General features: G+C 69.2%; 48 protein-coding genes (2 of these 48 cut by a window edge). 30 read left to right on the forward strand and 18 right to left on the reverse strand.

Features of this window, described 5'->3' with window-relative positions; translation table 11 throughout:
- The 5 genes from arfA to RU09_RS13650 all read right to left on the reverse strand — a co-directional run.
- Positions 1-297, reverse strand: partial view of an arabinosylfuranosidase ArfA gene (gene arfA / locus RU09_RS13630; protein WP_042541397.1) — the start only. Its footprint begins 1227 nt before the window's first position; only the first 297 of its 1524 coding nucleotides appear in the window; it begins with the start codon at positions 295-297; the stop codon falls past the left edge of the window.
- An 88-nt stretch (positions 298-385) separates the two neighbouring features.
- Positions 386-1291, reverse strand: a complete 906-nt coding sequence (locus RU09_RS13635) for a carbohydrate ABC transporter permease (RefSeq protein WP_042541398.1) — start codon at positions 1289-1291, stop codon at positions 386-388.
- The gene (locus tag RU09_RS13640; RefSeq protein WP_042541399.1) at positions 1291-2244 is read right to left on the reverse strand and encodes a carbohydrate ABC transporter permease; all 954 of its coding nucleotides are present in this window, start codon (positions 2242-2244) and stop codon (positions 1291-1293) included. Before RU09_RS13640 ends, RU09_RS13635 begins: the two co-directional genes overlap by 1 nt.
- Positions 2241-3578 carry an extracellular solute-binding protein gene (locus RU09_RS13645; protein ID WP_042541400.1) on the reverse strand — a complete coding sequence of 446 codons (1338 nt, stop codon included), beginning with the start codon at positions 3576-3578 and terminating at the stop codon, positions 2241-2243. Before RU09_RS13645 ends, RU09_RS13640 begins: the two co-directional genes overlap by 4 nt.
- 131 nt (positions 3579-3709) lie before the next feature.
- On the reverse strand, positions 3710-4756 hold the full coding sequence (locus tag RU09_RS13650; protein ID WP_042541401.1) for a LacI family DNA-binding transcriptional regulator: 1047 nt from the start codon (positions 4754-4756) through the stop codon (positions 3710-3712).
- A 78-nt stretch (positions 4757-4834) separates the two neighbouring features.
- Between RU09_RS13650 and RU09_RS13655 the strand changes: the two genes are divergently transcribed.
- The 11 genes from RU09_RS13655 to RU09_RS13705 all read left to right on the forward strand — a co-directional run bounded on the left by RU09_RS13655 (position 4835) and on the right by RU09_RS13705 (position 16264).
- Entirely contained in the window at positions 4835-6094 is a 1260-nt protein-coding gene (locus RU09_RS13655) for a D-arabinono-1,4-lactone oxidase (protein WP_042541459.1), read from the forward strand.
- Between the two features lie 68 nt (positions 6095-6162).
- On the forward strand, positions 6163-7182 hold the full coding sequence (locus RU09_RS13660) for a LacI family DNA-binding transcriptional regulator (RefSeq protein WP_042541402.1): 1020 nt from the start codon (positions 6163-6165) through the stop codon (positions 7180-7182).
- Positions 7179-8726: a sugar ABC transporter ATP-binding protein gene (locus RU09_RS13665; protein WP_042541403.1), complete on the forward strand. Its 1548-nt coding sequence runs from the start codon at positions 7179-7181 to the stop codon at positions 8724-8726. The genes RU09_RS13660 and RU09_RS13665 overlap by 4 nt, the downstream gene beginning before the upstream one ends.
- 180 nt (positions 8727-8906) lie before the next feature.
- Positions 8907-9905 (forward strand): substrate-binding domain-containing protein, encoded by a 999-nt coding sequence (locus RU09_RS13670; RefSeq protein WP_042541404.1) that lies wholly within the window; start codon positions 8907-8909, stop codon positions 9903-9905.
- Between the two features lie 95 nt (positions 9906-10000).
- Positions 10001-11608 (forward strand): sugar ABC transporter ATP-binding protein, encoded by a 1608-nt coding sequence (locus RU09_RS13675; protein ID WP_042541405.1) that lies wholly within the window; start codon positions 10001-10003, stop codon positions 11606-11608.
- Positions 11605-12672, forward strand: a complete 1068-nt coding sequence (locus tag RU09_RS13680) for an ABC transporter permease (RefSeq protein WP_042541406.1) — start codon at positions 11605-11607, stop codon at positions 12670-12672. The genes RU09_RS13675 and RU09_RS13680 overlap by 4 nt, the downstream gene beginning before the upstream one ends.
- Positions 12669-13706 (forward strand): ABC transporter permease, encoded by a 1038-nt coding sequence (locus RU09_RS13685; protein ID WP_052492985.1) that lies wholly within the window; start codon positions 12669-12671, stop codon positions 13704-13706. Before RU09_RS13680 ends, RU09_RS13685 begins: the two co-directional genes overlap by 4 nt.
- Positions 13707-13882: 176 nt before the next feature.
- Complete coding sequence (locus tag RU09_RS13690; RefSeq protein WP_042541407.1) at positions 13883-14173, forward strand: type VII secretion target; 291 nt, start codon at positions 13883-13885, stop codon at positions 14171-14173.
- Positions 14173-15483 (forward strand): putative T7SS-secreted protein, encoded by a 1311-nt coding sequence (locus RU09_RS13695; RefSeq protein WP_042541408.1) that lies wholly within the window; start codon positions 14173-14175, stop codon positions 15481-15483. Before RU09_RS13690 ends, RU09_RS13695 begins: the two co-directional genes overlap by 1 nt.
- A 101-nt stretch (positions 15484-15584) precedes the next feature.
- A complete protein-coding gene (locus RU09_RS13700; RefSeq protein WP_231567592.1) occupies positions 15585-15980 on the forward strand; it encodes a hypothetical protein in 396 nt (131 codons plus the stop codon).
- On the forward strand, positions 15980-16264 hold the full coding sequence (locus tag RU09_RS13705) for a WXG100 family type VII secretion target (RefSeq protein ID WP_052492986.1): 285 nt from the start codon (positions 15980-15982) through the stop codon (positions 16262-16264). The genes RU09_RS13700 and RU09_RS13705 overlap by 1 nt, the downstream gene beginning before the upstream one ends.
- Before the next feature lie 16 nt (positions 16265-16280).
- Here RU09_RS13705 and RU09_RS13710 read toward each other — a convergent pair whose 3' ends face one another.
- The 4 genes from RU09_RS13710 to RU09_RS13725 all read right to left on the reverse strand — a co-directional run bounded on the left by RU09_RS13710 (position 16281) and on the right by RU09_RS13725 (position 21319).
- Complete coding sequence (locus RU09_RS13710; protein WP_156145936.1) at positions 16281-18149, reverse strand: beta-L-arabinofuranosidase domain-containing protein; 1869 nt, start codon at positions 18147-18149, stop codon at positions 16281-16283.
- Positions 18146-19036: a carbohydrate ABC transporter permease gene (locus RU09_RS13715; protein ID WP_082041134.1), complete on the reverse strand. Its 891-nt coding sequence runs from the start codon at positions 19034-19036 to the stop codon at positions 18146-18148. The genes RU09_RS13710 and RU09_RS13715 overlap by 4 nt, the downstream gene beginning before the upstream one ends.
- Before the next feature lie 10 nt (positions 19037-19046).
- The gene (locus tag RU09_RS13720) at positions 19047-19952 is read right to left on the reverse strand and encodes a carbohydrate ABC transporter permease (RefSeq protein WP_042541411.1); all 906 of its coding nucleotides are present in this window, start codon (positions 19950-19952) and stop codon (positions 19047-19049) included.
- Positions 19953-20023: 71 nt separating this feature from the next.
- Complete coding sequence (locus tag RU09_RS13725) at positions 20024-21319, reverse strand: ABC transporter substrate-binding protein (RefSeq protein ID WP_042541412.1); 1296 nt, start codon at positions 21317-21319, stop codon at positions 20024-20026.
- 190 nt (positions 21320-21509) lie between these two features.
- Here RU09_RS13725 and RU09_RS13730 point away from each other — a divergent pair, with 190 nt between their 5' ends.
- A complete protein-coding gene (locus tag RU09_RS13730) occupies positions 21510-22532 on the forward strand; it encodes a LacI family DNA-binding transcriptional regulator (RefSeq protein WP_042541413.1) in 1023 nt (340 codons plus the stop codon).
- 37 nt (positions 22533-22569) lie between these two features.
- On the opposite strand, the gene RU09_RS13735 is transcribed toward RU09_RS13730, so the two are convergent.
- The gene (locus RU09_RS13735) at positions 22570-23415 is read right to left on the reverse strand and encodes an NAD-dependent epimerase/dehydratase family protein (protein WP_042541414.1); all 846 of its coding nucleotides are present in this window, start codon (positions 23413-23415) and stop codon (positions 22570-22572) included.
- A 57-nt stretch (positions 23416-23472) separates the two neighbouring features.
- Between RU09_RS13735 and RU09_RS13740 the strand changes: the two genes are divergently transcribed.
- The 5 genes from RU09_RS13740 to RU09_RS13760 all read left to right on the forward strand — a co-directional run bounded on the left by RU09_RS13740 (position 23473) and on the right by RU09_RS13760 (position 29511).
- Complete coding sequence (locus RU09_RS13740; protein WP_042541415.1) at positions 23473-24486, forward strand: LacI family DNA-binding transcriptional regulator; 1014 nt, start codon at positions 23473-23475, stop codon at positions 24484-24486.
- A gap of 105 nt (positions 24487-24591) precedes the next feature.
- Positions 24592-25311, forward strand: a complete 720-nt coding sequence (locus RU09_RS13745) for an L-ribulose-5-phosphate 4-epimerase (RefSeq protein WP_042541416.1) — start codon at positions 24592-24594, stop codon at positions 25309-25311.
- A complete protein-coding gene (locus RU09_RS13750; protein WP_042541417.1) occupies positions 25308-26939 on the forward strand; it encodes a xylulokinase in 1632 nt (543 codons plus the stop codon). The genes RU09_RS13745 and RU09_RS13750 overlap by 4 nt, the downstream gene beginning before the upstream one ends.
- Before the next feature lie 89 nt (positions 26940-27028).
- Positions 27029-28552, forward strand: coding sequence for an L-arabinose isomerase (gene araA, locus RU09_RS13755; RefSeq protein WP_042541418.1), 1524 nt, complete (start codon positions 27029-27031; stop codon positions 28550-28552).
- Positions 28552-29511: an aldose 1-epimerase family protein gene (locus RU09_RS13760; RefSeq protein ID WP_082041135.1), complete on the forward strand. Its 960-nt coding sequence runs from the start codon at positions 28552-28554 to the stop codon at positions 29509-29511. The genes araA and RU09_RS13760 overlap by 1 nt, the downstream gene beginning before the upstream one ends.
- 113 nt (positions 29512-29624) lie before the next feature.
- Here RU09_RS13760 and RU09_RS13765 read toward each other — a convergent pair whose 3' ends face one another.
- Entirely contained in the window at positions 29625-30290 is a 666-nt protein-coding gene (locus tag RU09_RS13765; protein ID WP_042541419.1) for a type 1 glutamine amidotransferase domain-containing protein, read from the reverse strand.
- 94 nt (positions 30291-30384) lie between these two features.
- On the opposite strand from RU09_RS13765, the gene RU09_RS13770 reads away from it, so the two are divergent.
- The gene (locus RU09_RS13770; protein WP_042541420.1) at positions 30385-31284 is read left to right on the forward strand and encodes a LysR family transcriptional regulator; all 900 of its coding nucleotides are present in this window, start codon (positions 30385-30387) and stop codon (positions 31282-31284) included.
- Between the two features lie 143 nt (positions 31285-31427).
- Here RU09_RS13770 and RU09_RS13775 read toward each other — a convergent pair whose 3' ends face one another.
- Complete coding sequence (locus RU09_RS13775; protein WP_042541421.1) at positions 31428-32015, reverse strand: antibiotic biosynthesis monooxygenase; 588 nt, start codon at positions 32013-32015, stop codon at positions 31428-31430.
- Between the two features lie 200 nt (positions 32016-32215).
- Here RU09_RS13775 and RU09_RS13780 point away from each other — a divergent pair, with 200 nt between their 5' ends.
- Together RU09_RS13780 and pulA are read left to right on the forward strand one after the other, a co-directional pair.
- Positions 32216-33400, forward strand: coding sequence for a thiolase family protein (locus tag RU09_RS13780; RefSeq protein WP_042541422.1), 1185 nt, complete (start codon positions 32216-32218; stop codon positions 33398-33400).
- 493 nt (positions 33401-33893) lie between these two features.
- On the forward strand, positions 33894-39926 hold the full coding sequence (pulA, locus tag RU09_RS13785) for a pullulanase-type alpha-1,6-glucosidase (RefSeq protein WP_082041136.1): 6033 nt from the start codon (positions 33894-33896) through the stop codon (positions 39924-39926).
- A 57-nt stretch (positions 39927-39983) separates the two neighbouring features.
- On the opposite strand, the gene RU09_RS13790 is transcribed toward pulA, so the two are convergent.
- A complete protein-coding gene (locus tag RU09_RS13790; RefSeq protein ID WP_042541423.1) occupies positions 39984-40949 on the reverse strand; it encodes an aldo/keto reductase in 966 nt (321 codons plus the stop codon).
- On the reverse strand, positions 40949-43009 hold the full coding sequence (locus tag RU09_RS13795; protein ID WP_042541424.1) for a beta-galactosidase: 2061 nt from the start codon (positions 43007-43009) through the stop codon (positions 40949-40951). The genes RU09_RS13790 and RU09_RS13795 overlap by 1 nt, the downstream gene beginning before the upstream one ends.
- Positions 43010-43179: 170 nt before the next feature.
- Between RU09_RS13795 and RU09_RS13800 the strand changes: the two genes are divergently transcribed.
- From RU09_RS13800 to RU09_RS13815, 4 genes are all read left to right on the forward strand, one after another.
- On the forward strand, positions 43180-44682 hold the full coding sequence (locus tag RU09_RS13800; protein ID WP_042541425.1) for a CoA-acylating methylmalonate-semialdehyde dehydrogenase: 1503 nt from the start codon (positions 43180-43182) through the stop codon (positions 44680-44682).
- A gap of 68 nt (positions 44683-44750) precedes the next feature.
- Entirely contained in the window at positions 44751-45956 is a 1206-nt protein-coding gene (locus RU09_RS13805) for an acyl-CoA dehydrogenase family protein (protein ID WP_042541426.1), read from the forward strand.
- Positions 45953-46840: a 3-hydroxyisobutyrate dehydrogenase gene (gene mmsB / locus RU09_RS13810; RefSeq protein WP_042541427.1), complete on the forward strand. Its 888-nt coding sequence runs from the start codon at positions 45953-45955 to the stop codon at positions 46838-46840. The genes RU09_RS13805 and mmsB overlap by 4 nt, the downstream gene beginning before the upstream one ends.
- Before the next feature lie 46 nt (positions 46841-46886).
- Entirely contained in the window at positions 46887-47663 is a 777-nt protein-coding gene (locus RU09_RS13815) for an enoyl-CoA hydratase (RefSeq protein ID WP_042541428.1), read from the forward strand.
- A gap of 127 nt (positions 47664-47790) precedes the next feature.
- Here RU09_RS13815 and RU09_RS13820 read toward each other — a convergent pair whose 3' ends face one another.
- From RU09_RS13820 to RU09_RS13830, 3 genes are read right to left on the reverse strand one after another with little or no spacing between them, the layout of a single operon-like run.
- Positions 47791-48234, reverse strand: a complete 444-nt coding sequence (locus RU09_RS13820) for a YdeI/OmpD-associated family protein (RefSeq protein ID WP_042541429.1) — start codon at positions 48232-48234, stop codon at positions 47791-47793.
- The gene (locus RU09_RS13825) at positions 48231-48713 is read right to left on the reverse strand and encodes an SRPBCC family protein (RefSeq protein WP_042541430.1); all 483 of its coding nucleotides are present in this window, start codon (positions 48711-48713) and stop codon (positions 48231-48233) included. The genes RU09_RS13820 and RU09_RS13825 overlap by 4 nt, the downstream gene beginning before the upstream one ends.
- Before the next feature lies 1 nt (position 48714).
- A complete protein-coding gene (locus RU09_RS13830; protein WP_082041137.1) occupies positions 48715-49251 on the reverse strand; it encodes a MarR family winged helix-turn-helix transcriptional regulator in 537 nt (178 codons plus the stop codon).
- Between the two features lie 131 nt (positions 49252-49382).
- Here RU09_RS13830 and RU09_RS13835 point away from each other — a divergent pair, with 131 nt between their 5' ends.
- From RU09_RS13835 to RU09_RS13845, 3 genes are read left to right on the forward strand one after another with little or no spacing between them, the layout of a single operon-like run.
- Complete coding sequence (locus tag RU09_RS13835; RefSeq protein WP_042541432.1) at positions 49383-50159, forward strand: electron transfer flavoprotein subunit beta/FixA family protein; 777 nt, start codon at positions 49383-49385, stop codon at positions 50157-50159.
- A gap of 1 nt (position 50160) precedes the next feature.
- Positions 50161-51132, forward strand: coding sequence for an electron transfer flavoprotein subunit alpha/FixB family protein (locus RU09_RS13840; protein ID WP_042541433.1), 972 nt, complete (start codon positions 50161-50163; stop codon positions 51130-51132).
- A 2-nt stretch (positions 51133-51134) separates the two neighbouring features.
- Entirely contained in the window at positions 51135-52886 is a 1752-nt protein-coding gene (locus RU09_RS13845) for a cytochrome b/b6 domain-containing protein (protein ID WP_042541434.1), read from the forward strand.
- A gap of 113 nt (positions 52887-52999) precedes the next feature.
- On the opposite strand, the gene RU09_RS13850 is transcribed toward RU09_RS13845, so the two are convergent.
- Positions 53000-53506, reverse strand: coding sequence for a GNAT family N-acetyltransferase (locus tag RU09_RS13850; protein WP_042541435.1), 507 nt, complete (start codon positions 53504-53506; stop codon positions 53000-53002).
- A gap of 130 nt (positions 53507-53636) precedes the next feature.
- Here RU09_RS13850 and RU09_RS13855 point away from each other — a divergent pair, with 130 nt between their 5' ends.
- From RU09_RS13855 to RU09_RS13865, 3 genes are all read left to right on the forward strand, one after another.
- A complete protein-coding gene (locus RU09_RS13855) occupies positions 53637-54197 on the forward strand; it encodes an acyl-CoA thioesterase (RefSeq protein WP_042541436.1) in 561 nt (186 codons plus the stop codon).
- A gap of 4 nt (positions 54198-54201) precedes the next feature.
- Positions 54202-55026 (forward strand): hypothetical protein, encoded by an 825-nt coding sequence (locus tag RU09_RS13860; protein ID WP_194285964.1) that lies wholly within the window; start codon positions 54202-54204, stop codon positions 55024-55026.
- Positions 55027-55158: 132 nt separating this feature from the next.
- Positions 55159-57671, forward strand: partial view of a proline dehydrogenase family protein gene (locus RU09_RS13865; protein WP_042541437.1) — the 5' portion only. It continues 1192 nt past the right edge of the window; the window shows 2513 of its 3705 coding nt (coding positions 1-2513); its start codon is at positions 55159-55161; its stop codon lies off the right edge, out of view.

Here is a 57671-nt window from a genome sequence, read left to right on the forward strand (position 1 = left end):
GGTGTGCCATGCGCCGTCGATGCGCACGGGGCGGTCTTCGACCGGGCCCACGCCGTCTTCCCAGCGGTAGCCGGAGACGAAGTTGCCCCCGGGGTAGCGGACGACGGTCGGACCCATCTCCTTCACCAGGGCGAGCACGTCCTGACGGAAGCCGCGCTCGTCTGCCTGCGGGTGCCCCGGCTCGTAGATGCCGGTGTACACGCAGCGCCCCATGTGCTCGACGAACGACCCGAAGAGCCTTCGGGGGACGTCGGCGATGGTGAAGTCGCGATCGATGGTGATGCGGGCCTGAGACATTGCTCTCCTTGTGAGTGGGCCGGGGTGGGGCGTTTCGTCCCGTCGCTGAGCTCCTCGCTGAACGACCGACGATGAGGATCGGTGGGGACTACTGACCGCCGAAGCCGCTGGTCGCGACTCCCTTGACGATCTGCTTCTGGAAGATGATGAACACGATGATCAGCGGCAGCGCGGCGAGCACGGCCTGCGCCATGACCTGCGCGTACTGCACGCCGTAGGCGCTGATGACCGTCTGCAGGCCGACCGGCAGCGTCATCAAAGTGGTGTCGTTGATGACGAGGAACGGCCAGAGGAAGTTGTTCCACGCGCCGATGAAGACGAAGATCGCGACGGATGCCAGGATCGGCCGCGAGAGCGGCAGCACGATCGACCAGAAGATGCGCAGGCGGCTGGCGCCGTCGACGCGGGCCGCGTCTTCGAGCTCGATCGGGATCGCATCGAAGAAGCGCTTGAGGATGAACACCATCGCCGGGGCGACGACCTGCGGCAGGATCAGGCCCCAGTAGGTGTCGATCATGTTGAACGCGAGCATCTCGTAGAACAGCGGGATGATCAGCACCTGCGGCGGCACGACGATGGAGGCGATGATGACGACGAACAGCCACTTGCGGCCCGTGAAGTCGAGCCGTGAGAACGCGTAGGCGGCGAGTGCCGAGATCGTCAGGGTGATCAGGGTCACTGCGACCGACGTCCACAGGCTGTTGAACGCCCAGGTGTAGACGTTGCCCTGCGACAGGATCGCCGCGAAGGCCTCGACGGTCGGGCCCGAGGCGCCGATCCACGACGGGTCGCCGCTGGCGGCATCCGTCTCGGTCTTGAAGGCGGTCGCGACCGCCCAGAGGAACGGCAGCAGCCAGCCGATCGCGAGGATGATCAGGACGACGAGGGCGCTGATGCGCAGCGCACCGAACGGCTTCTGACCTGGCAGGTGCGAGCGGCGGGCTCGCGCCGGCTTGGCGGTGGTGATGGTCTCGGTGAGTGTGGCGGTGGACATCACAGCTGCGACTCCTTCCGGCGGCGCATGATCAGAGCCTGCGCGACGCCGATGATGACGATGAGAGCGAAGAACACGTAGGAGATCGCGGCCGAGTAGCCGAATCGGTAGCTGACGAAGCCGGCTTCGTAGATGTACTGCACGATCGAGCGGGTGGTGTCGCTCGCGACGCCGCCGAGCATCTGGTACGCCTGATCGAACAGCTTCAGCGATGCCAGGATCTGCAGGATCAGGATCAGCACGGTCGCCGGTCCCAGCTGGGGGAGCGTGATCGACCAGAACTGTCGCCACGGGCCCGCGCCGTCGAGCGATGCGGCCTCGTACTGCTGCGGCGGGATGTTCTGCATCGCGGCGAGATAGAGAAGGAAGTTGAATCCGACCGTCCACCAGATGGTGGCGATGACGATCGACAGCATGTTGGTGTCGGGGTTCTGCAGCCAGGCCAGCGGCTCGAGGCCGAAGAACTCGAGGATGTTGTTCGCCGCGCCGATCTGCGGGTTGAAGATCCAGACCCAGATCTGCGAGATCACGGTCGAGGCGAGCAGATAGGGCATGAAGAACGACAGCCGCCACAGCCACTGGCCGGGAAGGCCGCGATCGACGAGAGCCGCCATGAGCAGTGCGATCACGACGAGCGGCACGGTCGACAGCAGCGTGAACCACACCGTGTTGCCCATCGACTGCCACATCTTGGGGTCGGCGAGCGCCTCGGCGTAGTTCGCGAAGCCGATGAAGGATCCGCCTGCCCCGGTGAGCGACTGGTCGGTGAAGCTGAGGATGATGCCGTGCACGATCGGCCACGCGAGGAACAGCACGAACGCGAGGAGGAAGGGAGCGAGGAACGCCCAGCTGATGAGCTGCTCTCGGTTGCGGGAGGAGCCGGCGCGTCGAGCGGGCAGGGCCGACTTCGAGCCGGTGACGATGGTGCGCGTGGAGTCCGTCGCGGTGGTCATGATGCGAACGTCCCCTCGGGGTCGGCCGGGTTGGGCTGTCGGAGGAGTGTGTTCACCCGGGCCTCGAACCGGTCGATGGCCGCCGCGGGGTCGTCGCCCGAGAGCAGCACCCCCTGCACGGCGGCGCCGAACTCGCCCTGGAAGCTCGACCCCGAGCCGGTGAACCACGCGGTGGGGTCGTAGACGACGTGCTGCGCGGCCTCGGCGTAGTTGGCCTGGGGAATGAGGTCGGCGTACTCGGGCGATTCGGTGACCGGGAGGAAAGCAGGGATGTGCCCGGCCTCGGCCCACCCGAACGAGCCCTTCAGCATGTCGGCGACGAACCGGTAGGTCAGGTCGCGCTTCGCGGGATCGGCGTTGGTCTGATGCGGCAGCACGAACGAGTGCGAGTCGGCGTAGACCGCCGGCGTGCCGAACAGTGTGGGGATCATGGTGGCATCCAGGGGCAGTTCGGCCGCCTGCATCGTGCGCAGCTCCCACACGCCGGTGAACAGCATCCCGCTCTTGCCGGTGGCGAACTCGGCCACCGCGCTGCCGTAGTCGGCCTGCGCGAGGGCGATCTCGCCGTCGAGCAGGGTGCGCATGAGGGTCAGAGACGCGACAGCGGCGTCCTTGTCGATCACGGCCTTGCCGCCGGCCGGCAGTTCCATCGCACTGCCGTGCTGCGAATAGAACGTGTAGAAGAGACGCCACATCTGGGCGCCGTCGCCGAGGTAGCCGTACGAGAGCGCGTGCCCCTCGGCCTGGCCCCCGATGGCGCGCAGCTGATCGAGGAACTCCTCAGGAGAGGAGGTCTCCTGCAGTCGGCCGTCGCTGTCGAGCACACCGGCCGCGTCGCAGATGTCGGTGTTGAACATCGCGACGAACGGATGCGCGTCGAGTGCGACGCTGTACATGTTCTCGCCGACGAAGCCCTTCTCCCAGATCGGCTTCGGGAACGTCGAGGCGTCGACTCCGAGGTCTGCGAGCCGGTCGAGGTCCCAGGTGTCGAGCAGGCCACCCGGTGCCCAGCCGACCGTGCGCGTCGCGTGCATGATTGCGACGTCGGGGGCCCGGCCGCCGGCACCCGCCATGGCGAGCTTCGTGTAGTACGGGGTGCCCCATGCGAGCACGGTGGGGCGGATGCGGTAGTCGCTCTGCGCCGCATTGGCGGCGTCGAGCAGCTGCGACATGGTCACGCCGTCGCCTCCGGAGAGCAGATGCCAGAACTGCAGGGTCGTGGCGTTCGAACCGGGGACGGCGCCAGGGGCGCAGCCGGCGAGCAGCGCCGCGGCGGCCGTGACGGAGGCGGCAGTCAGGAACTGCCGCCGAGACAGATCGAGCGGGGGCGTCATCGTCACTCCTTCGTGACAGCGGGCGGGGTCGGGTCTCATCATTACATCGATGTAATCGGCGGCGCAAGAGTGAAGTCCGCAACCCGCGTGAGCGCGGGGCCGACGGGCGGAGAACGCTGCGCGGGTGTGTGTCAGGGGCGGTGGCCGCGCGGGCGGCCCCGTGTGCTGTCACGCTCGAGCAGGTGATGCGACAGGGTGAGCGCCCGCGGCGGGGCGGAGCGGTCGTCCATGCGCGATTCGAGCAGGGTGAGCGCCGCATCGGCGAAGGCGCGGCGGTCGAAGGCGAGCGTCGTGAGCGACGGAGACGTATAGCGCGAGAACTCGACGTCGTCGAAGCCCGTCACGATCACGTCCTCCGGCACGTTCACACCGTGGTCGTGCAGTGCGTGGAGCGCGCCGAGCGCGAGCGAGTCGGTGAAGGCGATGATCGCGTCGAACGCCACTCCCCGTCGGAACAGCGTCTGCACGCCATCCGCCCCGCCGGTCATCGACCACGGCATCGGATTGATCTCCAAGGCGGTGTCACGGGGGATGCCGGCCTCCCGAAGCGCGTCGTGCACTCCCTCGAGTCGCAGACGGCCCGTCGCGGTCGCGACCGACGGATCGTCGTCGGCGCCGATCACGGCGATGCGCGTCGCTCCGCGAGACAGCACGTGCCTGGTCACATCGGCCGCGGCTCGGCGGCTGTCGATGCGCACATGGTCGGCCCTGTTCTGCTCCACCTCGCCGAGCACGACGAGAGGGGGCAGCCGGTCGGCGTACTTCAGCACGCTGTCCTCGAGGCGGATGGGGTTCAGGATCAGTCCGTCGACCAGGTGCGCGCGAGCCCGGGAGACGAGCTCCCTCTCACGTTCGGGGTCGGTCGCGGTCTCCTCGATCTGCACGGCGAGGCCGCGATCATGCGCGGCGTCGACGATGCGGTGCATGAGCTCGGCCGAGAACGCGGTCGCGAGGTCGGGCAGGGCGACGGCGATGATGCCCGAGCGGCCCTTGCGGAGTCCTCGGGCGTTGAGGTTCGGCACGAAGTCGAGCTGCGTCATCGCGGCCTCGACCCTGAGCTTGGTCTCCTCGCGCACGGCGACGGTGCCGGTGACGACGTTCGAGACCGTCTTGGGTGAGACGCCCGCGAGTGCGGCGACGTCCTTCATCGTCGCGCGCGGCGGCGGCATCGCTGTCATCCGGTCAGCCTATCCACCGGCTCGCCCGCGAGCCCGCCGCGCCGCGGAATGTCCGCACTCGCTGACTACTATGGCCCGATGACCATCGAACGCAACTGGGCAGGCAACCTCACCTACCGTGCATCCGCCGTCGAGCACCCCGGCTCGATCGACGAGCTGCGGCATCTGCTCGCCCGGGGCGGAGCCGTGCGCATCCTCGGATCGAGGCACTGCTTCAACGACATCGCCGACACCGACGGCCTGCTCATCGCCCTCGATCGGCTGCCCGTCGTGTTCGAGGTGAACGATGCGCGTGACGCGGTGCGCGTCTCCGGCGGGCTGCGCTACGGCGACCTCGCTCCGCTGCTCGACGCCGAGGGACTCGCGCTCGCCAACCTCGCCTCGCTGCCCCACATCTCGATCGCCGGCGCAGTCGCGACCGGCACGCATGGCTCGGGCGACGCCATCGGCTCGCTGGCCTCGGCGGTGCGCGCGCTGACGATCATCACCCCGGCGGGGGAGACGCGCACCCTCGCCCGCGGTGACGACGACTTCGACGGCGCGGTCGTCAGCCTCGGTGCGCTGGGTGCGGTCGTCGACGTCACGCTCGATGTCGAGCCCACCTACGAGGTGGCGCAGCACGTGTTCGAGCATCCGTCGTGGGATGCGATCCTCGCCGACTTCGACGAGGTGACAGGCATCGGCACGAGCGTCAGCATCTTCTCGCGCTGGGAGCACACCGACTTCGCCGACCAGATCTGGGTCAAGCAGCGCCAGCCCGAGGCCCGGGAGCTCGCCCGTGACGACCTCTTCGCCCGATTGGGGGCGGAGCCGGCGACCGCCAAGCGGCATCCGATCATCGGCGTCGATCCTGTCGCCTGCACCGAGCAGCTCGGCGAGTCGGGACCGTGGTTCGAGCGCCTCGCGCACTTCAAGCTCGAGTTCACGCCGTCGGCCGGCGCCGAGATCCAGAGCGAGTACCTCGTGCCCCGCGCCGACGCCGTCGCCGCGATCCAGGCGGTGCGCACGCTCGCCGGTCAGATCGCGCCGCTGCTGCTCGTGAACGAGATCCGCACGGTCGCCCCCGACTATCTGTGGCTGAGCTCGTCGCAGGGCACGGATGCCGTCGGCATCCACTTCACCTGGAAGCCCGACGAGGCGGCCGTGCGCGCGTTCCTGCCCACCCTCGAAGCGGCACTGCCCGAGACCGCCCGCCCGCACTGGGGCAAGGTCTTCACTCTCGATGCCGCAGAGGTGCGCTCGCGCTATGCGCGGTGGGATGACTTCGCCGCCCTCGCGCGGCGCTTCGACCCCGAGCGTCGTCTCGTGAACCCGTACCTCGAGCGCCTGGGGCTGTAGCGGGATCCATTGCACCACCCCGGTTGTTCTCGGTAACATTCTCCGAGGCTCGGCCGACGGAGGTGTGCATGGCGAACGTCGGCTCAGACAAGCCCAACATCCGTCAGGTCGCGACCATCGCGGGCGTCTCGCACATGACGGTGTCGCGTGTTCTCAACGATCACCCGAACATCAAGCCCGACACGAAGCGCCGCGTCCTCGAGGCGATCGAGGAGCTCGACTACCGCCCGAATCTCGTCGCCAGGGCGCTCGCCACCCAGCGCACCCGGCGCATCGGCGTGATCGTCGAGAGCGCGGTCGCGCATGGCCCGACCAGCATCCTGCGGGCCGTCGAGCTGTCGGCGCGCGCCACGGGGTACTCGGTCACACCGATCGCGCTGCACGAGGGTGATGCGCTGTCTCCCCAGGAAGCGGTCGACCACCTCGTGACGCAGGGGGTCGATGCGCTGTGCGTGATCGCGCCACGTTCGTCATCGGTGGCCGCTCTGCGGCGCATCGCCATCACCGTTCCCATGCTCGTGGTCAAGGCAGACGCCGATCCGACCTTTCTCACGGTCTCGATCGACCAGCACGCCGGCACGACGTCGGTGGTCGATCACCTCGTCGCGCTCGGACACCGAGACATCCTGCACCTCTCCGGCCCACTGGACTGGCTCGATGCGAGAGCGAGAGAGCGCGCCTTTCACACGAGGGCCAAGTCGTGGGGCATCCGTGAACGGCCCATCGTGGTCGGAGACTGGTCGGCCGACTTCGCCTACGACTTCGCGAAGGGTCTCACCCGGCTGCCGGATTACACGGCGATCTTCGCCGCCAACGACGACATGGCGATGGGCCTGATCCACGGGCTGCACGACAGGGGCTTCGAGGTGCCGCGAGACCTCAGCGTGGTCGGGTTCGACGACATCCCGCTCGCTCGGCATTTCATCCCTCCGCTCACGACGGTGCGCCAGGATTTCGGCGCACTGGGCGTCGCGGTGGTCGAGATGCTGCGCGCGGCCATCGAGGGTCGTGACATCCCCGCGCTCACCCGGATCCCGACCGAGCTCGTCGCCCGCGGATCGTCGGCCGCGCCCAGGGAGGTGCGGTGACCCCCGACCGTGGTCCCGAGCCGGTGGTGCGGCTCGAGGGCATCACGGTCGAGTTCCCGGGCGTGCGCGCGCTCGACGCCGTGGACTTCCGCCTGCTCCCCGGTGAGGTGCATGCCGTGATGGGCGAGAACGCCGCCGGCAAGTCGACGCTCGTCGCGGTGATCACCGGCACGCTCTCTCCCGGCGAGGGCGCGGTGGTCGTCGACGGCGAACCGCGTCGCTTCTCGGGAGTTGCCGACAGTCGAGCGGCCGGCATCGCCACGGTGTTCCAGGAGGCGCAGCTGAGCCCCAATCTCAGCGTGGCCGAGAACGTGATGCTCGGGCGGGAGCGCCGGGGCCGATTCGGAATCGACTGGCGCAGGACCAGGGCGGATGCCGCCGAGGCGCTGGCCAGGCTGGGACTCGACGACCTCGACCCGAAGACGCCGCTGTCGATGCTGACACCGGCGCAGAAGCAGCTGGTCGCTCTCGCTCGTGCGGTCGTCGACGACCCGAGGGTGCTCATCCTCGACGAACCCACCTCGAGCCTCGACGTCGCCGAGGTCGCCACTCTGATGCGGGTCATCCGGGGTCTGCGGCAACGCGGCGTCGCGATCCTGTTCATCTCGCACTTCCTCGAGCAGGCGTTCGCGATCAGCGACCGCATGACGGTGCTGCGCGGCGGGCGACGGGTGGGCGAATACGCGACGCGCGACCTCGACCGAGCCGACCTGATCTCGAAGATGCTCGGCAAGGACATCGACAGCCTGAGGGCCCTCGGCTCGGAGCGCAAGGCTCATCACTACGCGTACGACGGGGAGCCGGCCATGCAGGCGTCCGGTGTGGGTCGACGCGGCGAGCTGGAGCGCATGGACGTCGAGATCCAGAGGGGTGAGATCGTGGGGCTCGCGGGGCTCCGGGGGTCGGGGCGCACCGAGCTCGCGTCGTTGCTCAGCGGTTCGGTGCGCACCGACAGCGGAGAGCTCTGGGTCGACGGAGAACGCGTGCAGCTGCGCAGCCCCTCGGCAGCGCTGCGGCACCGCATCGCGCTGTCGGCCGAGAATCGGGGCACACAGGGCATCATCGGCGAGCTCACGGCCCGCGAGAACATCATCCTCTCGCTGCAGGCGCTGCGCGGATGGACTCGTCCTCTCTCGCACGCCGAGTCGAGGGGTCTCGTGGAGACGTACGTCGAGGCGCTGCATCTCGACCCTGCGGACCTCGACCGCCCGGTCGGTCTCCTGTCGGGGGGAACGCAGCAGAAGGTGCTCCTCGCTCGAGCGCTGGCGGTGCGCCCTCACGTGCTGATCCTCGACGAGCCCACTCGGGGGATCGACATCGCGGCCAAGGTCGAGGTGCAGCGCCGCATCAGCCAGCTGGCCGGAGACGGCGTGGCCGTCGTGTTCATCTCGTCAGAGCTCGAAGAGGTCGTGCGGCTGAGCGATCGCATCGTCGTGCTGAAGGACCGCGAGAAGATCGGCGAGCTCAGCAACGGTCCGGGTGTGACCGTCGACACGGTGGTCGAGATGATCGCCGCCGAGCTGAGTCACAGCGCTGAACTGTGATCGGTAACAACATCCACCGACCGTGATCGGTCCGATTTGGTAACGAAGTCTTGTGTTCCAGAAATTGTTCCCGGTAACATCACGGCAGGACACGCGAAGCAGCTGTCCTGCAATCACGTCAGGACCATGACTGGTCCGCCACCGCCGGAGTGACCGCCGGCATCTCAAAGAGGAGAAGAAATGTCCGCGAAGAAGCGCATCCGCGTCGCGTTCGGCCTGGCAGCAGTCGGCGCACTCACCATCGGCCTTGCGGCCTGCTCGTCCGGCGACTCGGGCGGCGACGGCGGAGGCGGCTCAGAGGAGATCACCACCGTCGGCTTCGTGGCTGTCGGCCCCGAAGGCGCATGGCGCGAGGCGAACGAGCAGAACATCCAGGACACCTTCACGGAGGACGCCGGATACGAGCTCAAGTACGCCCCCGCCACGAACCTCGACCAGAAGTCGCAGATCGACGCCTTCACGTCGTTCGTCGACGAGGGCGTCGACGTCATCCTGCTGTCGGCCACCGAGGCCTCCGGCTGGGAGGACTCGCTCAAGCGTGCGCAGGAGGCGGAGATCCCCGTGATCCTGCTCGACCGCGGCATCGAACCGGACGACGACAGCCTCTACGTCACGCGCATCGCCCCCGACAACGTCGAGGTCGCCAAGGAGGTCGGCACCTGGGCTGCGGCCACGTTCCCCGACGGCGGCAACTACGTCGTGCTCGAGGGCCCGGCCGGTGTCGGCGTCGTGAACGAGCGCAACACGGGCTTCGACGAGGGCCTGGGCGACTCGTCGCTCACGAAGCTCGACGCGCAGACCGCGAACTGGTCGGCGGAAGAGGGCAAGAGCGTCTTCGAGACGATGCTGAAGTCCTCGAACAACGACATCCAGCTCGTGTTCGCACAGAACGACGAGATGGGCCTCGGTGCCGCGCAGGCCGCCGAGGAGGCGGGCCTCGTCGTCGGTGAGGACGTCAAGATCGCCACGATCGACGGCACCAAGAACGCCATGCAGGCGCTGGCCGACGGTCAGCTCAGCTACGTGCACGAATACAACCCGCTCTTCGGTGAGACCGCGCTCGAGGTCGTCGAGAAGGCTCTCGCCGGCGAAGAGGTCGAGTCGTACATCGTCGTCCCCAGCGAGGCGTTCGACTCCGCCGAGGCGGCCCAGGCCGTGCTCGCCGACCGCAAGTACTGACCGAGCACCGAACCCGACGCCGGAGCGATCCGGCAGCGAACCCGGGTGGGGCAGGAGCACTGCTCCACCCGGGTTCTGCGGACGGAGAGACAGCGATGAACGAAGCACTGCCCATCGTCGAGATGCGGGGGATCTCCATCGAGTTCCCGGGCGTGAAAGCCCTCGACGGGGTCGATTTCCGGCTGTTCCAGGGCGAGGTCCACGCGCTCATGGGAGAGAACGGCGCCGGAAAGTCGACCCTGATCAAAGCACTGACCGGTGTTTACCAGATCGACTCGGGGTCGATCGTCGTCGCGGGTCAGGAGCGCAGCTTCGGCGGCGCGGACGACGCGCAGGATGCCGGGATCTCGACGGTCTACCAGGAGGTCAATCTCGCCCCGAACCTCTCGATCGGCGAGAACGTGATGCTCGGACACGAGCTGCGTGGAGTGTTCGGCATCAACTGGACGGCCACCCACCGCGCCGCGACCGACGCTCTCTCCCGACTCGGGCTGGGGCACCTCGACACGCGCCGACCGCTCTCGACTCTCTCGATCGCGCTGCAGCAGCTCGTCGCCATCAGCCGCGCGATGGCGATCAAGGCCAAGGTGCTCATCCTCGATGAGCCGACCTCCAGCCTTGACGCCGCCGAGGTCGACGGCCTCTTCACCGTGATCAGGGCGCTGCGCGACCAGGGCGTCGCGATCCTCTTCGTCTCGCACTTCCTCGATCAGGTCTACGCGATCAGCGACCGCCTGACGGTGCTGCGCAACGGACTGTACGAGGGCGAGTACCTGACCCGAGACCTCGACCGCCATGCCCTCATCTCGAAGATGATCGGCAAAGACCTCGACGCGCTCACGTCACTCGGGGGCAACCGCCGCCGTACACCGCGCGACGCGGACGAGAAGCCGCTGCTCGCAGCATCCGGAATCGCACGACGAGGCGCGGTCGAGGCGACCGACCTCGACATCCGCCCCGGCGAAGTGATCGGCTTCGCCGGTCTGCTGGGCTCCGGACGCACCGAGCTCGCGCGACTGCTCTACGGGGCCGACCGCACCGACGAGGGCACGATCGAGCTGCACGGTCACCGGGTCGACCTCAAGTCGCCGGCCGACGCGCTGCCCCGCCGCATCGCCTTCTCGACCGAGAACCGTCGCGACGAGGGCATCATCGGAGACCTGACCGTGCGCGAGAACATCGTCCTCGCGGTGCAGGCCGAGCGCGGGTGGGCGCGGCCGATGAGCCGCAAGGAGCAGGATGCGATCGTCGACCGCTACATCGAGCAGTTCAACGTCCGCCCGGCCGACCCCGACCGGATGATCAAGAACCTCTCCGGTGGCAACCAGCAGAAGGTGCTGCTCGGGCGCTGGCTCGCCACGCAGCCCGAGCTGCTGATCCTCGATGAGCCGACCCGCGGCATCGACGTGGGCGCCAAGGCCGAGATCCAGGAGGCGGTGGCCGAGCTCGCCGAAGACGGCGTCGCCGTGGTGTTCATCTCGTCCGAACTCGAAGAGGTCGTGCGCCTCTCCGAACGGATCGTCGTGCTGAAGGACCACCGCAAGATCGGCGAGATCCAGAACGGCCCCGACGTCACCGCGCAGGTGATCGTCGATGTGATCGCCGCTCATGGAGTGGAGGCCGCGGCCGAGACGCTCGACGACACAGACGGCGCCGTGCCCGATAGCATCGCCCCCACGACCGACAAGGAGGCAGCGCGATGACCGCGTCAGCCGGCACCACCATCTGGCGGGATCTGATCCACAAGCCGTTCTTCTGGGGCATCGTCGCGATCCTCGCACTGCTCGCCCTGAACGTGATCAAGGACCCGACCTACCTCGCGCTCTCGATCAACCCCAACAACGGCAACCTGGTGGGCAACCTGATCGACATCCTGCGCCAGGCGGCGCCGATCATGATGATCGCGATCGGGATGTCGCTCGTGATCGCCACCGGCGGCATCGACCTCTCGGTCGGCTCGCTCATGGCCGTCGCCGGGGCCGTCTCGATGGAGTTCCTCAGCGCCGCCGGAGACTCCTTCGGTGCGGCGCTCGCCGCGGTCGGGCTCGCGCTGGTGATCACCGGCATCCTCGGGGCGGTCAACGGTCTGCTCGTCGCCTACGTCGGGCTGCAGCCGTTCATCGCGACCCTCGTGCTCATGCTCGCAGGCCGAGGCATCGCCAAAGTGATCACGGGCGGGCAGAACACCACGGCGTCGAACGACGCGTTCCGGTGGATCGCCAACGGCTTCGTGATCGGCATCCCCGTGGTGTTCATCCTCGCCGTGCTCATCGTGATCGCCGTCGGCTGGGTCGTCAGACGCAGTGCGCTGGGTCTCATGATCGAGGCGATCGGCATCAACCCCCGCGCCAGCCGCATGGCGGGCATCAAGCCGAAGGGCCTGCTGCTCACGGCATACATCATGAGCGGCATCCTCGCGGGGATCGCGGGGATCATGTCGGTCGGCAGCGTCATGACCGTCGACATCTCGCGCACCGGGTATCAGCTCGAGCTCGACGCGATCCTCGCTGTCGTCATCGGCGGCGCGTCGCTGGCCGGCGGCAAGTTCTCGCTCAGCGGCGCGTTCGTGGGCGCGCTGCTCATCGCCACGCTCGACAAGACCGTGCTGTACCTCGGGGTCTCGTCGTCGGCGACGCCGGCGTTCAAGGCCATCGTGATCGTCGTGCTGTGCCTGCTGCAGTCGCAGCGGGTGCGCAGCTGGTTCCGCTCGCGCCGCAAGACCCGACCGGTCGAACAGGTCCTCGCCAAGGAAGAGGTGTCCGCATGAGCGTCGTGACCGCCACCCCGGCTCCGCAGGCGACCGAGACCATCGTCGAGCGCGTACGCCGCATGATCACGGCGAACCCGTCGGTGCTGCCGACGATCGCCTCGGTCGCGATCTTCGTCGGCATGGTGATCTTCGGCGAGGTGGCCTACGGCCGCATCCTGCAGTTCAACACGCTGTCGAACCTGCTGATCAACAACGCGCACCTCATCGTGCTGGCCGTCGCGCTGACCTTCGTGATCCTCACCGGCGGAATCGACCTGTCTGTCGGCTCGATCATCGCGGTCTCCTCGGTCGCGGGAGTCATGCTCTCGAACGCCGGATGGAACGCGTTCGCCGTGATCATCGCGATGATCGGCATCGGCGTGCTCTTCGGCATCGTCTCGGGCGTGCTGATCAGGTATTTCAACGTGCAGCCGTTCATCGCGACGCTGGCGATGATGTTCCTCGGTCGCGGCCTCGCGTCGCTGCTCAGCACCAAGCCCGAGCGACTCGGCGAGGAATCGCCGATCCGCTGGATCGGCACGCAGCTGAAGATCATCGACGGCCCGAAGGTCAACGACCTCGTGATCACCCCCGCGGTGCTCGTCGCGGTGATCGTCGTGGCCGCCGCGTTCTTCGTGCTGCACCGCACTCGCACGGGGCGCACGGTCTACGCGATCGGCGGGTCGGAGAGCTCGGCGCTGTTGATGGGGCTTCCCGTGCAGCGCACCAAGGTGCTGGTCTACGTGATCAGCGGCGGGCTGGCCGGTCTCGCGGCGGTGCTGTACACCGCCCGACTCGGAACCGCGCAGAACATCACCGGCATCGGATGGGAACTCGACGCGATCGCCGCAGCGGTCATCGGCGGCACCGTGCTGACCGGCGCGTACGGCTATGTGCTCGGGTCGGTCGTCGGAGCGCTGGTGCTGGGGCTCATGAACGTGCTGATCACACGCGACGGCGGGATCCCTCCCGAGATGACCACGATCATCACCGGCGGCATCCTGCTCGTCTTCGTGCTGCTGCAGCGGGCGGTCACTCGAAAACGCGAGTAGCTTCCGTTCGAATGACGTGAAAGACCCCTTGTCCGGTGGACAAGGGGTCTTCTGCGTTCCCGCAGTGTCACGCGTCGACCGCGCGGCATTCCTGAACACCGGTATGTAGCACGGGGAGACCGCAATCCACCTCATATGACTACGTAACATCGTCATTCGGACATGTGGGGGGCGCGATGACAGATGTGGAGACCGACGAGCTCCGAGCTCTCGCGACGCAGGCGGAGAGCGTGCGGGGAGACTTCGGATCGCCGGTGGTCGCGCAGTCGTCGGGGCTGGGAGCGGGCTCTCTCGACGAGGCAGTGGCGCGGTTCGGTGAAACCTGGACGACGGCTCTGGGGCGTCGTCTCGGGGATGTCGACATGCTCGCCGAGAATCTGCGGCAGACGGCTGAGGTGTTCGACCGGGGAGACGAGGCGTCGAGCAGTGAACTCGACCAGATGATCTGGGCCGAGAGCGACTACTGATGCCCGAACTGGGGATGACGAATGACCCGGTCGTATTGGTGCCCGGTTCTCATGCCGCAGCGCACACGGTCGCGTCGGCGTGGCGGTCTCGGTCAGAGGCCGCCACTGCGCTTCGGGACGGGTTGAGAGACCTCGAGGTCGATTCCGCGTGGACCGGGTACCCGTACGACAAGTACCTCGAGCGGGCGGAGTATGTGCGGTCGTCGTGGCAGAGGTGCGGCGAGTACCTGATGAGTGGCGCCGCCGCTCTGTCGGCCTATGGCGATGCTCTGCGATGGGCGCAGGATGAGGCGGCGCGCGCGATCGACCTGTGGGAGCAGGCGGAGGCGGCGACGGTCGTCTCGCGTCAGGCGCACCGGGTGAAAGTGCGGGAGCTGGAGCGCGACCTCGGCCTGCGGCACGTCGAACTCGACGTCCCGTTCATCGATGGCGGGGCGGACCTGCGCGCACAGGCGGTAGACGTCTTGACGAACGCGAGGGGCGTGCTGGATCGCTACGCCATGGATGCCGCGAACACCATCCATGACGCGGCGGACGCGGCGCCCCTGGAGACGCCGAAGCAGACCGAGAGCACAACGAACTGGGCAGTGGCGGGGGCGATCGGCGCGGCGGTGTTCGAGACCGCCGTGCTCAACCCGGCGAGAGAGCAGCTGAACTTCGTCGCCTCGATGGGCAACGCTCTCCTCAACCACCCCGACTTACTTCTCGAACTGCTCGGCGGAGTCGCCCTCGTGGTCGGTGGCGGCACGATGATCGGCGGCGGAGGCGCACTCGTGCTCACGGGGGTGGGGGCTGTGCCCGGCGGCGGCGTCGCGTGGGCCGGAGTGGGCGTCGCCGGAGCGGGCCTTGTAGCCGCGGGACATGCCAGCGCTCGCTGGATGAACGAGGCGACCGGTGATGATGCAGTCCGCATCGCGGAGCGCCCGCCACCTCACCCCGAGTACGGGGGTCGTGACATCAAGGGCCAGTACAACGGCGACGGGCAACGCCCTTGGGTCGACACCGAGAAGATCGGGTTGGACGAAGTCGCTAGCGATACCGGGTACGACATCATCCGCGACAAGGTGCGTGCGACCATCGACGGGTATTACAAGCCCGGCGCGACGGCCGAGCAGCACCGATACTACGACGGCCTATACAAGAATCCCGACGGCACCTACACCGGCGTGGAGGTCAAAGGAGGAACCGGGAGTCGTGACGCATACCAGAGAGGGTTCGACAGCACCGTCAGTCCCGATCGCCCGGCTACAGCCGTCGTCAACGGCGAGAGAATACAGATCACCAAAGTGATACTGAAGGAAGTCAAGTGACGAAGCCCACACACATCACCCAGAGGAATGGGCGTTCCCGCGGCGCGCTCCTCGATGAATTCCGTCCGTACTCCGAACAGATCCGGTTTGTTCTGCTTCAGATGAACGGATCCTCGTTCTGGGCCTACAGTTTGTGGCGTGCGCCCGAAGGTGCGGACCTGCTGGAGAGCATCCCGTTCAGCGAGGAGTATATGCAGTGCGCGGGAACCGCTGACGCGCTGGCGCTGGAGGTGCGCCGCATCGAGGCCGACGGCACCCCCCACCAGTACGCGATCGGCAAGCCCGGTGGTCACCGCACGGGGGAACCCACCGAGGTGATCCACTACGACGACGGTCGCCACAGCACCACGGTCTATCCGCACGAGGTCTTCACCGCCGATGAAGCAGCCGTCGTCTTCTATACGTATTTCCTCACTGACGACGTGTCTCAGCCGTACGAGCTCCGCGATCTGCACCTGAGCTGGCCGAAACCCGGATCCGAAGAGGGTGACAGCTGATGCGCATCCGCGTCGATCACCAGCCGCTCGCTCAGTCGATCGCGGTTCTCGCTGACACCGCAGATCGGATCCGCGGTCTGCTCGACGAACTCGAGTCTGAGGCCTTCGGGCTGAGACAGCTGTGGACCGGGCAAGCCCACGAGGCGTACTCCCGCGCTCAACGCGAATGGACCGAGTGCGCCGACGGCATGCAGACCGCTCTCACCAGCGCCGCGACCGCCGCAGCCCGCGCGCACGCACGCACCCGCGACGCCGAAGCCCATGTCGCCACCCTGTGGAGCTGAATCCCCCTGAGCGTCGTCACACCGTCGGGATCCACACGCGCATGGTCGACGGACCGCGCTGAGCCCAGTCGTGGTACGGAACGAGAGCAACCTCGTTGACCTCATCGGTCGACCGGTGTCGCACGGGCAGCACGACCCTGCCATCTCGCTCGATCGGGTCCCCGGCGACGACCGCGTCGCCGACGTCACTGCCGAGGTCGATCGACTCGAGCGCCAGGACTTCGGGACCGCGTTCGATCACGACGCTGCCCCGCACGGCATCCACCATCGGATGCGGTGACGTGGCCCTCGCCATGATCGGCAGGCTGAGCTCGACGACGTCGCCGGCGCGGAACGCGCGAGTGATCTCGACCCCACCGGCGGGTGCGGGGGACTCCGTGACCTCGCCGCCGCTGTGCACGCGCACCGTCGCTCCTGATGCCCACGACGGCACGCGCAGCGTCAGCGTGAACTGGGCATCCTCGGCGATCATGATCCGCACGTCACCCTCGACGGGGTAGGTCGTCGACACCTCGAACGCCACGACGCGGCCGTCCGGCAGCGTCGTGCGCACGGTCGACGGCGCGTACTGGTGCAGCTGCACGCCGTCGTCATCCGCCGTGGCCACATAGGCGGCGAGGCTCGCGAAGGTGCGCGCCACGTTCGGAGGGCAGCACGACACCTCGAACCACGGGGCGCGCAGCGACGACGAGGCGCGCGCCGACGTGGCATCCGGGTCCGCCGGCGTGCCCGGCGTGCGCTGATGCAGCGTGTTGGCGTAGAAGAACGCGCGGCCGTCGTCGGCCGGGGAGGTCGCGACGACGTTGAACAGGGTGCGTTCGATGAGGTCGGCATGCCGGACGTCACCGGTCGCGAGCAGCAGACGCCACGAGAACATGATCGAGCCGATCCCTGCGCAGGTCTCGGAGTAGGCGCGGTCCGGCGGCAGCTCCCAGTCGTCACCGAAGGCCTCGTCCTGGTGATGCGACCCCTGGCCGCCGGTCACGTACGTGCGGCGCTCGACCGTGCGATCCCACTGACCTCGCAGGGCGTCGAGCAGCTCGACATCCGACCTCTCGATCGCGACGTCGGTCGCTCCGGAGGCGAGGTAGTTGGCGCGCACCGCGTGCCCGCGCAACGCCTGGGCGTCGCGCACGGGCACGTCGTCTTGGAAGTACTCCTGCCCCCACTCGATCTCGCCCAGAGACCCGCGGCCGTGCCGCTCGACGAACAACGCGGCCTGATCGATGTAGCGCTGCTCACCGAGTGCGCGACCGAGCTCGGCCAGGCCCACCTCGACCTCGGCGTGCCCGCAGATCGCGTCGCGCCCGTCGACGCCGAACTCCTGACATACGAGTTCGGCAGCGAGGCGGGCGACGGCCACGAGTCCGTCATCGGCGTCAGGTCTCGTGCGCACCCGGGCGACGGCCGCCTGGAACAGGTGGCCGAGGCAGTAGAGCTCGTGCCCCCACTGCAGCGCCGACCAGCGCTCGCCCTGACCGTCGCGGCCGAACATCGTGTTGAGGTATCCGTCGGGCTCCTGCGCGGCGGCGACCCGGTCGACCACGCGGCGGAACCGCTGCTCGAGATCGCTGTCGGCCGCGGCATCCGTCCGTCCGATCTCCCACGCGAGCGCCTCGAGGTACTTGTAGATCTCGGAGTCGGCGAACTCGCGCCCCCGGCGCCCGGCGGGAAGCGTGCCTGCGGCGGCGAGGTCGAAGTTGGGCAGCCAGCCCTCGGACTCCAGGCGCGACTCGATGTGCGTGAGAGTGGCTGAGCCGTTCACGGTCTGGCGGTCGCCCCAGAACCCTCCGGTGATGCGCACCTCGTCGAGGCCGAGGGGGCGCAGGCGTCCGCGTGTGGGAACCACCGGAGCGGCCGGTGTCGTGGTGTCGAACATGGTCATCCCTTGAAGGCGCCGGACATGAAGCCGCGCACGTAGTGTCGTTGTAGGATCAGGAAGAGCAGGATGCAGGGGAGCGCCAGCACGACGACGCCCGCCTCGGTGGCGCCGTAGTCGACGACGCCCTGCACCTGCCCACGGAGGTTCGCCACCGCGAGAGGCAGCGTCATGCGATTGGTGTCGTTGATGAGGATCAGCGGGGCCATGAAGTCGTTCCACGCCGTGAGGAACGCGAACAGGCCGACAGTGACGAGCCCCGGCTTGACCGCGGGCAGCAGCACCCGCCACAGCGCGCCCCCGCTGGAGCATCCGTCGACCATCGCGGCTTCATCCATCTCCCTCGGGATCGACTCGAACGAGATGCGCATCATGAACATCGAGAACGGCAGCTGGAACATCGTGATCACCAGCGCGACGCCGACGAGCGAGTTCTGCAGGCCGACCGAGTTGAGGATCACGTAGAGCGGAATGAGCAGCGTCGCGTAGGGCACCATCAGGATCGCGAGAGTCAGCAGGAACAGGGCGTTCTTGCCGGGGAACGAGAAGCGCGCGAACGCGTAGCCGCCCAGCAGAGAGATGAACAGCGTCAGCGCCACGGTGAGCACCGAGACGAACAGCGAGTTGCCGAGGTACACCCAGATGCCCGCCTGGTACTCGCCGAGGGCGGCGTAATTGCCGAAGCCCCAGCCGCCGGTCTGGCTGGTGCCCGCCATCGGGCTGACTGACGAGACGCCGGTCCAGATGAGCGGGTAGAGGAAGATCACCGCGAGGGCGGTGGTGAACACCCAGTACGGGATGCCGAAGACGACGCGGGCCGCCTTCGATCGATATCGCGGCGCGGTGGGCTGATGATTCGGGGCGACGATGGTGCGTGTCAGGGTCTGGGACATGGTTCTCAGCTCAGTTCTCATCCGTGCGGCGGAACGCGCGCAGCTGGAAGACGTTGATGACGATGAGCGCGAGCAGCACGATCACCGAGAGGGCGCCCGCGATGCCGAGGCTGTTCTGCCCCTGGAAGGCGACGTTGTAGATCAGCTGCACCACGGTCATGGTGCTGTTGTCGGGGCCGCCTTTGGTGAGGATGTAGAACTGCTCGAACGCCAGCAGCGACCCGGTCACGCACATCACGGTCGTGAGGGCGAAAGTCGGCTTGAGCAGCGGCACCGTGATGTCGCGGAACGTCTGCCAGCGGTTGGCGCCGTCGATGCGCGCGGCCTCGTAGACGTCGTCGGGGATGCCCTGCAGCCCCACGAGCATCAGCAGCATGTAGAACCCCGCGTAGCGCCAGACGATCAGGAAGATCGTCGACCACAGCGCCCCCTCGGGGGTGCCGAGGAAGGTGATTCCCCACGACTTCATGAGGTTCGCGAACGGACCGGCGATGGGGGAGTACAGCACGTAGAACAGCAGCGAGGCGGATGCGAGGCCCAGGGCGCTCGGGATCAGGAACGCCGTGCGCAGGAGGCCCTTCCACCTGGTGGATTCCTGCACGAGGAGGGCCAGGCCGAGTCCGAGGCCGATCAGGATGACCGTCGTGATGACCGTGTAGAGCAGGGTGAAGCGGATCGAATCCCAGAAGAGACGGTGCATGACGGCATCCGTGTAGTTCTCGGGGAAGTTGATGCCCTGGTTGCCGCTCAGCAGCGGCCAGTCGGAGGCCGACATCTGCACCACGAGCACGAGCGGCACGATGAACAGCAGGGCGACGAAGATCGCCGTCGGGGCCGCATACAGCCAGCCCTGCACTGGGCCGCCGAAGGCGGTACGCGGCCGGCGGCGACGCAGCGGAGGTGCGGTCGAGGTCATCTCGGTCTCTTTCGATCGGGGGGGCTGGCGAGGTGGATGCGGGGGCGGTGCAGCGCCGCCCCCGCGGCGAATCACTGCGACAGGATCGCGGTGATCTCCTCGTTGTCGGCCGGCACCGAGTCGTCGCCGTTCAGCACGGCGTTGCGCACCAGCGTGAGCCAGGGGCTGCCCGGAGCGTTGAACGCCTGCTGGAAGTTCAGTGCCACGGGGGTGTCGCCCTGGGACGCGACCTCGTTGACCGTCACCAGGCGAGGGTCGGCCGCGGCGTACTCGTTGTCGGCGAGGTCACCCCGTGAGACGGCGTTGCCGTCCTTCGCGAGGACCTCGACCTGCGCCTCCTCCGACATCATCCAGTTGAGGAAGTTCCAGGCCTGCGCGGCCTTCTTCGAGTCCTTCGAGATGCCGATGCCGTCGCCGCCGACGAACGTCGAGGCGCCGCCGTCGACACCGGGGATGCCGGCGACACCCGCGTCGAACTCGAGGGAGGGGAGCAGCGTCGCAGGGAACGGCATCACGCCGACCTTGCCCTCGCTGAACGCGGCGGTCCAGGTGGGGCCGGCCTCATCGGTGGAGGAGGGGAGGATCGCGCCGGCATCCTGCAGTTCGGTCCACGTGTCATAGACGGCCTGCGCCGAGTCGCCGTCGAGCAGGGATTCGGTGCCGTCCTCGTTCATGACCTCGTCGCCGGACGCCCAGATCGAGGGGAACCAGGTGAAGACCAGGCAGCCGCCGCAGTTGAGGCCGGTCGCCGTGCCGTAGGTGTCGGGCTTGTTCAGCGCCTGCACGGCCATGGCCGCCTCGGCGAACTCTTCGAGTGTGGCGGGTGCCTTCTCGGGGTCGAGGCCTGCCTCGGCGAACAGCTCCTTGTTCCAGAACAGCATCGAGAGGTCGAGCGCGAAGGGCAGCACGTACTCGGCGCCGTCGACCGTGCCCGCCGAGAGGTGACCGGGGTTGATCTCGTCCTTGAAGTCGAGCGCATCGATCTGCTCGGACATGTCCTGGAACAGGCCCTGCTGCGCCCAGTTGGGCACGTAGACGATGTCGGCGGCGAACAGATCGGGCAGACCGCTGGAACCGGCGGCGGCGCCGACCTTCGCGACGTAGTCGTCGTTGGGGACGACCGTGAGCTCGACCTGGTTCTCGTGGCTGGCGTTGTAGGCGTCGACCAGCAGCTTGGCCTGGCGCTCGATGGGAGCGCGGGTCCACAGCGTGAGTGTCGTGCCGTCATCGGTGCCTTCGGCAGGGATGGGTTCGTTCGACGCCTCGTCAGCGGCGGGTGCACAGGCGGCGAGGCCGCCGACGAGCAGGCCGGCCGCGATGACGACGGCTGCTGCCCGGCGTGCGGCGTGTGTACGGGTGGTGTTCATGGGCGGGGGCTCCTCTGGGCTCGTCCTCGAGCGGGTGCGGTGTGGCGCTTCGACAGTGCAGCGCCGGGTGTGGAGATGAGGTGGAGATCAGGTTCTCCGAAATCTACGAAAACCCTTTCGAAAGGTATAGCGTGGTTTCAGCGGGGGCGTCAACCCTTGTTCCGATAACCTTTCAGCAACAGGGGGAGTGATGAGCGACACGAATGCAGCACGGGCGGTGACCCTCGGTGATGTCGCCGCGCGCGCCGGAGTGTCGATCTCGACGGCGTCGAAGGCTCTGAACGATCGAGGCGATGTCTCGGCCGCGACGCGCGCCAAGGTGCGGGCGATCGCCGAAGAGCTGTCCTTCACGCCCAACGCCATGGCTCGGGGTCTGCTCGCCGGTCGCACCGGCACCGTCGGCCTGCTCACCAGCGACCTCGAGGGTCGCTTCATGATCCCGATCCTGATGGGCGCCGAGGACGCCTTCGGCGCCGGCCGCATCAACGTCTTCCTGTGCGATGCGCGGGGCGACGCGATCCGTGAGCAGCATCATCTCCGCGAGCTCCTGAGCCGCCGGGTCGACGGCATCATCGTCGTCGGCCGACAGACGGATGCTCGACCCTCGCTCGGGCAGGAGATCCCCGTGCCGGTCGTCTACGCGTACGCGCCGTCCGACGACCCTCGCGACCTGTCACTGACTCCTGACAACTACGCGGGCGGACGGCTGGCGATCGAGCATCTGCTGGCGTGCGGGCGTCGGCGCATCGCACATATCTCGGGCGACCCGACGTATGCCGCAGCTCAAGACCGCCTCGCCGGGGCCAGGGCCGCGCTCGCCGAAGCCGGCCTCGAGCTCGTCGGCGAGCCGATGTTCTCGGAGTGGACGGAGCACTGGGGGCGGGACGCCGCGGCGATGCTGCTGAACCGGCATCCCGACATCGACGCCGTGTTCTGCGGCTCTGACCAGATCGCTCGCGGCGTGCTCGACTCGGCGCGGGATCTCGGACGCACCGTTCCCGACGACCTCGCGGTGATCGGCTATGACAACTGGGAAGTGCTCGCGACGAACGCGCGGCCCGAGCTCACCAGCATCGACGCCAACCTGCAGCAGCTGGGGCGTCAGGCGGCGCTTCGGGTGTTCGACGCGATCGACGGGATCGACATCGGGGAGGGGTCGCACCATCTGCCGGTGCGCCTGGTGATCAGAGGATCGACCATCGCCCGGCGCTGAGCCGCCCTCTCCTGCCGACCGTCGGTCGCGTCTCCGGTCAGACGTGGTCGCGCCAGGAGTGCTGCGGGTCGAAGCCCAGGATGCGGCGGGCCTTGTCGATCGACAGCAGCGTCTCGTTCGGGCCGAACTCGCGCGCGACAGGGACGTCGGGGAAGACCTCGGCGAGCAGCTCGGTATTCGGACGCGACATGACCGTGTCGGCGGCCGCGATGATGAAGTTGTCGAACCCGGGGGCCGCGACCTCGAGCGCGCGCTCCACGGCCTGAGCGCCGTCGCGGGCGTCGATGTAGCCCCAGAGGTTCCACTTGCGGCGCGACGCGTCGGAGTCGAAGTCGGGGAACTCGGCGTAGTCCTCCGGGTTCATCACGTTCGAGAACCGCAGCGCCGTGATCGAGAGGTCGGGATGCCAGCGCACGAGCTCCCTCGCCAGCTGCTCCTCGAGCGTCTTGACCAGCGAGTACACCGATTCGGGGCGGGCGGGGTAGTCCTCGTCGACGGGCACGTAGGGCGGAGGCACGTCGAACGGCAGGCCGAGCACGGTCTCGCTCGACGCGTAGACGACGCGCCGGATGCCGAGGCGCACCGCCGCCCAGAACACGTTGAACGTGGCGGGCATGTTGTTGTGGAACGTGGCGACGTCGCTGCGGATGCCGGGGGCGGGGATCGCGCCGAGATGCACGACGGCATCGATGCCCTCGTGTCGATCGCCGACGGCCGTGAAAGCGTCCACGACCTGGCCGTAATCCGTGAGGTCGACCTGCACGAAGTCCGGGCCGCGGACCCCGGCGACGTCCATGCCGATGACCTCGTATCCGTGGGCGCGGAGTTCCCGCGCGACGACGCTGCCGAGCTTGCCCGATGATCCCGTGAGTGCGATGCGCATGTCACCAGAGTGGCACGAAGAAGAGGCGCCGGGGCCGCTCGGCATACACTCGTCGGCGTGAGTGACACGAGCAGCGAGCCCCGTCGCACTGTCGGCGTGCGTGACGTCGCCGTGCTCGCCGGGGTCTCTCGGCAGACGGTGTCACGGGTGCTGAACGACCACCCCGAGGTCGCCGCCGAGACCCGCGAACGGGTGCTCGCCGCGATGACCGAGCTCGGCTACCGCATGAACAACGCCGCCAGGGCACTGGGCACGCGGCGCTCCCGCACGCTCGGTGTGCTGGCCACCGACGCCCTGCACTATGGGCCCTCGCGCAGCATCGCCGCGCTCGAGGCCGCAGCCCGCGAGGTCGGCTACTGGCTGAGTGCGGCCTTCGCGGATGCCGGAGACGCCGACGCGGTCATCGCCGCGGTCGACCACCTCGTGATGCAGGGCGTCGAAGGCATCGTCGTCGTCGCCCCGCACGCCCACACCCTCGATGCGCTCGACGAGCTGCGCATCGGCGTGCCGGTCGTCACGCTGCACGCGGCCGACCGAGGAGCCCGCGGCCTCTCGGTCGACCAGGCCGCGGGAGCCAGGCTCGCCGTCGCGGCGCTCGCCGACGCGGGGCACACGCGAATCGCGCACCTGGCCGGACCCGCCGACTGGCTCGAAGCAGAGTCCCGCACGCAGGGATTCGCAGACGAGCTCGCCGCGCGTGGGCTCGCCGCCGGCCCCGTGTTCGAGGGTGATTGGACAGCAGGCTCGGGCTACGCGGCCGTCGACGCCGTGCGGAAGTCGGGCGTGACGGCTGTGTTCGCGGCCAACGACCAGATGGCGCTCGGGCTGCTCGGCGGGCTGCATGAGGTCGGGCTCTCGGTGCCGGGCGACATCAGCGTGGTGGGCTTCGACGACACCCCGGATGCCGCCTACTACTGGCCCAAGCTGACGACCGTGCGACAGGACTTCTCCGAGCTGGCGCGCCGTGCGGTGGCGGCGGTGCTGGCGGACAGCGACGGAGCGCCGGCATCCGATCTCCCGCCCGTGGCTCCCGTGCTCGTGACCCGTGATTCGGTCGCCCCGCCGCGCTGAGCCTCCGCACTGCCGCGGCGAGCATCCGCGTCTTGACGGTCGGCAGACCCCCGTGACACACTTCTGTGACCGGTCACAGTGACCACCGCCGACCCTGAGGTACCCGTGAGCAACGAAGCCCCCGTCTTCTCCGCCGAGATCGACGCATCGATCCAGGCCGTCCGCGAAGATGTCGCCCGCCTGCACGCCGAACTGGTCCGCAACGGCCTCGTCGTCTGGACCGGCGGCAACGTCTCCGGCCGCGTGCCCGGCGCCGACCTGTTCGTCATCAAGCCGTCGGGCGTGAGCTACGACGACCTCGCCCCCGAGAACATGATCCTGTGCGACCTCGACGGTGCCGTGATCGCCGGAACCGCCGGCAGCGAGCGCGCGCCCTCGAGCGACACCGCGGCCCACGCCTACGTCTACCGCCACATGCCCACCGTCGGGGGCGTCGTGCACACCCACTCGACGTTCGCCGTCGCCTGGGCGGCCCGCGGCGAGGAGATCCCGTGCGTGATCACCGCCATGGCAGACGAGTTCGGCGGTCCGATCCCGGTGGGCCCGTTCGCGATCATCGGCGACGACTCGATCGGTCACGGAATCGTGCAGACCCTCAGCGGCCACCGCAGCCGCGCGGTGCTCATGCAGAACCACGGCCCCTTCACGATCGGGGTCGACGCGAAGGATGCCGTGAAGGCCGCCGTCATGGTCGAGGACGTCGCCCGCACCGTGCATTACGCCCGTGAGGCGGGCCCCCTCATCCCGATTCCGCAGGAGGCGATCGACAGCCTCTTCCGCCGCTACCAGAACGTCTACGGACAGAACTCGGACGCCCGACGATGAGCGACACGACCACCACGACCGACACGACCCGCACCGCAGCCCGCGACGACATCCTCGCCGCCCGCACGAGCCTCGGCATCGAGCTCGGCTCCACGCGCATCAAGGCGTGCCTGATCGGGTCGGATGCCACGGAGGTGCTCGCCACCGGCTCGTTCGCATGGGAGAACCGGCTCGAAGACGGCCTCTGGACGTACGCGATCGACGAGGTCTGGGCCGGACTCCAGGCGGCCTACGCCGCTCTCGCCGCCGACGCGGAGAGCCGCCACGGCGTGCGTCCCGAGACCTTCGGCGCGATCGGCATCTCGGCGATGATGCACGGCTACCTCGCGTTCGACGCGCAGGGCGAGCTGCTCGTGCCGTTCCGCACCTGGCGCAACACCAACACGGGTGCCGCGGCGGCCGAGCTGACCGACCTGCTCGGCGTCAACATCCCGCTGCGCTGGTCGATCGCGCACCTGCACCAGGCGGTGCTCGAGGGCGAGGCGCATGTGCCGCAGCTCGACTTCGTCACGACCCTCGCCGGGTACGTGCACGAACGGCTCACGGGCGAGCGAGTGCTGGGCGTCGGCGACGCCTCCGGCATGTTCCCCATCGACTCGAGCACCGGCGACTACGACGAGCGGATGCTGCAGGCATACGACGCCCGCGCCGCCGACCGCCTTCCGGCGACCGCACGAGACCTCTTCCCGACAGTGCTCCCGGCCGGAGCGGCCGCAGGCTCCCTCACCGCCGAGGGCGCAGCGCTGCTCGACCCCAGCGGTGCGCTGAAGCCCGGCATCCCGCTCTGCCCGCCCGAGGGCGACGCCGGCACCGGCATGGTGGCGACCAACTCGGTGTCTCCTCGCACGGGCAACGTCTCGGCGGGGACGAGCATCTTCGCCATGGTCGTGCTCGAGCGACCGCTCACCGAGGTGCACCACGAGCTCGACCTCGTGACCACGCCGGCCGGCGACGCCGTCGCCATGGTGCACTGCAACAACGGTGCCAGCGAACTCGCCGCCTGGGCCGGTCTCTTCACCCGCTTCTCCGCGGCAGCGGGTCAGCCGCTGAGCGACGACGCCGTCTTCGACGCGCTGTTCCGCGAGGCTCTCGACGGCGAGGCGGATGCCGGTGGGCTGCTGGCCTACAACCACCTCGCCGGCGAGCCCATCGCGGGTCTCACCGAGGGGCGTCCGCTGTTCGTGCGCACGCCCGACAGCGCCTTCACGCTCGGCAACTTCATGCGCTCGCAGCTCTACGGCGTCTTCGGAACGCTCGCGCTGGGGATGCAGGTGCTCACCGCCGAGGGTGTCGAACTCGACCGCATGTTCGCGCACGGGGGCATGTTCCGCACGGCCGGGGTCGCGCAGCGCTTCCTCGCCGGAGCGCTGGGTGCTCCGGTCGCTGTCGGGGAGCTCGCCTCCGAGGGCGGCGCGTGGGGCATCGCCGTGCTCGCGTCGTACCTCGCGCACGCCGAGTCCATCTCGCTGGGCGAGTACCTCGAACGCGACGTGTTCGCGACGGCATCCCTCTCGGTCGCCGACCCCGACCCTGCCGACGTCGCCGGCTTCGCCGCCTACCTCGATCGCTACCGTGCCGGCCTCGCCATCGAGGCCGCCGCAACCACCGCTCTCCGTCCCGGTCGCTGAGCGCGAGGAGCGAGGCGAAGCGCACACCTCTTCGCGTTTCGTCTCGATGCTTCGCTCCTCGCTCAACGACCGAATATGAAAGGCCTCTCATGACCCGCACCCCGCTCACCACCTCGCTCGACGGCTACGAGGTCTGGTTCCTCACCGGCAGCCAGCACCTCTACGGCCCCGAGACGCTCGCCCAGGTCGCCGACCAGTCGCAGCAGATCGCCCGCATCCTCGACGAGGCGGGCGAGGTTCCCGTGAAGATCGTCTGGAAGCCGGTGCTGACGGATGCCGCCGCCATCAAGCGCACCGCGCTCGAGGCGAACGCCGACGACCGGGTCATCGGCCTGATCGCGTGGATGCACACGTTCAGCCCGGCCAAGATGTGGATCGCCGGTCTCGACGCGCTGCAGAAGCCGCTCGCGCACCTGCACACGCAGGCCAACGTCGAACTGCCCTGGGCCGACATCGACTTCGACTTCATGAACCTGAACCAGGCCGCGCACGGCGACCGCGAGTTCGGCTACATCCAGACGCGCCTCGGCGTGCCGCGCAAGACCGTCGTCGGTCACGCGAGCGACCCGCGGGTGCGTCAGGAGATCGCGACGTGGCAGCGTGCGGCCGCCGGACTCGCGGCCTCCCGCTCGCTCAAGCTCGCCCGCTTCGGCGACAACATGCGTTACGTCGCCGTCACCGAGGGCGACAAGACCGAGGCAGAGCTGCGCTTCGGCGTGCAGGTCAACACCTGGGGCGTGAACGATCTGGCGGATGCCGTCGCCGCGGCATCCGACTCCGAGATCGACGCCCTCGTGGCCGAGTACGAGGAGCTGTACGAGGTCGTGCCGGAGCTGCGCCGCGGTGGTGACCGCCACCAGTCTCTGCGTGACGGAGCCGCGATCGAGATCGGTCTGCGGACGTTCCTCGAAGAGGGGGGCTTCGGCGCCTTCACCACCTCGTTCGAAGACCTCGGCGCGCTGACGCAGCTGCCCGGTCTCGCGGTGCAGCGCCTGATGGCCGAGGGATACGGCTTCGGTGCCGAGGGCGACTGGAAGACCGCGATCCTCGTGCGCGTCGCGAATGTGATGGGTGCGGGGCTGCCCGGTGGGGCGAGCCTCATGGAGGACTACACCTACGACATGACCCCCGGCGACGAGCTGATCCTCGGCGCGCACATGCTCGAGGTCTCGCCGTCGCTCACCACCGCGAAGCCCACGCTCGAGATCCACCCGCTCGGCATCGGCGGCAAGGACGACCCGGTGCGCCTGGTCTTCACCGCCGACCCCGGCCCCGCGATCGTCGTGGCGCTGAGCGACATGCGCGACCGGTTCCGCCTCACCGCGAACGTCGTCGAGAACGTGCCGCCGCGCCAGTCGCTGCCGAAGCTCCCGGTGGGCCGCGCTGTCTGGAAGCCGCAGCCCGACTTCACCACGAGCGCCGCCGCGTGGCTGACCGCCGGTGCCGCGCACCACACCGTCATGTCGACGGCCGTCGGGCTCGAGGCCTTCCGCGACTTCGCCGAGATGGCCGAGGTCGAGCTGCTCGTGATCGACGATGCGACCACCCTGCCCGAGTTCCAGAAGCAGGTGCGCTGGAACCAGGCCTACTACCGACTGGCTCAGGGGCTGTGATGACCGACGTCTCCTCCGCCGCCGTCGATGTGGCGACCGCGGCGCGACCGCGCTCGGGCCGGCAGCTGCGCATCGCCGGTCACGGATACGAGGCCGTGATCGCGAGCGTCGGCGCATCGCTGCGTGTGCTCACGTTCGAGGGGCGCGATCTGGTCGTGCCGTTCGACGCCGACGAGGTGCGGCCCGGATACCGCGGCACCACCCTCGCGCCGTGGCCCAACCGCATCGTCGACGGCCGCTACACGTTCGGCGGCGCCGAGCAGCAGCTGGCGCTCACCGAACCCGCCCGCGGCCAGGCGCTGCACGGCCTCCTCGCGTGGGCGGAGTTCGAGGATCGCCTCGTGCTCGACGACCGCGTCGTGCTCGCGGCCGTGATCGAGCCGCAGACGGGATACCCGTTCCGCGTCGAGGTCGAGACCGAATACCGCATCGACATCGACGGGCTGAGTCAGACGGTGACCGCGCGCAACCTCGGGGCGGATGCTGCGCCCTGGGGCACCGGACCGCATCCCTATCTCGTCGCCGGCCCCGACGGCTGGGTGGACGACTGGACGCTCACACTGCCGGCATCCGAGGTGCTCACCGTCACGCCCGACCGGTTGAGCCCGGTTGCTCTCGAGGCCGTGGCGGAGCATCCGGAATGGGACTTCCGCGCAGCGCGCCGCATCGGCGACGTCTTCATCGACCACGCCTTCACCGGTCTCGCCCGTGACGGCGGAGTCGCCGAGGTGCGGCTCGTGACGGATGCCGGAACCGGCGTCGCGATGACGTTCGACGAGCGCTGCCCGTGGGTGCAGGTGCACACGGCCGACAACCCGGGGATCGATGCGATCCACCGCATCGGCCTCGCGGTCGAGCCGATGACCTGCCCGCCCGACGCCTTCAACTCGGCAACCGACCTGGTCGTGCTCGAGCCCGGCGCGACGCACGCCGCATCCTGGCGGATCTCCGCGGTCTGAGTCGCTCGGCGGCCGCCGGGCGGGCTCCCGCGGCGTGAGTGGTCAAAAGAGCATCCGGACGAGTCGTTTCAGGTGCGTTTCTGACCACCCGCGCGCGCGCGGACGGTGACGCGTCAGGCGAGAGCCGCGATCAGCGCGTGGGCGGCGGATGCCGACGACTGCGGGTTCTGTCCGGTGATGAGCTGGCCGTCGACGATCGTGTGATCGCTCCAGGGGTCGGTGACCTCGACGTCGGCGCCGAGACCGCGCAGCGCGGTCTCGAGAAGGAACGGCGCGCGATCGGCGAGTCCGCCGATGCGCTCCTCCTCATCGGAGAAGCCGGTGATTCGGCGCCCGGCGACCAGGGGCTCGCCAGCGGAATCGCGTGCGGGAAGCAGAGCGGCGAGACCGTGGCACACGGCGGCCAGCGGGCGGCCGCCGGCGACGGTCGCCGAGATGAGCGCCGCCGAGTCGGCATCCACTGCGAGGTCCTGCATCGGGCCGTGGCCGCCCGGGTAGTAGACGGCCGCGTAGTCGGCGGCGTCGACGTCGGCGAGCACCAGGGGAGTGGTGAGCCCCGGGATCTGCGCGAGGGCCGCGGCATCGCCTTCGCCGAGGCTCGACGAGTCGGCCACCGGCTCGACACCGCCGGGAGTCGCGAAGACGACGTCATGACCTGCTGCGGTGAGCAGTCGGTATGGGGCGAGCAGTTCTTCGGCCCAGTAGCCGGTGGGGTGCTCGGTGCCGTCGGACAGGGTCCAGGTGCGGGCGCCGGTGACGACGAAGAGGACGGATGACATGGATGCTCCCAAGGGGTCGGACGACGGATGCCGTGCGGATGCGGTATCCGGGACAACCGCGAGGATCGAGAACCGATTCCGATAGATTGCCGATATGAGCAATCGGAATTCCGATGGGCTGCAGGACCTCGGGCTGTGGCGCACCTTCCTCGCCGCGCACCGGTCGGGGTCGGTGTCAGCGGCGGCGCGCACACTCGGCCTCGCGCAGTCGTCCGTGACGACGCAGCTTCAGGCGCTGGAGGAGAGCGTCGGCGAGCCGCTGTTTGTGCGCCATGCCCGCGGCATCCGCCCGACGCCGCGCGCCGACGAGCTCGCAGCCCGGCTCTCCGGTCCGCTCGACGCGCTGGCGGATGCTCTCGGCACCCGCCCCGCCGCCGAACCGCCGATCGTGCGACTGGGTGGCGCCGCCGAGTTCCTGGCCAGCGTCGCCGCGCCCGCTCTCGCCCCCGCTGTGGCAGACGGGATGCGGCTCGCGGTGACCACCGGCCTGGCCGACGATCTGCTCGAGCAGCTCAGGGTCGGCAGCCTCGACCTCGTCATCTCGGCGGTGCGTCCGCGCGGGCGGGGGCTGCCGTCCGTGCCGTTCTTCGACGAGGAGTTCGCACTCGTCGCGGCACCGGCGCTCGGCATCGCGCATTCCCCCGTCCTCACGCGGGACGCTGTCACCGACGTGCCCCTGCTGGCCTACGACCGCGACGTGCCGATCCTCCGCCGGTACTGGCGGCATGTCTTCGGCATCCGTCTCGACCGCGAACCCGCTCTCGTCTTCCCGGATCTGCGTGCGCTCGCCGCCGCTGCCGTCGCCGGAGCGGGCGTCACCGTGCTGCCGACCTACCTGATCGCCGACGAGCTCGCCGACGGGAGGCTCGTCGACCTGCGTCCGACCGACGACCCGCCGATCAACACCCTGCACCTCGTGCGACGACCGGGGCCGCTGGCCGAGGGGGTCGCGGTCGTCGAGCAGGCGCTGCGCGCCGCCGTCGCCGACCTCTGACCTGCCGCCCTCAGCCTGCCGCCCTCAGCCTGCCGCCCTCAGCTAGCGCGACGGCGTGCGTGGTCGAAAGCGCATCCGAAACGGCGGTTTCCGGTGCTTTTTCGACCCCGCAGCCCGCCGGGACCGCCGCCGAGCCGGCCGCCTCAGCGGTTGAGCCAGTGGCGCAGCGTGCGCGTGACCCAGGGCAGCACCCAGTAGGTCATGATCGGGGTCAGCACGACCGTCGTCGCGAGCACCCGCAACCAGATCGGCAGCTCGTTCCAGCCGGGGATCGGGCTCATCGCGTAGGTGAAGGCGAGGTTGAGCGGGAAGAACCCGAGCCAGATCGACACGGCCTGCTTCCAGCGCGGGGGAGTGCTGACCATCGCGACCGTGGTCGTCGAGCCGTCGGCCCGAGGGAGGGTGATCGTGTCGGTGGTCGGCTCGTCGAACCATCCCTCGATGCCGCTGCGGCGGCGCACGCGCTCGCTGCGCACGAACTGCTCGCCGGTCGACTTCCACCACTCGCGTTCGCCGGACTGCTCCCAGGCGACGAGCGACTTCTCGTCGGAGAAGCGGTAGAGCATGTGCCAGACGTGCGAGTCCTCGCCGTCGCGCACCCATCCGGATCCGAGGAAGCCGGGGTACCGGTGCGCGAGGTTCACGCCGGTCTGCACCCAGGCAGTGGCCTCGGCCACATGCTCCGGGTCGAGCTCGCGGCGGATGGAGACGGTGATGGGTTCGCTGGACATGGTGGGTCCTCGGAGAGTGCGGTCGCCCGGATCACGGGCGCCTCGACGGTGGGGGATGCGCCAGGGTGCGGGCGCATCAACGATTGTATTTCGGATGCCGGGGGCCGCCGTCCGTTTTCGCGGCGCGCGAAGACGGCATCCCACCCATCCGATGCCGCCCTACGGCGACTCGGCCCCGCGACAGGGTGAGAATAGGAGGCATGAGCACGCGCAGCGAAGCCGTCCTGGTCGATGTCGTCCGCACCCCCGTCGGGCGTGGCAAGCCGGGCGGCGCCCTCTCGGGTGTGCATCCCGTCGATCTGGCGGCGGGCGCGCTGGGCGCGATCCTCGAACGCAACGGTCTGGAATCGCGGCAGATCGACGACGTGCTGCTCGGCTGCGTGAGCCAGGTGGGCGATCAGTCGTCGAACATCGCCCGTCAGGCCGTGCTCGCCGCGGGCTTCGACGAGACGATCCCCGCCACGACGATCGACCGTCAGTGCGGGTCGAGTCAGCAGGCGGTGCACTTCGCCGCGCAGGGGATCATGGCCGGGGCTTACGACGCGGTCATCGTCGGAGGTGTCGAGTCGATGAGCCGCGTGCCGCTCGGCTCGTCCGCAGCCGGCGGAAGCCCGATGTCGCCCCGCCTGCGTGAGCGCTACCCCGAAGGCCTCGTGAACCAGGGCGTCTCGGCCGAGCTCATCGCCCAGCGCTGGGACCTCGATCGTGCTGCACTCGATGACTATGCGGCAGAGTCGCATCGCCGCGCGGCGGATGCCTGGGGGAGCGGCTTCTTCGACCGCACGATCATCCCGGTCGCCGAGGCGCCGGATGCCGTGGTCGACGAGACCGTGCGCGCCGGCACGACGGCCGAAGGGCTCGCGGGGCTGAACCCGGCGTTCCGCACCGACGCGCTCGCCGCGCGGTTCCCCGAGGTCGGTTGGAGGATCACGCCCGGCAACTCGTCACCGCTCACCGACGGGGCATCCGCCGCACTGTTGATGAGCGCAGAGCGCGCCGACGCGCTGGGGCTCACGCCGCGTGCGAGGTTCCACGCGTTCACGGTGGTCGGAGACGACCCGCTGATGATGCTCACCGGGCCGATCCCCGCCACGCGGCGCATCCTCGAGCGCACCGGACTCACGATCGACGACCTCGACGCCTACGAGGTCAACGAGGCGTTCGCGTCGGTGCCGCTCGCCTGGGCCGCCGAGCTCGGGGCGGACGCCGCGAGACTCAACCCACGCGGAGGAGCGATCGCCCTCGGGCACGCTCTCGGCTCGTCGGGCACCCGCCTGCTCGGAACCCTCATCGACCAGCTCGACGCGGTCGGCGGACGATTCGGCCTGCAGACCATGTGCGAGGGCGGCGGCATGGCGAACGCCACGATCATCGAGCGCCTCTAGCCCCGGCATCCGGGACTCTCCCCGGCATCCGGCATCCGGCGTACCCGTGCCGAGTCGATGTGCGCCAGCCGAGTCCAGATCCGGAGAATTCGGACGCGCGGAGCGCACACGGACGTGCGGAGCGCCCGCACGCGGACGGACAAGACAGAGAAGACCCCCGCCGACCCGATTCGACGGGGGTCTCTTCGGGAGCAGACGCTCACCGTAGGCGCGGATGACGTGACTACCCGATCCGGTCTGAGTCTGTGTCCGCGCATGTGCAGTTGTAGTCGGCGAAGGTGTCCGGACGGTGAACGCGGCGAGAAATCCTCATCGTCCGAGATCCGCCACTCTGGAAGCGTTTGCGACTTTCGACCAGCACCGCCCCGCGCACCCCTGACTTTTCGCCACAGCACGCCTGCAAGCGCTTGCAGTCCGGAGCGACGCCCTGCTAGCTTCACTCGCAAGCCTTCGGACACGTCGTCGTGTCCGCCCGCCACCCAGGGAGCATCACTTGTTCAAGCCGGCTCGGTCGAAGACGACCGCCTCACGTCCGCTCGCCCTTCTCGCCGCCGCCGCGCTCGTCGTCTCGGGGTTCGGCGCCGCCGGCACCCTGGGCGCACCGCCCGCTTCCGCCGCCGATCGAACCGTGGCCCTCGTGGGATCGCTGCAGTCCGAACTCGGCTGCGCTGCCGACTGGGCGCCCGACTGCGCCGAGACCGAGCTCGAGCCCACGGGCGCCGAGGGCGTCTACTCCGCCGAGTTCGAGGTGCCGGCGGGCACCTGGCAGTACAAGGTCGCGGTGAACGACGGCTGGGACGAGGCGTACGGCCTCGACGGCGGCGCCGACGACATCCCCCTCACGGTCGCGGGCCCGACGACCCTGCGCTTCACGTTCGACGACACCCTCAAGCGGGTGGGTCTCGAGGCGACCGAGGTGCGCGGCGGCTACACGGCAGACGACGACGCGCTGGTCGAGAGCCCGGCACGTCAGGCAGGAGCCGGCGAGCAGTTCTACTTCGTGATGACGGATCGCTTCGCGAACGGCGACACCTCCAACGACGCCGGCGGCCTCGAGGGCGATCGGCTCACCACCGGGTTCGACCCCACCGACAAGGGCTTCTACCAGGGCGGCGACATCGCCGGCATCCGCGACAACCTCGACTACATCGAAGGCCTCGGCACCTCGGCGATCTGGCTGACGCCCAGCTTCGCCAACAAGCCGGTGCAGGGCGAGGGCGCGAACGCCTCGGCCGGGTACCACGGCTATTGGATCACCGACTTCACGCGCATCGACCCCCACCTCGGCACCAATGAAGAGCTGCAGGCGTTGATCGCCGACGCGCACGCCCGCGGCATCAAGGTGTACTTCGACATCATCACCAACCACACCGCCGATGTGATCGACTACGCCGAGGGCCAGTACTCCTACATCGACCAGGCGACGAGTCCCTACACGGATGCCGCGGGCACGGCGTTCGACCCGGCCGACCACGCGGGCACCGGCGGCTTCCCCGAGCTCGACCCGGCGACGAGCTTCCCCTATACGCCGGTGGTGGCCGACAGCGAGACCGACGTCAAGGTGCCGGCCTGGCTGAACGACCCGACGCTCTATCACAACCGCGGCAACTCGACCTGGTCGGGCGAGTCGGTCACCTACGGCGATTTCGACGGACTCGACGACCTGATGACCGAGCACCCGACCGTCGTCAACGGCTTCGTCGAGGTGTACGACAAGTGGATCGACCTGGGCATCGACGGCTTCCGCATCGACACCGTCAAGCACGTGAACTTCGAGTTCTGGGAGAAGTGGACAGCTGACGTCCTGGACTACGCGCATGAGCAGGGCAACGACGACTTCTTCATGTTCGGCGAGGTCTACGACGCCGATCCGGTGAAGCTCGCGCCCTACGTGCGCGACACCAACATGAACTCGATCCTCGACTTCACCTTCCAGTCCTCCGCCGTCAGCTATGCGTCCGGCAACTCGGCCAAGGGCCTGCAGTCCCTCTTCGCGGGCGACGACCGCTACACGACGCCCGATTCGTCGTCGACCGCCCTGCCCACGTTCCTCGGCAACCACGACATGGGGCGGGTCGGATCCTTCCTGCAGTCGACGGATGCTCCGCTGCAGCGCGACGAGCTGGCGCACGAGCTCATGTTCCTCACCCGCGGCCAGCCCGTCGTCTACTACGGCGACGAGCAGGGCTTCACGGGCGCCGGCGGCGACAAGAACGCCAGGCAGTCGCTGTTCGCCACCCAGGTGGCCGAGTACGCGGACCAGAACCTCATCACCGGCGAGCAGGCGGGCTCCGTTGACCGCTACGCGACGGATGCCGCGCTCTACGAGCACATCGCCGCGCTGTCAGAGCTCCGCGAGTCGAACCCGGCTCTCGGCGAGGGCGCGCAGATCGAGCGCTACGCGGCGTCCGGCGCAGGCGTCTACGCCTTCTCGCGGGTGGATGCCGACGACAAGGTCGAGTACCTGGTCGCGGTGAACAACGCCGCGACCGCGCAGACGGTCGACCTCGCGACGCTGACCGCCGACGCCTCCTACGAGGTGCTCTACGGTGACGCCGCACCCCTCACCACGGATGCCGGCGCCGCCGCCTCGATCACGGTGCCGGCCCTGTCGGCCGTGGTCTGGAAGGCCGACTCCACCGTCACGGCGCCGACCGAGGCGGCATCCGTCTCGGTGTCCGCGCCGGCCGCCGGTGCCGGTGTCTCAGGTCAGTCCGCCGTGCAGGCCGACATCGCCGACCAGTGGGCGCAGACCAGCTTCGCCTGGCGCGTCGTCGGCTCTGACGAGTGGCAGGCCCTGGGCACGGCGGAGGACACCGATCCGCGTGTCTTCCACGACATCCGCGATCTCGCGAACGGCACGCTCCTCGAGTATCGGGCGGTGACGACCGACGCCGCCGGCAATCACGCCGCCGCCTCGACCTATGCCTCGGTCGGCAACGCGGTGACGCTCGACGTGGGCGAGGAGCCCGAGTCGCCGATCGACATGGTGACGGTGCCAGGCAGCCTCAACTCCGAGATGGGCTGCGCGGGCGACTGGGATCCGGCGTGTGAGAAGGCGAAGCTGACCCTTCGTGCCGACGGCGTGTGGGAGGGGACCTTCGACCTGCCGGCGGGCGACTACGAGTACAAGGCCGCGGTCAACGGCAGCTGGGCGATCAACTACGGAGCGAACGGTGTGCCGGACGGCGCGAACGTCACTCTCACCCATGCGGGCGGGCCGATCACCTTCTACTTCGACCCGCGCACGAACATCGTGCAGTCCACGGCAGACGGCCCCATCGTGACGCTGCCCGGCTCTCTGCAGGACGAGCTCGGGTGTGCGGCCGACTGGTCGCCCGACTGCCTCGGCACCCTGATGGCCGACGGCGACCGCGACGGCGTCTACGAGTTCTCGACCGCGGATCTGCCGACCGGCGCCTACGAGCTCAAGGTCGCGCACGGCCTGAGCTGGGCCGAGAACTACGGAGCCGACGGAGTGCCCGGCGGCGCGAACATCTCGTTCAGCGCCACCGAGGGCACGGTGACGTCGTTCCGCTACACGCTGGCGACGCACGTGCTCGAGGTCGGCAGCGACACCCCGCAGCTCCCCGGCGTCGGCGAGCAGCGCGCGCACTGGGTCGATGCCGAGACGATCGCATGGCCGGCCACGCTCGGGTCCGTCGAGAGGGCGGCCTTCCAGCTCTATTCCTCGGCAGACGCGTCACTCGCCGTGGTCGACGGCGAGGTCGCGGGAGCGGAGCCGATCGCGCTCGACGTGATCGACGGGGGTCTGACCGATGAACAGCTCACCCGATTCCCGGCGCTCGACGGCTACCTCGCCCTGCGGGTGACGGATGCGGATGCCGCGGCGCTGCTGCGCACGCAGCTCGCGGTCGCCCAGCGTGACGAGGCAGGAGCGCTCACCGCGTTCACCGGCGTGCAGATCGCGGGTGTGCTCGACGACGTCTACGCGACTGCACTCGACGACGTCGATCTCGGTGTGACGTTCTCGGGCAAGAACCCGACGTTCCGGCTGTGGGCGCCGACCGCGCAGAGCGCGACGCTGCTCACCTGGAACGAGGGTGCCGAGGGCGACCCCGTGCGCCACGAGGCCACATGGGATGCCGCGTCGGGTGTGTGGTCGGTGAAGGGCAAGAAGGATCTCAAGGGCGACGAATACCTCTGGGAGGTCGTCGTCTACGCTCCGACCACCGGGGCCATCGAGACGAACCAGGTCACCGATCCGTACTCGATCGCCCTCACGCGGAACTCGCAGCGTTCGGTCGCCATCGATCTCGACGACAAGGCCTGGCAGCCGAAGCAGTGGCAGAAGACGCCGTCGCCGATCGTGGAGCGGGCGGTCGACCGCGCGATCTACGAGCTGCACATCAGGGACTTCTCGATCAGCGACGAGACGGTTCCGGCTGCGGAGCGAGGCACCTACCTCGCCTTCACCCGTGACAGCGCAGGCACCGATCAGCTCACGCAGCTCGCGGATGCCGGCATCAACACCGTGCACCTGCTGCCGTCGTTCGACATCGCGTCGATCGAGGAGGACAGAGCGGTGCAGGCGATGCCTGACTGCGACCTCGCCTCGTTCGGCCCCGCCGATTCGGCGCAGCAGGCGTGCATCCAGGCGGTCGCCGATGCCGACGGATTCAACTGGGGCTACGACCCGTACCACTACTCGACGCCCGAGGGCTCGTACGCGGTCGATGCCGACGGCGGGGCGAGGGTCAGCGAGTTCCGGTCGATGGTCGGCGCGCTGCACGACATGGACCTGCAGGTCGTCCTCGACCAGGTGTTCAACCACACCGCGGCATCCGGTCAGGCCGAGAAGTCGGTGCTCGACCAGGTGGTTCCCGGCTACTACCACCGGCTCAATGCGGCGGGCGGCGTCGAGACCTCGACGTGCTGCCAGAACGTCGCGACCGAGCACCTCGCCGCAGAGAAGCTCATGGTCGACTCGATCGTGACCTGGGCGCGCGACTACAAGGTCGACGGCTTCCGGTTCGACCTCATGGGGCACCACTCGACGACGAACATGCAGGCCATCCGTGACGCGCTCGACGCGCTGACCCTCAAGAAGGACGGCGTCGACGGATCGGCGATCCACCTGTACGGCGAGGGCTGGAACTTCGGCGAGGTCGCCGACAACGCCCTGTTCGAGCAGGCCACACAGGGCCAGCTCGGAGGCACGGGCATCGGGACGTTCAACGACCGGCTGCGCGATGCCGTGCACGGCGGCAGCCCGGTCGATGCCTCGTCGACGTTCCGCCAGGGGTTCGGCACGGGTCTCGGAACCGATCCGAACGGCGATCCGATCAACGGCACCGTCGAGCAGGCGCTCGCCGACCTCGGGCACGAGACCGATCTGGTCAAGCTCGGGCTCGCAGGCAATCTGCGCGACTTCACGTTCACGACGAGCGACGGCGCAGTGACGGCCGGAGAGGCCATCGACTACCGCGGCTCGGCGGCGGGCTATGCCGACCAGCCGGACGAGACGATCAACTACGTCGACGCGCACGACAACGAGACGCTCTACGACCTCTCGGTGTTCAAGCTGCCGGTGGACACCCCGATGGCCGACCGCGTGCGCATGAACACGCTGGAGCTCGCGACCGTGACGCTCTCGCAGTCTCCGTCGTTCTGGCACGCCGGCACCGAACTGCTGCGGTCGAAGTCCCTCGACCGCAACAGCTACAACTCGGGCGACTGGTTCAACCGCATCGATTGGACGGGTCAGGAGTCGACCTTCGGCTCCGGGCTCCCGACAGCCGCCGACAATGAGGAGAAGTGGCCGATCATGGCGCCGCTGCTCGCCGACCCCGCGCTCACGCCCGCCCCCGCCGACATGGCGGCAGCCGAGGCATCCGCTCTCGACCTGCTGCGCATACGCGACGAGGTCGACCTGCTGCGTCTCGGCTCGGCCGAGCTGATCCAGCAGAAGGTCACGTTCCCGAACGGCGGAGCGGGCGCAGCGCCCGGCGTGATCCTCATGCAGATCGACGATCTGGCGGGTCCCGATGCCGACGCAGAGCTCGACGGAGCACTCGTCGCGTTCAACTCCTCGCCCTCGCCGGTCACGCAGACGGTGACCGGCTTGGCCGGGCGCTCGTTCGCACTGACGCCGGCCCAGGCGAACGGAGCGGATGCCGTGGTCAAGACCACCACCTGGGACGCCGCGACCGGCACCGTGACGATCCCCGCCCGCTCGGTCGCCGTGCTCGTCGACGACCAGGTGCAGCCGATCGACACCCGCGTGCGTGCCACGTCGGACACTCTCGTGAAGGCGGGCAGGAGCGCGACCGTGAAGGTGACCGTCACCGCAGACGACGGCAGCGCCCCGGTGGGAACTGTGACGGTGCACGACCGCGGCAAGGTCGTCGCCACGATCGAGCTGACGCCGGCTGACAAGGGCAGGGCCACGGTCTCGGTGCCGAAGCTCGGTCGGGGGATCCACCTGCTCACGGTGCGATTCGACGGCACGGAACCGTGGCAGGACTCGCGCGGTTCGCGCAGTCTGCCCGTGATCGTCTACTAGAACGAGGAGACCGGATGCCGGGCTCATGTCCCCGGCATCCGGTCTTCGTGCGGCTCGCTACCAGGCGTAGGCCTCGGGAGCGGTACCGCCGGGACCCGGCCAGATGCGGTCGAGCTCGGCGAGCGTCTCGGCATCCAGCGTCACGTCGAGCGCCTCGACGGCCGAGTCGAGCTGGTCGATCGTCCGCGGGCCGATCACGGGCGCCGTCACCGCCGGCTGGTGCAGCAGCCAGGCGATCGCGACGACACCGGGGCGGATGCCGAGCTCGGCACAGAACGACTCGTAGCGCTCGATCGCAGGACGACGGTCGCCGAGCGCGTCGAGACTCGACCGGGAGCGATCGGTCTTCTGGAGCACCCCGCCGAGCTGTCCGCTGGCGAGCGGCGACCAGGGCAGCAGCCCCATGCCGTACTGCTCCGCGGCGGGCACGACCTCGAGCTCGACGGTGCGCTCGGTGAGGTTGTACAGCGACTGCTCGGTGACCGGGGCCGGATAGCCGGATGCCGCCGAGATCTCGTGCACGCGAGCGAGGTGCCAGCCGGCGAAGTTCGAGCTGCCGAGATACGTGATCTTGCCCTGCTCGCGCAGCGTCGCGAAGGCGCTGAGCGTCTCGTCGAGCGGCACCTCGCGGTCGATGTGGTGCATCTGGTACAGGTCGATGCGGTCGGTGCCGAGTCGCCGCAGCGATGCGTCGACCGAGGCGCGGATGTGCACAGCCGACAGACCCCGATCGTTCGATCGCGGGCCCATCACGCCGAACACCTTGGTGGCGACGATCAGGTCGTCGCGGGTGCCGCGGTCCTTCATCCAGCGTCCGAGGATCTCCTCCGACTGCCCGGGGTGGTCGCCCCACCGGCCTCCGCCGTAGACGTCGGCGGTGTCGATGAAGTCGATGCCGGCCTCGACCGCGCGATCCAGGATGGCGCGCGAGGCCTCTTCGTCGATCACGGGACCGAAGTTCATGGTGCCGAGGGCCAGGCGGCTCACTCGAGCGCCGGCTCGTCCGAGACGGGTGTACTGCATCAGCTGTTCTCCTTCTGCGAGTGGTGCGGTGGTGGCGAGTCGCTCGTGTCGATGAACGCCCATCCGAACGCGCCGAGCTCGCGGCGTGCATCGGTCGAGCCCGTGAGCATATCGGTGCCGATCACATCGACGTCGATCGGCGCGGCGCTGTGGTTGATGACGGTGAGGATACTGCCGCGGCGCGCGATCTCGACATGCTCGGGGAGCCCGGGGATCTCGGCGGCGACCCCGGCCTCGGAGGCGAGCCAGCCCAGCACCGCGGTCATGCCCGCGTCGTCGGGGATCGTCGCGAGGTAGAAGCCGTTCCCGGCACCTGCCCGCTTGCGAGTGAAGGCCGCGCGCCCCGCGGTGCGACCCTCGGTGAAGCGGCCGAGCACCTCGGCATCCTTCACGATCAGCTCTTCCGCGAAGTACTGCCCGACGATCCGGCCCGCTGGTCCGTCGAGCGGTGCCTCCGACTGGCCGGGCCCGTCGGGCACGGCGTGGCTCGCGACCTCTCCGGCCGAATCCGCCGAGCGCACGGACTCGGGCGGCACGAGCGCCCCGAAGTCCTCGAGCGCGACTCCGAGAACATCCCGCAGCGAGACGATGAACCCGCCCTCGCGGAACGCATCGTCCTGGTCGACCACGTCGCTGAACGCCGAGATGAAGAGGTTCCCGCCCTGCTCGACATAGGCGGACAGATTGGCCGCGCCCTCGTCGCCGAGCAGGTACTGCTGCGGTGCGACGACGAGCGAGTACGCGCTGAGGTCGCTCGTGGTGTTCACGATGTCGACCGCGAGGTTCTGTCTGTGCAGTGCCGCATGCCAGCGGTGCGCGAGTGTGAGGTAGTCGAGCGCGATCGGGTGGTCGTGGCCGTCGATGGCCCACCAGTTCTCCCAGTCGAAGACGAGCGCGATCCTCGCCCCCGACGAGACGTCCGGAAGGTCGGGCAGCTGGGCGAGCTGACCACCGAGCTCTGTGACCTCTCGCCAGGTGCGGGTGTCGAGCCCCGCCTGCGGCACCATCGCCGAGTGGAACTTCTCGCTGCCCCGGCGCGACTGCCGCCACTGGAAGAACATGATGCCGTCGGCGCCGCGCCCGACCGCCTGGGCGCTGATCGCCGCCATCTGGCCGGGTGCCTTCGGGGCGTTCGTCGGTCGCCAGTTCAGGGCGTTCGTCGACTGCTCGGTGAGGATCCACGGCACGCCGGGCTTCAGGCCGCGCATCAGCTCGCGCGCGAACGCCGCCCCGCGGAACGACTCGGGGTCGTTGGGGTCGGGGTAGTTGTCGTCGCTGATCACGTCGACCTCGGCGGCCCACTTCCAGTAGTCGGCCGGCGGGAACGCGCCCATGAAGTTCGTGGTGATCGGCTGGGTGGCACCCGAGGCGCGGATGATGTCGCGCTCCATGACGTACAGCTCGAGCAGGGTGTCGGAGGTGAAGCGCTTGAAGTCGAGCACGCTCGTCGGATTGATGCTGTACGGCGCCTTGCGCGGCGGCAGGATCTGCTCGAACGCCGTGTAGCGCTGCGACCAGAAGTCGGTGCCCCAGGCGTGGTTGAGGGCGTCGATCGTCGAGTACCTGCGGTGCAGCCACAGCCGGAAGGCGTCGCGCGCCGAGTCGGAGTAGTCGTAGTGCAGATGGCAGCCGTACTCGTTGTTGACGTGCCACAGCACGACGGCCGGATGATGCGCATAGCGCTCGGCGAGCGCCGTGACCAGCTCGGCGGCGAGGCGGCGGTACACCGGTGACGAGGGGGCGAAGGCCTGTCGGCTGCCCGGCCAGAAGGTCGAGCCGTCGGCATCCTGGGGCAGCATCTCGGGGTAGGCGGTCGTGGCCCACGGGGGAGGGGATGCGGTGGCGGTGGCGAGGTCGACCTGGATGCCGCCCTCGTGCAGCAGCCCGATGATCTCGTCGAGCCACTCCCAGTCGAACTCACCCTCGGCGGGCTGGATGCGCGACCACGAGAAGATGCCGAGGCTCACCATCGTCACGCCCGCTTCGCGCATGAGCCGCACGTCTTCGGGCCACACCTCTCGTGGCCACTGCTCGGGGTTGTAGTCGGCGCCGTAGTGCATGGGTCTCCAGGGTCGAGGTCGATGACCGGTCCTGACGACCCTACTCGGGAAGCGCTTTCCTGGAAAAAGCACGACCCTGGGGGTTGCGATACAAGGACGCCCTAGTAAATCGACGGATCCCGAAGTACCATCGTCATAGTGCCAACGACGGCGCGAAGGGACATCGCACAATGACTCGTACCATTCCCCACTTCCTAGGCGGAAAGCACCTCACCCCAGAAGGGGGCCGCTTCGCCGACGTGTTCGATCCGAGCACCGGATCCGTCCAGGCGCGCGTGCCGCTGGCCTCCGCCGGCGAGGTCGCCGACGTGATCGCGAACGCCGAGGCCGCGCAGGTCGAGTGGGCCGCGACGAACCCCCAGAAGCGCGCTCGCGTGCTGCTGCGATTCCTCGATCTGGTGCAGCGCGAGATGCAGTCGCTCGCCGAGCTGCTCGCGAGCGAGCACGGTAAGACCGTCGACGACGCGAAGGGCGACATCCAGCGGGGCCTCGAGGTCATCGAGTTCTCCGCGGGGGCTCCGCACCTGCTCAAGGGCGAATACTCGACCGGCGCCGGTGCGGGAATCGACGTCTACTCGATGCGGCAGCCCCTCGGCGTCGTCGCGGCGATCACACCGTTCAACTTCCCCGCCATGATCCCGCTGTGGAAGGCGGGGCCCGCGCTGGCCGCCGGCAACGCCGTGGTGCTCAAGCCCAGCGAGAGGGATCCCTCGGTGCCTGTGCGCATCGCCGAGCTGTTCCTCGAGGCAGGACTCCCCGCCGGCGTGCTCAACGTCGTGCACGGAGACAAGGAGGCCGTCGATGCCCTGCTGACCGACGACCGCATCCGGGCCGTCGGCTTCGTCGGCTCGACGCCGATCGCCGAGTACATCTACTCGACGGCCGCCGCGCACGGCAAGCGCGCGCAGTGCTTCGGCGGTGCCAAGAACCACATGATCGTGATGCCCGACGCCGATCTCGACCAGGCCGTCGACGCGCTGATCGGCTCGGGCTACGGCTCGGCGGGCGAGCGCTGCATGGCGATCTCGGTCGCGGTGCCGGTGGGGCAGGAGACCGCAGACGCTCTCGCCGCCAAGCTCACCGAGCGTGTGGCGCAGCTGCGCATCGGACCGTCGCTCTCAGCCGACGTCGACTACGGGCCGCTGGTCACGCGCGCTGCCGTCGAGCGGGTCGAGGGCTATATCCAGCAGGGCGTCGACGAGGGCGCGACGCTTCTCGCCGACGGGCGCGGGTTCTCCGTGCCGGGGCACGAGCAGGGCTTCTATCTCGGCCCCACGCTGTTCGACCACGTCACCACCGACATGGCGATCTACCGCGAGGAGATCTTCGGCCCGGTGCTCGTGATCGCCAGGGCCGCCGACTACGAGGAGGCGCTGCGCATGGCATCCGAGCACGAATACGGCAACGGCGTCGCGATCTTCACCCGCGACGGCGACGCCGCCCGCGACTTCGCCGCCCGCGTCGAGGTCGGCATGGTCGGTGTGAATGTGCCGATCCCCGTGCCGATCGCCTATTACACGTTCGGCGGGTGGAAGCGCAGCGGATTCGGCGACCTCAACCAGCACGGCGCCGACGCCTTCCGCTTCTACACGAAGACCAAGACCGTCACGAGCCGCTGGCCGTCTGCGGGGATCCGCGACGGCGCGAGCTTCGTGATCCCCACCATGCACTGACGATTCTTGTTCGTTGAGCGAGGCCGGCGAAGCCGACCGAGACGAAACGCACGACCCCAGGAGATGACATGACCATGACAACCGTCACCACCACCGCCGAAGAGCGCGAGGCCATTCTCGACGCCGTCCGGGACTTCGCCGACACCGAGCTCGCCCCGTTCGCGGCCGAGCGCGATGAGAAGCACATCTTCCCGCGGGAGTCGCTCGGCAAGGCCGGCGAACTCGGTCTCGGCGGCATCTACGTGCGCGAGGACTTCGGCGGCACCGGCCTCAGTCGCTCCGACACGGTCGCGATCTTCGAAGAGCTCGCCAAGGGCGACCCCGCGGTCGCCGCCTACATCTCCATCCACAACATGGTCGTCTGGATGATCGACACCTACGGCGATGACGCGCAGCGCGGCCGGTGGCTGCCCGCGCTCACCGCGATGCAGGCGTTCGGCGGGTACTGCCTGACGGAGCCGGGCGTCGGATCGGATGCCGCGAACGTCGCCACGAGTGCGGTGCGCGACGGAGACGACTACCTGCTCACGGGCGTGAAGCAGTTCATCTCGGGCGCCGGCGAGGCCGCGGTCTACGTCGTCATGGCGCGCACCGGCGAGCCGGGTGCCCGCGGCATCAGCGCCTTCCTGGTTCCCGGAGACGCCGAGGGCCTCAGCTTCGGCGCGCCCGAGAAGAAGATGGGCTGGCACGCGCAGCCGACCCGCCAGGTGATCCTCGACGGCGTGCGCATCCCCGCATCCGGAATGCTCGGCGACGAGGGACGCGGTTTCGCGATCGCGATGTCGGCGCTCAACGGCGGCCGTCTCAACATCGCGGCGTGCTCGCTCGGCGGTGCGCAGTGGGCCCTCGACCGTGCGGTGCAGTACGTGCACGAGCGCGTCGCGTTCGGCGAGCCGCTGGCCGAGAAGCAGTCGATCATGTTCGCGATCGCCGACATGCGCACCGACCTGCAGGCCGCTCGCCTCATGGTCAGGGACGGCGCTTCGGCGGTGGATGAGCAGGCGCCGGACGCGACGATGCGCTGCGCCATGGCCAAGCGCTTCGCGACGGATGCCGGATTCGACGTCGCCAACCGCGCTCTGCAGCTGCACGGCGGCTACGGCTATTTGCAGGACTACGGCATCGAGAGGGTCGTGCGCGACCTGCGGGTGCATCAGATCCTCGAGGGCACCAACGAGATCATGCGTCTGATCGTCGGCCGCGAGATGCTCCGACCCGCGGGGTCGGCGTCGCTCCAGCGGAGCGGCGAAGACCGGATGCGGAGCGCATCATGACTCGCATCGCCTTCCTCGGGCTCGGCCACATGGGCCTGCCCATGGCGAAGAACCTGGTCGCGGCGGGGCACGAGGTGCACGGGTTCGACCTGGTGCCGGCTGCGGTCGAGGCGGCGCAGGCCGCCGGCATCCCGGTCGCAGCGAGCGGAGCGGATGCCGTGCGCGACGCCGACGTGGTGATCACGATGTTCCCCGCCGGAAGGCATGTGATCGACGCCTACCGCACCGAGCTGCTGGCCGCCGCCCGCCCGAACACCCTCTTCATCGAGTCGTCGACGATCGCGGTCGATGAGGCCCGTGCGGCGCATGCGCTGGCGCTCGCCGCGGGGCATCGCAACGTCGACGCCCCCGTGTCGGGCGGCGTCGTGGGCGCCGAGAACGGAACACTCGCCTTCATGGTCGGCGGTTCCGACGACGACTTCTCGGCCGCGCTGCCGCTGCTCGAGGCCATGGGAAAGCGCATCGTGCACTGCGGTGGCCCCGGACTCGGGCAGGCGGCGAAGGTCTGCAACAACATGATCCTCGCGGTGTCGCAGATCGCGGTCGCCGAGGCGTTCGTGCTCGGCGAACGGCTGGGGCTCGAGCATCAGGCGCTGTTCGACGTGGTCTCGCAGGCATCCGGTCAGTGCTGGTCGATCACGACCAACTGCCCCGTGCCGGGGCCGGTGCCGACGAGCCCGGCGAACCGCGACTACCAGCCCGGATTCGCCGGTGCACTCATGGCGAAGGACCTCGGGCTCGCGCTGCAGGCGATCGAGCAGACGTCGACCGATGCGCAGATGGGACGTCTCGCACAGCAGCTCTACGCGGCATTCGCCTCAGGAGACGGCGCGACCCGCGACTTCTCGGGCATCATCACCGACATCCGCGACGGCTCTGTGTGACGCACTCGCGACATACTGAGATGACCACGACGGAGAGGGTTTCACGATGACCGAGTACGAGACGATCCTGGTCGAGCAGCGCGGACGAGTCGGGTGGATCACCCTCAACCGTCCCGAGGCCCTCAATGCGCTGAACAGCCGCCTCGCCGAGGAGGTCACGGCTGCGGCTGTGGCGTTCGACGGCGACGACGGCGTGGGCGCGATCGTCGTCACGGGGTCGGAGAAGGCGTTCGCCGCGGGTGCTGACATCAAGGAGATGGAGTCGATGTCGGCCGCCGAGATGCTCGAGACCGACCACTTCGGCGTCTGGCACGAGTTCGCCGCGGTGCGCACCCCGGTGATCGCCGCCGTCTCGGGTTTCGCGCTCGGGGGAGGATGCGAGCTCGCGATGATGTGCGACATCATCCTCGCCGCCGATACCGCCAAGTTCGGCCAGCCCGAGATCAATCTCGGCGTCATCCCCGGCATGGGCGGCACGCAGCGCCTGATCCGCGCCGTCGGCTATTACAAGGCGGCCGAGCTGGTGCTGTCCGGCCGGTTCATGGGCGCCGAAGAGGCGGAGCGCTCCGGGCTCGTCTCGCGGGTGGTGCCTGCATCCGAGCTGCTCGCGGAGGCGACGACGCTGGCCGAGACGATCGCGTCGAAGTCGCTGCCGTCGGTGTTCGCCGCCAAAGCCGCCCTCGACGCCGCGATGGAGACGACGCTCGCCGACGGTCTGGCCCATGAGAAGAAGGCGTTCGCCGCGCTCTTCGACACCGAGGACCAGAAGGAAGGCATGTCGGCCTTCCGGGAGAAGCGTGCGCCCGACTTCCGCAACCGCTGACCTCCGCGGAGGCGGCGGCGCCCGGCGGTTCACAATTCAGCATGCATGGCGCCATAGAGTCCCGTCGGCGCCGATCTGGCACGCCGGTCAGCGGTTGATGCTGAGCTGTGAACGAGCGGCGGGCGGCTCAGCCGCGCAGCGCGGCGACGATCTTCTCGACGCGGCGGTCGCGGGTCGCATCCTGCTTCGCGTCAGCCACGGTGCGGGCATGCTCCTTGCGCACGGAGTACGAGAGGGCGTCGAAGGCCCCGCGCAGCGCAGGGTCGGCATCGAGGGCCGCAGCCAGGGCGGGCGGGATGTCGACCTGGCGCTCGGCGGCATCCAGACGGATGACGGCCTCGACCTCCTGGTCGATCTCCACACCGAGGTCGGCCCGCACGGCTTTGCTGAAGCCGATCATGTTCTGCCCGCCCATGCGGGCCACGCGCAGACGTGCGGTGCGTCCTCCGATCGTGACGGCGACCGGAAAGGTCTTGCCCGCCCCGAACGACGCGACCTGCTCGTCGGAGAGGATGATCGCGGCGGCCGGGCCGCGGCCTTCGAGAGTCGTGTGCACGCGCAGCTCGCTCATGCGGGCAGTGTACCCCCGTGCCCGTCCGCTTCGGCCTCCGCCTCTGCGGCCAGCTGGTCGTTGCGCGCTTCGATCAGGCGACGCATGTACTCGCGGAGCACGAGCCGGTCGACCAGTCGTCCGATCGGGCCGAACGGCGAATGGAACCTGATCGTGTCGCGCATCAGCGTGCCCCGCGGGTGCTCCTCGAACACGTGCTCGTGCCAGAACGCGCCGAATGGTCCCGAGATCTGCCGGTCGCGGAACCCGCGCGGCGGATCGACGTCGTACACGATCGACCGCAGACGGAACGGGATGCCGAAGTGCCGTGCCCGCCAGGTGACGGTCGACCCTTCGCTGAACACGCCGCCCGCCGGGGCCTCGACCATCGTCTCGCCGTACCGTGCCATCGACCGCAGATGCAGCCCGGGGTCGAGGGCGATCGCGAAGACGTGGGCGGGAGCAGCCGAGATCACGCGTTCGAGCACGAACTCGGCCATGTCAGAGGGCGTCCGGCTGCGGCTTCGGGTCGCTGAAGTCGCCGGCGGCCTTGCGCATGCGGGCCACGATCGCGACGAGCTCGGTCGCGTCCGCCTTGCTGACCCCGGGGTCGGCGAAGACATCGGCGTTGAGGGCGGAGGTGGCGCGTTCGACGAGTTCGCGGCCGGAGTCGGTCAGGGCGAGCAGTGCAGCGCGGCCGTCGTGAGGGTGCGGCTCGCGCACGATCAGCCCATCGCGCACCAGACGCTCGGCCGTGCTCGTGACGGTCGTCGCATGCACCTGGAGTCGGGCGACCACGCTCGACAGCGGCAGGCGGCCCGCCCGGCTGAACGCCAGCAGGCGCAGCATCTCGTAGCGGGCGAAGCTCAGGGCGAACGGCTTGAGAGCGGCATCCACCCTGGCGAGCAGCAGCTGCTGGGCCCGCATCACCGAGGTGACCACGGTCATGCCGTCGGCGGCATCCGACCAGCCGTGCGCGAGCCATTGCCGCTTCGCCTCAGCGAGCGGATCGACAGGCAGAGGACGGGGTCGGACCACGGTTCTACGGTAGGGCATCGGGCCGGGACTCCGGGGATGCGCCCGCCGGAACGGCGAGTGGTCCTCAGTCGCTCGTCGGGTGGAACTCAGTATCAGGGGACTAGAATCGACGCAGTCGTGAGGAGCAATCGATGAAGATCTTCGTCCTGGTCAAAGAGGTGCCGGACACCTACGGCGACCGCAAGCTGAATCTCGAGACAGGACTCGCCGAGCGAGGTGCCGGCGACGTCGTTCTCGATGAGATCACCGAGCGCGCGCTCGAGGTCGCGCTGAGCCATGCCGACAAGAACGAGGGCACCGAGGTCGTCGCCGTGGCGATGGCTCCCGGCGGCTCGACGGCGTCGGTGCGGCGGGCGCTCGCGATCGGCGCAGGCTCGGCCGTGCACATCGCCGACGAGCAGCTCGCCGGAGCCGATCTCGGGCTCACGGCGGAGACCCTGGCGGCGGCGATCCGCCGCGGCGCACCCGACCTGGTGATCACGGGCAACCTGTCGACCGACGGTTCGGGCGGAGTGATGGCCGCGATGCTCGCCGAGCACCTCGGCTGGGCGCACGCGACCGCGCTCACGAGCGTCGAGATCACGCCTGAGGGCATCACGGGCACGCGAGGGGCGGATGCCGGAGCGCAGCCGATCTCGGCATCCCTTCCCGCCGTCATCTCGATCACCGAAGCGCTGCCCGACGCGCGCTTCCCGAATTTCAAGGGCATCATGGCGGCGAAGAAGAAGCCGCTCGAGGTCCTGACCCTCGACGACCTCGGCGTCTCGGCCGACCCGGGCGCGGCTCCCCGCACGATCATGACGTCGGTCGCCGAGAAGCCGCCTCGTGCGGCCGGCGTGAAGATCGTCGATGAGGGCGATGCCGCCGAGAAGCTCGTCGACTACCTCGTGCAGAACAGGCTGGTGTGACATGACCTACCCCGAGAACCCGATCCTCGTCGTCGTCGACCTCGACCCGGCAGGCAACCCCGCCAGCAGCACGGCGGCCCTGATCGGCGCCGCCTCGACCGTCGGCGCACCGGTCGCGCTCGTCGTCGGCGGATCCGCGGATGCCGCATCGAAGGTCGCCGAGGCGGGAGCATCCGTGGTGCTGACGGCCGACGCCGACGAGACGATCCTCACGGTGCCGATCGTCGATGCGCTGCATGCCGCCTTCGAGCAGGTGCGACCGGATGCCGTGCTCATCTCGAACTCGATCGCGGGGCGCGACGTCGCGGGCCGGTTCGCGGTGCGCGCGAAGCTGGCGCTGTCGGTCGATGCCGTAGGCGTCTCGCGAGATGACGAGGGCATCGTGGCGAACCACTCCGTGTACGGCGGCGCCTACCTCACCGACTCGGCCCCCACATTCGGGGCTCCGGTGATCACCGTGCGCCAGGGCGCTGTCGACGCTCGGGCAGAGGCGGTCGCGTCGCCGACCGTCGAAGCCCTGACCGTCGCGGCATCCGGCTCCCCTGCCGCCACCGTCGGCGCTGTCGAAGCGGTCGAGGCCACGTCGTCCCGGCCCGAGCTGCGCGGGGCGACCCGGGTCGTCTCGGGCGGCCGCGGACTCGCGTCGAAAGAGAAGTTCGTGCTCGTCGAAGAGCTCGCCGATGCGCTCGGTGCGGCCGTCGGCGCATCGCGGGCCGCCGTGGATGCCGGATACATCCCGCAGTCTCATCAGGTCGGTCAGACCGGTGTCTCGGTGTCGCCGCAGCTGTACGTCGCTCTCGGCATCTCCGGTGCGATCCAGCACCGTGCGGGCATGCAGACGGCCAAGAACATCGTCGCGATCAACAAAGACGGCGAGGCGCCGATCTTCGATGTCGCCGACTTCGGCATCGTCGGCGACCTGTTCACGATCGTCCCGCAGGTGATCGCGGGCCTCGAGGCGCGGAAGAAGTAGCCATGGCGACGCGAACGCTCAGGCGCGGACTCCCGCGCGTGCCCGGCGGCGAGCCGTGGCCTCCCGGGCTCGCGGTCGACGTCGGCGAAGGCGACGTGTCGACGTCGCCGTCCTCGCTCGGCGAGCAGGAGAGCGCGTCCCCGGTCGTCGCCGAGCGGGAGAGCGCCTCGCCGGTCGTCGAGTCGGCGGTCGCCTCGCCGGTCGTCGACCCGGTGGAGGCCGCCTCCCCGGTCGTCGAGCGAGGAGCGGAGCGACGAGACGACACGCGCCACGCTGCGAGCGCTCCCCCCGCATCCGTGCGTCGCGGTCTTCCACGCATGCCGGGCGGAGAGCCCTGGCCGCCCGCGGGTGTGGTGCCTATCGGTGCGGAGGGCGTTTCGTCTCGGTCGGCGTCGCCGTCATCGCTCGACGAGCAGGAGAGTGCGCCCCCGGCCGTCGCTGCGGCTGTCGCCTCTCCGGTCGTCGAGAGCGCCGCTCCCTCCCCGGTCGTCGAGAGCGCCGCTTCCTCCCCGGTCGTCGAGCGAGGAGCGCAGCGACGAGACGAGACGCGCCACGCTGCGAGCGCGGCCGCCACCGCGTCATCCGTGCGTCGCGGTCTTCCGCGCACACCGGGAGGCGAGCCCTGGCCGCCCGCCGGCACCGAAGCCGTGGTCATCGAGCGCGTTTCTTCTCGGTCGGCTTCGCCGTCCTCGCCCGACGACCGGGAGGACGCTTCGGTCGCCGCTCCGTCCACGGCCGTGGCCCCGGCAGCCGCATCCTTCGCCCTCGGCGATCCCTCGATGCCGCTGCCCACCCCGCAGACGGTCTGGAACGGCAGCGCGCCGCGTCATATCACGGCGACCGCTCCGACATCCGCTCGCCCTCGACCCTCCTGGACCCAGGCGATCGCCGGTCTGCTCGGGGCCGCGGCCCTCGGCATCCTGGCCGCGGCAGCCGTGGCCTTCGTGCGGGCGCTGCTGAGCTTCCCCTTCATGCAGGACTTCCTCGCGGCCTTCCCCGGCGAATACGAGCCGGCCGTCGCCGTCGAGCCCGGGTTCGCGCCGTGGACCAACTGGGCGCACTTCTTCAACGTGTTCCTGATGGTGCTGATCATCCGGTCGGGTCTGCGGATCCGCAACGAGAAGCGGCCGACCGCCTTCTGGACCCCGCGAGGTGACCCCAAGGGCAAGGTCAGTCTGACGATCTGGTTCCACCAGGCGCTCGACATCCTGTGGCTCGTCAACGGCGTGATCTTCGTCGTGCTGCTGTTCGTCACCGGACACTGGGCGCGCATCGTGCCGACCAGCTGGGAGGTCATCCCCAACGCGCTGTCGGCGGCGCTGCAGTACGTGTCGTTCGACTGGCCGACCGAGCACGGCTGGGTGAACTACAACAGCCTGCAGCAGCTGGCCTATTTCGTGACCGTGTTCATCGCGGCGCCGCTTGCTGCGGCCACCGGATTCCGCATGTCGGGCATGTGGCCCAAGAAGGCCGAGCGGCTGTCGAGGGCGTATCCGATCGAGTGGGCCCGTGCGCTGCACTTCCCGGTCATGATCTACTTCGTGGTGTTCATCATCGGACACGTCGCGCTGGTGTTCCTCACCGGTTTCCTGCGCAACCTCAACCACATGTACGCGTCGTCGGATGCCGTCGGCTGGACGGGCTTCTGGGTCTTCGTGGCCTCCCTGGTGGTGATCGCCCTCGGCTGGGTCGCCGCCCGCCCGCTGGTCATCGCCCCGATCGCGAAGCTCTTCGGCACCGTGTCTGGCCGCTGACACGGTCCTGTCTTCCGCACAGACTGCAACCGGGCACACAGAGACGGCCCCCGCCGATGGGCGGGGGCCGTGTCGTGCTGCATCGTGAACGCGGTGGTCACGAGACGCAGAGATCAGCGCACGAAGCGCACCTCGGTGAGCGTCTCGCCGAGGAACGGCTCGGTGTGGCTGGCGCCGTCGAGCGCGAAGCCGTTGCGCGTATAGAAGCGATGTGCGCGGGGGTTGTCCTCCGCGACCCACAGGTAGAGGGGCTCGTCCTTCTCGACGGCCGCATCGAAGAGCTTCTGGCCGATGCCGGTCGAGTGGTACGCGTCGAGCAGGTAGATGAAGTACAGCTCGCGGAACGCGGGCGCGTCCTTGTCGCGGGCAGGGCCGGAGCCGACGAAGCCGACGATCTCGCCGTCGACGAGGGCGGCGCGCATCGTGAACTCGGGGCCCTGAGCGGCCCAGTGCGTCCACAGCTCGGCCATGCGACGGGGCGAGACCTTCTCGAGGGCTGCCTTGCTGATCAGGTGGTCGTAGGTCTCGTGCCAGCACTGCGCGTGCACGCGACCAAGGGCTTCCGCATCCACATCACGGACCGGACGGACGATGACTTCAGGCTGGGCTTCGGCGCTCATAGCGCGACTCTACGCGCGGCCTCCGCGAACCGGAAATCGAGCGGGAGCGTTCCCAGACCGCGGATGAGCGGCTGGAGGGATCGCACAACGATGTTCGTGATTCGTTCGCCGATGGCTACGATCAGTCCTCGTGAACGTGATCTGGCGCACTCTCCTCGTGATCCTCTCCGCCCGTCGCCGCGTGCGGCGAGGCAAGACCCTCGACGCAGCATCGGTCAGCAGCATCCGGCTGACGACCCTGCCGACCGACATCGACATCCTCCGTCACATGAACAACGGCCGATACCTGTCGCTCTTCGACCTCGGTCGGTGGGATCTGCTGATCCGCACAGGGCTGTTCGACGCCATGAACGAACGCGGCTGGTACGCCGTCGTCTCGAGCGAGACCGTGACGTTCCGCAAGTCGCTGCAGCTGTGGCAGCGGTTCGAGGTGCAGTCGCGCTTCATCGGTCATGACGACAAGGCGGTGTTCCTCGAGCACAGGGCGGTCGTCGGCGGCGAGATCTACGCCCGCGTCATCGTGCGATCGAGGATGCTGCGCCGCACCGGCGGCACGGTCAGCAACGAAGAGCTGTTCGCCGCCGTCGGCAAGCCCGAGGGTGTGCCCGAGATCGACTCCTGGGTACACGACTGGGCCGCAGCATCCGCTCTGCCTCCCGTGCGCACCCCGGCGCCGAGCGTGTGGAGCTGACGCCGTGACCGATCCGTGGGGTCTCGAGACGCGCACGCCGGGCTCGGTGCTGCTGGTCGGATGCGGCAAGCTCGGCATCCGCCTCGGCGAACGGCTCGTCGCACAGGGCTCAGAGGTCACGGCCATGCGGCGCAGCGCGGGCGACATGCCGTTCCCGACCATCGAGGCGGATCTGCGGCATCCGCTCGACCGTGAGTTGCCGGAGTTCGACTCGGTCGTGATCACTCTGCCGCCGAGCACCGAGGGCGACTCGATCTATCCACCGGCGCTGCGGGGGCTCGCGAAGGCCCTGCCGACGATGCCCGAGAGGGTCGTGTTCGTCTCGTCGACGCGCGTGTTCGAGGGACGCCCCGGCGAGACACCGCTGACCGAGCGCGATGCGCCGAAGGTGTCGAGCGAGCGGGGCGGCGATCTGGTCGAGGGCGAGCACCTGGCGATGGAGCTCTTCGGCGCGCGCATCGTGCGCCCGGCCGGCATCTACGGACCCGGTCGCGACTTCCTCATCCGGCGGGTGCGCGAGGGCGCAGCGGTCGACCACACCCGCCGCACCAACCGCATCCACGAGACCGATCTCGTGCGGCTGCTCGAGGCGATGCTGCGGGCCGACTCCGCGCCCCCGCTGATCCATGCCGTCGACCGCGAGCCCGTGCTGCTCGGAGACGTCGTCGCGCACATCGCCTCTCGCCTCGGAGTCGAGCCGCCCCCGCACCTCGATCCGGAGGTCGGCGGCGGGACGGTGCTGGAGGGGCGCCTGCTGCAGGAGTTCCTCGGCGATCTCGAGTATCCGACCTTCCGCGCGGGCTACGACGAGATGATCGCCGCGCTCTGAGCGCTTCCGCCCCGGTTCCGGTCGCACTCCGTGGCGTGCCTTCGCTCGATAGACGGCATGAACTGCGACCGGAACCACCCGACGCGACCGTCGCTCAACGGCAGGCGGGCACTGCAGTCCTAGGCTGAGCTCATGGCCGACCCGATGCCCACCGCGGATCCCGAATCCGTCTCGCTCGCGGACCGTGCCGTCGAGCTCGCCCGCCGTTGGGTGATCGAGGCAGCGGCCGCCGATGTCGATCCGGCGGCAGAGCGGCTCGCCGGTGTGCTGCAGGATGCCAACGGGCTGCCGTTCACGCTCGGATTCGTCGACGGCGTCATGCGCCCCGAGAGCCTGAGCGCCGCGGCATCCCAGCTGCACCGCATCGCTCCGATCGTGCCCGACTTCCTGCCCTGGTACCTGCGGTCTGCCGTGCGGCTCGGCGGCGGCGTCGCCCAGATGCTGCCGACCCCCGTGGTGCCCATCGCGCGTCGGGTGCTGCGTGACATGGTCGGCCACCTGGTGGTCGACGCCCGCCCCGCGAAGCTCGGACCGGCGATCGCGAAGATCCGTGAATCGGGCGCTCGGCTCAACCTCAATCTGCTCGGTGAGGCGGTGCTGGGTGAGGACGAGGCGCGGCGGCGGCTCGACGGCATCCACGAGCTGATCCGTCGCCCCGATGTCGACTACGTGTCGGTCAAGGTGTCGGCGATCGTCAGCCACATCTCGATGTGGGCGTTCGACGAGGTCGTCGAGTCGGTCGTCGAGCGACTGCTTCCGCTGTATCTGACGGCCGCCTCGGATCGCACCTTCATCAACCTCGACATGGAGGAGTACCGCGACCTCGACCTGACGATCGCGGTGTTCACCCGCATCCTCGAGGATCCCCGCCTCGACGGTCTCGAGGCGGGCATCGTGCTGCAGGCGTATCTGCCTGACGCCCTGCCGGCACTGCAGCAGCTCACCGCCTGGGCGCGCGAGCGGGTCGACCATGGCGGAGCCCCCATCAAGGTGCGGCTCGTCAAGGGAGCCAACCTCGCGATGGAGCGGGTCGAGGCGCGCATGCACGGATGGGCTCAGGCCACCTACGACACCAAGCTCGACACCGACGCCAACTATCTGCGCTGCCTCGACTGGGCGCTGCGGCCTGAGAACGTCGACGCGGTGCGCCTGGGCATCGCGGGCCACAACCTGTTCGGCATCGCCTATGCCTGGTTGCTCGCGGGGGAGCGCGGGGTTCGAGCGGGCGGAGTCGACGCCGCTGCCGCGACCACGGCCTCGCAGCCGCCGGTCGAGTTCGAGATGCTGCTCGGCATGGCGCAGGGGCAGGTGCAGGCAGTGTCGCGCGAGGTCGGCGAGGTGCTGCTCTACGTGCCGGTCGTGAACCCGGGCGAGTTCGATGTCGCCATCAGCTATCTCGTCCGCCGGCTCGAAGAGAACGCGTCGAGTGACAACTTCCTCTCCGCCGCGTTCCGGCTGGGCGACGACGAGACGCTCTTCGTGCGCGAGCGGGACAGGTTCCTCGACGCCCTCGATCGTTCGACGTCGTCGACGCTGCGGGTGGGCGCGCTGCGCGGCCAGGACCGACTGGCGCCGGTGCACGAGTCGATGCGCCCGGTGCCCGTGGCGCCCGCGCCCGAAGAGGGTCTGACCCAGGCGGTGCTCGGCATCTCCCGCGGTGCGGATGACACGGGCGGGCCGTTCCTCGAGACGGCGGTCTATGCCCCGCGCGAGCTCGACGAGGCGACCGGCGGTGCCCCCGGCTTCGCGAACACTCCTGACAGCGATCCGTCGCTTCCGGCCAACCGTGACTGGGCGCGCGAGATCCATGAGCGCATCGCGGACTCGACGCTCGGTGTCTCGACGATCGACGCGGCCCGCGTCGACGACGCCGACACGCTCGAGAGCACGATCGCCGGGGTGCGGGAGGCCGCTGCCCTGTGGGGCGCGCGGCCGGCCACCGAACGCGCCGAGGTGCTGCTGCGCGCGGCGGCCGCACTCGAGGGGCGCCGCGGAGACCTCATCGAGGTCGCCGCCTCCGAGACCGGCAAGGTGTTCGCCGAGGCCGACGTCGAAGTCAGCGAGGCCGTCGACTTCGCCCGCTACTACGCAGCCAAGGCCAGAGAGCTGGATGCCGTCGCCGGCGCCGCATTCGAACCCGCGCGCGTCACCGTCGTCACCCCACCGTGGAACTTCCCGCTCGCCATCCCGGCCGGGGGAGTGCTCGCCGCGCTCGCCGCAGGCTCGGGAGTCGTCTTCAAGCCCGCCCCGCAATCGCGCCGCTGCGCCGCCGTCATCGCCGAGATCCTGTGGGAGGTCGGTGTTCCGCGCGATGTGCTCGCGCTCGTGGACATCGAGGAGGGCGACCTCGGCCGTGAGCTGATCTCGCACGAGTCGGTGGACCGCGTCATCCTCACCGGGTCATGGGAGACCGCTGCCCTGTTCCGCTCGTGGCGGCCCGACCTGCCGCTGCTCGCCGAGACGAGCGGCAAGAACGCGATGATCATCACCCCGTCGGCCGATCTCGATCTCGCCGTCGCCGATCTGGTGCGCAGCGCCTTCGGGCATGCGGGGCAGAAGTGCTCGGCGGCGTCGCTCGCGATCCTCGTCGGACCGGTCGGGCGGTCGAAGAGATTCGCCCGTCAGCTGGCCGATGCGACTCGGTC

The sequence above is a fragment of the Microbacterium sp. MEJ108Y genome, assembly GCF_000834175.1.
In the GTDB taxonomy this organism is placed as follows: domain Bacteria; phylum Actinomycetota; class Actinomycetes; order Actinomycetales; family Microbacteriaceae; genus Microbacterium; species Microbacterium forte.

What these genes read in the sequence shown, in the direction of transcription:
- RU09_RS13635 (WP_042541398.1), bottom strand. Translation starts at nt 1,291, where the DNA reads ATGTCCACCGCCACACTCACCGAGACCATCACCACCGCCAAGCCGGCG.
- RU09_RS13640 (WP_042541399.1), bottom strand. Translation starts at nt 2,244, where the DNA reads ATGACCACCGCGACGGACTCCACGCGCACCATCGTCACCGGCTCGAAG.
- RU09_RS13645 (WP_042541400.1), bottom strand. Translation starts at nt 3,578, where the DNA reads ATGACGCCCCCGCTCGATCTGTCTCGGCGGCAGTTCCTGACTGCCGCC.
- RU09_RS13650 (WP_042541401.1), bottom strand. Translation starts at nt 4,756, where the DNA reads ATGACAGCGATGCCGCCGCCGCGCGCGACGATGAAGGACGTCGCCGCA.
- RU09_RS13655 (WP_042541459.1), top strand. Translation starts at nt 4,835, where the DNA reads ATGACCATCGAACGCAACTGGGCAGGCAACCTCACCTACCGTGCATCC.
- RU09_RS13660 (WP_042541402.1), top strand. Translation starts at nt 6,163, where the DNA reads ATGGCGAACGTCGGCTCAGACAAGCCCAACATCCGTCAGGTCGCGACC.
- RU09_RS13670 (WP_042541404.1), top strand. Translation starts at nt 8,907, where the DNA reads ATGTCCGCGAAGAAGCGCATCCGCGTCGCGTTCGGCCTGGCAGCAGTC.
- RU09_RS13675 (WP_042541405.1), top strand. Translation starts at nt 10,001, where the DNA reads ATGAACGAAGCACTGCCCATCGTCGAGATGCGGGGGATCTCCATCGAG.
- RU09_RS13680 (WP_042541406.1), top strand. Translation starts at nt 11,605, where the DNA reads ATGACCGCGTCAGCCGGCACCACCATCTGGCGGGATCTGATCCACAAG.
- RU09_RS13685 (WP_052492985.1), top strand. Translation starts at nt 12,669, where the DNA reads ATGAGCGTCGTGACCGCCACCCCGGCTCCGCAGGCGACCGAGACCATC.
- RU09_RS13690 (WP_042541407.1), top strand. Translation starts at nt 13,883, where the DNA reads ATGACAGATGTGGAGACCGACGAGCTCCGAGCTCTCGCGACGCAGGCG.
- RU09_RS13695 (WP_042541408.1), top strand. Translation starts at nt 14,173, where the DNA reads ATGCCCGAACTGGGGATGACGAATGACCCGGTCGTATTGGTGCCCGGT.
- RU09_RS13700 (WP_231567592.1), top strand. Translation starts at nt 15,585, where the DNA reads ATGAACGGATCCTCGTTCTGGGCCTACAGTTTGTGGCGTGCGCCCGAA.
- RU09_RS13705 (WP_052492986.1), top strand. Translation starts at nt 15,980, where the DNA reads ATGCGCATCCGCGTCGATCACCAGCCGCTCGCTCAGTCGATCGCGGTT.
- RU09_RS13710 (WP_156145936.1), bottom strand. Translation starts at nt 18,149, where the DNA reads ATGACCATGTTCGACACCACGACACCGGCCGCTCCGGTGGTTCCCACA.
- RU09_RS13715 (WP_082041134.1), bottom strand. Translation starts at nt 19,036, where the DNA reads ATGTCCCAGACCCTGACACGCACCATCGTCGCCCCGAATCATCAGCCC.
- RU09_RS13720 (WP_042541411.1), bottom strand. Translation starts at nt 19,952, where the DNA reads ATGACCTCGACCGCACCTCCGCTGCGTCGCCGCCGGCCGCGTACCGCC.
- RU09_RS13725 (WP_042541412.1), bottom strand. Translation starts at nt 21,319, where the DNA reads ATGAACACCACCCGTACACACGCCGCACGCCGGGCAGCAGCCGTCGTC.
- RU09_RS13730 (WP_042541413.1), top strand. Translation starts at nt 21,510, where the DNA reads ATGAGCGACACGAATGCAGCACGGGCGGTGACCCTCGGTGATGTCGCC.
- RU09_RS13735 (WP_042541414.1), bottom strand. Translation starts at nt 23,415, where the DNA reads ATGCGCATCGCACTCACGGGATCATCGGGCAAGCTCGGCAGCGTCGTC.
- RU09_RS13750 (WP_042541417.1), top strand. Translation starts at nt 25,308, where the DNA reads ATGAGCGACACGACCACCACGACCGACACGACCCGCACCGCAGCCCGC.
- araA (WP_042541418.1), top strand. Translation starts at nt 27,029, where the DNA reads ATGACCCGCACCCCGCTCACCACCTCGCTCGACGGCTACGAGGTCTGG.
- RU09_RS13760 (WP_082041135.1), top strand. Translation starts at nt 28,552, where the DNA reads ATGACCGACGTCTCCTCCGCCGCCGTCGATGTGGCGACCGCGGCGCGA.
- RU09_RS13765 (WP_042541419.1), bottom strand. Translation starts at nt 30,290, where the DNA reads ATGTCATCCGTCCTCTTCGTCGTCACCGGCGCCCGCACCTGGACCCTG.
- RU09_RS13770 (WP_042541420.1), top strand. Translation starts at nt 30,385, where the DNA reads ATGAGCAATCGGAATTCCGATGGGCTGCAGGACCTCGGGCTGTGGCGC.
- RU09_RS13775 (WP_042541421.1), bottom strand. Translation starts at nt 32,015, where the DNA reads ATGTCCAGCGAACCCATCACCGTCTCCATCCGCCGCGAGCTCGACCCG.
- RU09_RS13780 (WP_042541422.1), top strand. Translation starts at nt 32,216, where the DNA reads ATGAGCACGCGCAGCGAAGCCGTCCTGGTCGATGTCGTCCGCACCCCC.
- RU09_RS13790 (WP_042541423.1), bottom strand. Translation starts at nt 40,949, where the DNA reads ATGCAGTACACCCGTCTCGGACGAGCCGGCGCTCGAGTGAGCCGCCTG.
- RU09_RS13795 (WP_042541424.1), bottom strand. Translation starts at nt 43,009, where the DNA reads ATGCACTACGGCGCCGACTACAACCCCGAGCAGTGGCCACGAGAGGTG.
- RU09_RS13800 (WP_042541425.1), top strand. Translation starts at nt 43,180, where the DNA reads ATGACTCGTACCATTCCCCACTTCCTAGGCGGAAAGCACCTCACCCCA.
- RU09_RS13805 (WP_042541426.1), top strand. Translation starts at nt 44,751, where the DNA reads ATGACCATGACAACCGTCACCACCACCGCCGAAGAGCGCGAGGCCATT.
- mmsB (WP_042541427.1), top strand. Translation starts at nt 45,953, where the DNA reads ATGACTCGCATCGCCTTCCTCGGGCTCGGCCACATGGGCCTGCCCATG.
- RU09_RS13815 (WP_042541428.1), top strand. Translation starts at nt 46,887, where the DNA reads ATGACCGAGTACGAGACGATCCTGGTCGAGCAGCGCGGACGAGTCGGG.
- RU09_RS13820 (WP_042541429.1), bottom strand. Translation starts at nt 48,234, where the DNA reads ATGAGCGAGCTGCGCGTGCACACGACTCTCGAAGGCCGCGGCCCGGCC.
- RU09_RS13825 (WP_042541430.1), bottom strand. Translation starts at nt 48,713, where the DNA reads ATGGCCGAGTTCGTGCTCGAACGCGTGATCTCGGCTGCTCCCGCCCAC.
- RU09_RS13835 (WP_042541432.1), top strand. Translation starts at nt 49,383, where the DNA reads ATGAAGATCTTCGTCCTGGTCAAAGAGGTGCCGGACACCTACGGCGAC.
- RU09_RS13840 (WP_042541433.1), top strand. Translation starts at nt 50,161, where the DNA reads ATGACCTACCCCGAGAACCCGATCCTCGTCGTCGTCGACCTCGACCCG.
- RU09_RS13845 (WP_042541434.1), top strand. Translation starts at nt 51,135, where the DNA reads ATGGCGACGCGAACGCTCAGGCGCGGACTCCCGCGCGTGCCCGGCGGC.
- RU09_RS13850 (WP_042541435.1), bottom strand. Translation starts at nt 53,506, where the DNA reads ATGAGCGCCGAAGCCCAGCCTGAAGTCATCGTCCGTCCGGTCCGTGAT.